The sequence below is a fragment of the Cryobacterium sp. TMT1-3 genome (assembly GCF_004402315.1).
GTDB classification, from domain to species: Bacteria; Actinomycetota; Actinomycetes; order Actinomycetales; family Microbacteriaceae; genus Cryobacterium; species Cryobacterium luteum.
Genome location: NZ_SOFW01000006.1, coordinates 114,372 through 170,617 on the forward strand (window position 1 = coordinate 114,372; position 56,246 = coordinate 170,617).

At 64.5% G+C, this 56,246-nt stretch carries 59 protein-coding genes and 1 tRNA gene (2 of these 60 cut by a window edge); 22 read left to right on the forward strand and 38 right to left on the reverse strand.

Translation table 11 applies throughout. The features are described 5' to 3' along the window. Positions 1-479: the 5' portion of an SDR family oxidoreductase gene (locus tag E3O25_RS01060; protein WP_092107965.1), read on the reverse strand. The gene continues 286 nt to the left of window position 1, outside the view; the window shows 479 of its 765 coding nt (coding positions 1-479); its start codon is at positions 477-479; its stop codon lies off the left edge, out of view. 163 nt (positions 480-642) lie between these two features. Between E3O25_RS01060 and E3O25_RS01065 the strand changes: the two genes are divergently transcribed. From E3O25_RS01065 to E3O25_RS01080, 4 genes are all read left to right on the forward strand, one after another. Next, positions 643-1,134 (forward strand): NfeD family protein, encoded by a 492-nt coding sequence (locus E3O25_RS01065; protein ID WP_092107963.1) that lies wholly within the window; start codon positions 643-645, stop codon positions 1,132-1,134. Then, positions 1,127-2,092: an SPFH domain-containing protein gene (locus E3O25_RS01070; RefSeq protein WP_092107961.1), complete on the forward strand. Its 966-nt coding sequence runs from the start codon at positions 1,127-1,129 to the stop codon at positions 2,090-2,092. Before E3O25_RS01065 ends, E3O25_RS01070 begins: the two co-directional genes overlap by 8 nt. 30 nt (positions 2,093-2,122) lie before the next feature. Continuing rightward, positions 2,123-2,860 (forward strand): glycerophosphodiester phosphodiesterase family protein, encoded by a 738-nt coding sequence (locus E3O25_RS01075; RefSeq protein ID WP_092108176.1) that lies wholly within the window; start codon positions 2,123-2,125, stop codon positions 2,858-2,860. A 109-nt stretch (positions 2,861-2,969) separates the two neighbouring features. Beyond that, positions 2,970-3,338, forward strand: a complete 369-nt coding sequence (locus E3O25_RS01080) for an RNA polymerase-binding protein RbpA (RefSeq protein WP_092107959.1) — start codon at positions 2,970-2,972, stop codon at positions 3,336-3,338. Positions 3,339-3,443: 105 nt separating this feature from the next. Here the strand turns inward: E3O25_RS01080 and lnt are convergent, their stop codons facing one another. The 9 genes from lnt to E3O25_RS01130 all read right to left on the reverse strand — a co-directional run bounded on the left by lnt (position 3,444) and on the right by E3O25_RS01130 (position 13,877). Beyond that, positions 3,444-4,970 (reverse strand): apolipoprotein N-acyltransferase, encoded by a 1,527-nt coding sequence (lnt, locus tag E3O25_RS01085; protein WP_134360250.1) that lies wholly within the window; start codon positions 4,968-4,970, stop codon positions 3,444-3,446. 7 nt (positions 4,971-4,977) lie between these two features. Continuing rightward, complete coding sequence (locus E3O25_RS01090; RefSeq protein ID WP_241988462.1) at positions 4,978-7,437, reverse strand: RNA helicase; 2,460 nt, start codon at positions 7,435-7,437, stop codon at positions 4,978-4,980. Between the two features lie 36 nt (positions 7,438-7,473). Beyond that, entirely contained in the window at positions 7,474-8,226 is a 753-nt protein-coding gene (gene tatC, locus E3O25_RS01095) for a twin-arginine translocase subunit TatC (RefSeq protein WP_134360251.1), read from the reverse strand. Positions 8,227-8,272: 46 nt separating this feature from the next. Beyond that, a complete protein-coding gene (gene tatA / locus E3O25_RS17740) occupies positions 8,273-8,530 on the reverse strand; it encodes a twin-arginine translocase TatA/TatE family subunit (protein ID WP_092107953.1) in 258 nt (85 codons plus the stop codon). Between the two features lie 33 nt (positions 8,531-8,563). Further along, positions 8,564-8,878, reverse strand: coding sequence for a hypothetical protein (locus tag E3O25_RS01105; RefSeq protein WP_092107951.1), 315 nt, complete (start codon positions 8,876-8,878; stop codon positions 8,564-8,566). A 2-nt stretch (positions 8,879-8,880) separates the two neighbouring features. Then, positions 8,881-11,022, reverse strand: coding sequence for a YafY family protein (locus E3O25_RS17305; RefSeq protein ID WP_241983845.1), 2,142 nt, complete (start codon positions 11,020-11,022; stop codon positions 8,881-8,883). 13 nt (positions 11,023-11,035) lie between these two features. Then, positions 11,036-11,980 carry an FKBP-type peptidyl-prolyl cis-trans isomerase gene (locus E3O25_RS01120; RefSeq protein WP_092107949.1) on the reverse strand — a complete coding sequence of 315 codons (945 nt, stop codon included), beginning with the start codon at positions 11,978-11,980 and terminating at the stop codon, positions 11,036-11,038. Positions 11,981-12,111: 131 nt separating this feature from the next. Next, positions 12,112-13,113, reverse strand: coding sequence for a tRNA (adenine-N1)-methyltransferase (locus tag E3O25_RS01125; RefSeq protein WP_092107947.1), 1,002 nt, complete (start codon positions 13,111-13,113; stop codon positions 12,112-12,114). Continuing rightward, positions 13,110-13,877: an HAD family phosphatase gene (locus tag E3O25_RS01130; RefSeq protein WP_255576014.1), complete on the reverse strand. Its 768-nt coding sequence runs from the start codon at positions 13,875-13,877 to the stop codon at positions 13,110-13,112. Before E3O25_RS01130 ends, E3O25_RS01125 begins: the two co-directional genes overlap by 4 nt. Positions 13,878-13,957: 80 nt before the next feature. Here E3O25_RS01130 and E3O25_RS01135 point away from each other — a divergent pair, with 80 nt between their 5' ends. Further along, on the forward strand, positions 13,958-14,917 hold the full coding sequence (locus E3O25_RS01135; protein ID WP_092107945.1) for a PAC2 family protein: 960 nt from the start codon (positions 13,958-13,960) through the stop codon (positions 14,915-14,917). Between the two features lie 25 nt (positions 14,918-14,942). On the opposite strand, the gene mshC is transcribed toward E3O25_RS01135, so the two are convergent. From mshC to E3O25_RS01150, 3 genes are all read right to left on the reverse strand, one after another. Then, positions 14,943-16,247 (reverse strand): cysteine--1-D-myo-inosityl 2-amino-2-deoxy-alpha-D-glucopyranoside ligase, encoded by a 1,305-nt coding sequence (mshC, locus tag E3O25_RS01140; protein ID WP_134360252.1) that lies wholly within the window; start codon positions 16,245-16,247, stop codon positions 14,943-14,945. A gap of 60 nt (positions 16,248-16,307) precedes the next feature. After that, on the reverse strand, positions 16,308-17,162 hold the full coding sequence (locus E3O25_RS01145; protein ID WP_092107941.1) for an undecaprenyl-diphosphate phosphatase: 855 nt from the start codon (positions 17,160-17,162) through the stop codon (positions 16,308-16,310). 111 nt (positions 17,163-17,273) lie between these two features. Beyond that, complete coding sequence (locus tag E3O25_RS01150) at positions 17,274-18,623, reverse strand: M20/M25/M40 family metallo-hydrolase (RefSeq protein ID WP_134360395.1); 1,350 nt, start codon at positions 18,621-18,623, stop codon at positions 17,274-17,276. 124 nt (positions 18,624-18,747) lie between these two features. On the opposite strand from E3O25_RS01150, the gene E3O25_RS01155 reads away from it, so the two are divergent. Then, a tRNA-Leu gene (locus E3O25_RS01155) sits at positions 18,748-18,832 on the forward strand. A gap of 110 nt (positions 18,833-18,942) precedes the next feature. On the opposite strand, the gene E3O25_RS01160 is transcribed toward E3O25_RS01155, so the two are convergent. The 4 genes from E3O25_RS01160 to E3O25_RS01175 form a co-directional block, all read right to left on the reverse strand. Next, the gene (locus E3O25_RS01160; RefSeq protein WP_134360253.1) at positions 18,943-19,815 is read right to left on the reverse strand and encodes an ABC transporter permease; all 873 of its coding nucleotides are present in this window, start codon (positions 19,813-19,815) and stop codon (positions 18,943-18,945) included. Further along, the gene (locus E3O25_RS01165; RefSeq protein ID WP_241983844.1) at positions 19,802-20,782 is read right to left on the reverse strand and encodes an ABC transporter ATP-binding protein; all 981 of its coding nucleotides are present in this window, start codon (positions 20,780-20,782) and stop codon (positions 19,802-19,804) included. Before E3O25_RS01165 ends, E3O25_RS01160 begins: the two co-directional genes overlap by 14 nt. 31 nt (positions 20,783-20,813) lie before the next feature. Further along, positions 20,814-21,965 (reverse strand): DUF2092 domain-containing protein, encoded by a 1,152-nt coding sequence (locus E3O25_RS01170; RefSeq protein ID WP_134360254.1) that lies wholly within the window; start codon positions 21,963-21,965, stop codon positions 20,814-20,816. 104 nt (positions 21,966-22,069) lie between these two features. Next, positions 22,070-22,450 (reverse strand): hypothetical protein, encoded by a 381-nt coding sequence (locus tag E3O25_RS01175; RefSeq protein WP_092107931.1) that lies wholly within the window; start codon positions 22,448-22,450, stop codon positions 22,070-22,072. A 93-nt stretch (positions 22,451-22,543) separates the two neighbouring features. Here E3O25_RS01175 and E3O25_RS01180 point away from each other — a divergent pair, with 93 nt between their 5' ends. Next, complete coding sequence (locus E3O25_RS01180; protein WP_092107929.1) at positions 22,544-23,428, forward strand: hypothetical protein; 885 nt, start codon at positions 22,544-22,546, stop codon at positions 23,426-23,428. Here the strand turns inward: E3O25_RS01180 and E3O25_RS01185 are convergent. The 3 genes from E3O25_RS01185 to E3O25_RS01190 all read right to left on the reverse strand — a co-directional run bounded on the left by E3O25_RS01185 (position 23,425) and on the right by E3O25_RS01190 (position 25,503). After that, positions 23,425-24,360, reverse strand: a complete 936-nt coding sequence (locus E3O25_RS01185) for a J domain-containing protein (RefSeq protein ID WP_092107927.1) — start codon at positions 24,358-24,360, stop codon at positions 23,425-23,427. The genes E3O25_RS01180 and E3O25_RS01185 overlap by 4 nt on opposite strands. Positions 24,361-24,523: 163 nt before the next feature. Then, positions 24,524-24,688 carry a hypothetical protein gene (locus E3O25_RS16835; RefSeq protein WP_166787699.1) on the reverse strand — a complete coding sequence of 55 codons (165 nt, stop codon included), beginning with the start codon at positions 24,686-24,688 and terminating at the stop codon, positions 24,524-24,526. 104 nt (positions 24,689-24,792) lie between these two features. Then, positions 24,793-25,503, reverse strand: coding sequence for an SOS response-associated peptidase (locus E3O25_RS01190; protein ID WP_092107925.1), 711 nt, complete (start codon positions 25,501-25,503; stop codon positions 24,793-24,795). A gap of 59 nt (positions 25,504-25,562) precedes the next feature. Here E3O25_RS01190 and E3O25_RS01195 point away from each other — a divergent pair, with 59 nt between their 5' ends. Then, complete coding sequence (locus tag E3O25_RS01195) at positions 25,563-26,399, forward strand: DUF3097 domain-containing protein (protein WP_134360255.1); 837 nt, start codon at positions 25,563-25,565, stop codon at positions 26,397-26,399. A gap of 311 nt (positions 26,400-26,710) precedes the next feature. After that, a complete protein-coding gene (locus E3O25_RS01200; RefSeq protein ID WP_035840308.1) occupies positions 26,711-26,914 on the forward strand; it encodes a cold-shock protein in 204 nt (67 codons plus the stop codon). A gap of 102 nt (positions 26,915-27,016) precedes the next feature. Here E3O25_RS01200 and E3O25_RS01205 read toward each other — a convergent pair whose 3' ends face one another. Beyond that, complete coding sequence (locus E3O25_RS01205; RefSeq protein ID WP_092107921.1) at positions 27,017-27,496, reverse strand: Lrp/AsnC family transcriptional regulator; 480 nt, start codon at positions 27,494-27,496, stop codon at positions 27,017-27,019. Between the two features lie 106 nt (positions 27,497-27,602). On the opposite strand from E3O25_RS01205, the gene E3O25_RS01210 reads away from it, so the two are divergent. Then, positions 27,603-28,826, forward strand: a complete 1,224-nt coding sequence (locus E3O25_RS01210; RefSeq protein ID WP_134360256.1) for a PLP-dependent aspartate aminotransferase family protein — start codon at positions 27,603-27,605, stop codon at positions 28,824-28,826. On the opposite strand, the gene E3O25_RS01215 is transcribed toward E3O25_RS01210, so the two are convergent. Continuing rightward, positions 28,827-30,644: a DEAD/DEAH box helicase gene (locus tag E3O25_RS01215; protein ID WP_092107917.1), complete on the reverse strand. Its 1,818-nt coding sequence runs from the start codon at positions 30,642-30,644 to the stop codon at positions 28,827-28,829. Between the two features lie 86 nt (positions 30,645-30,730). Here E3O25_RS01215 and E3O25_RS01220 point away from each other — a divergent pair, with 86 nt between their 5' ends. Continuing rightward, positions 30,731-31,519, forward strand: coding sequence for an SGNH/GDSL hydrolase family protein (locus E3O25_RS01220; RefSeq protein WP_134360257.1), 789 nt, complete (start codon positions 30,731-30,733; stop codon positions 31,517-31,519). A gap of 20 nt (positions 31,520-31,539) precedes the next feature. Here E3O25_RS01220 and E3O25_RS01225 read toward each other — a convergent pair whose 3' ends face one another. Then, positions 31,540-32,781: a D-alanyl-D-alanine carboxypeptidase family protein gene (locus tag E3O25_RS01225; RefSeq protein WP_134360258.1), complete on the reverse strand. Its 1,242-nt coding sequence runs from the start codon at positions 32,779-32,781 to the stop codon at positions 31,540-31,542. Positions 32,782-32,785: 4 nt separating this feature from the next. Beyond that, positions 32,786-33,643, reverse strand: a complete 858-nt coding sequence (locus E3O25_RS01230; protein WP_134360259.1) for an RNA methyltransferase — start codon at positions 33,641-33,643, stop codon at positions 32,786-32,788. 130 nt (positions 33,644-33,773) lie between these two features. Here E3O25_RS01230 and E3O25_RS01235 point away from each other — a divergent pair, with 130 nt between their 5' ends. Both E3O25_RS01235 and E3O25_RS01240 read left to right on the forward strand, forming a co-directional pair. After that, entirely contained in the window at positions 33,774-34,697 is a 924-nt protein-coding gene (locus E3O25_RS01235; protein ID WP_092107910.1) for a Sir2 family NAD-dependent protein deacetylase, read from the forward strand. A gap of 6 nt (positions 34,698-34,703) precedes the next feature. After that, positions 34,704-35,357 carry a histidine phosphatase family protein gene (locus E3O25_RS01240; RefSeq protein WP_092107908.1) on the forward strand — a complete coding sequence of 218 codons (654 nt, stop codon included), beginning with the start codon at positions 34,704-34,706 and terminating at the stop codon, positions 35,355-35,357. 170 nt (positions 35,358-35,527) lie between these two features. On the opposite strand, the gene E3O25_RS01245 is transcribed toward E3O25_RS01240, so the two are convergent. Further along, positions 35,528-36,601 (reverse strand): glycosyltransferase family 1 protein, encoded by a 1,074-nt coding sequence (locus E3O25_RS01245; protein WP_092107906.1) that lies wholly within the window; start codon positions 36,599-36,601, stop codon positions 35,528-35,530. Then, a complete protein-coding gene (locus E3O25_RS01250) occupies positions 36,598-37,533 on the reverse strand; it encodes an alpha/beta fold hydrolase (RefSeq protein WP_092107904.1) in 936 nt (311 codons plus the stop codon). Before E3O25_RS01250 ends, E3O25_RS01245 begins: the two co-directional genes overlap by 4 nt. Before the next feature lie 116 nt (positions 37,534-37,649). On the opposite strand from E3O25_RS01250, the gene treS reads away from it, so the two are divergent. The 4 genes from treS to E3O25_RS01270 all read left to right on the forward strand — a co-directional run bounded on the left by treS (position 37,650) and on the right by E3O25_RS01270 (position 41,687). Beyond that, positions 37,650-39,347 (forward strand): maltose alpha-D-glucosyltransferase, encoded by a 1,698-nt coding sequence (gene treS / locus E3O25_RS01255; protein WP_092107902.1) that lies wholly within the window; start codon positions 37,650-37,652, stop codon positions 39,345-39,347. A 128-nt stretch (positions 39,348-39,475) separates the two neighbouring features. After that, positions 39,476-40,165, forward strand: a complete 690-nt coding sequence (locus E3O25_RS01260) for a GAF and ANTAR domain-containing protein (protein ID WP_092107900.1) — start codon at positions 39,476-39,478, stop codon at positions 40,163-40,165. Positions 40,166-40,201: 36 nt separating this feature from the next. Further along, positions 40,202-40,906, forward strand: a complete 705-nt coding sequence (locus E3O25_RS01265; protein WP_370448699.1) for a GAF and ANTAR domain-containing protein — start codon at positions 40,202-40,204, stop codon at positions 40,904-40,906. A 94-nt stretch (positions 40,907-41,000) separates the two neighbouring features. Next, on the forward strand, positions 41,001-41,687 hold the full coding sequence (locus E3O25_RS01270; RefSeq protein WP_092107896.1) for an exonuclease domain-containing protein: 687 nt from the start codon (positions 41,001-41,003) through the stop codon (positions 41,685-41,687). A gap of 73 nt (positions 41,688-41,760) precedes the next feature. Here the strand turns inward: E3O25_RS01270 and E3O25_RS01275 are convergent, their stop codons facing one another. From E3O25_RS01275 to glgA, 3 genes are all read right to left on the reverse strand, one after another. Beyond that, positions 41,761-42,012: a type B 50S ribosomal protein L31 gene (locus E3O25_RS01275; protein WP_092107894.1), complete on the reverse strand. Its 252-nt coding sequence runs from the start codon at positions 42,010-42,012 to the stop codon at positions 41,761-41,763. Between the two features lie 207 nt (positions 42,013-42,219). Then, a complete protein-coding gene (locus E3O25_RS01280) occupies positions 42,220-43,002 on the reverse strand; it encodes an ABC transporter ATP-binding protein (RefSeq protein WP_092107892.1) in 783 nt (260 codons plus the stop codon). A gap of 97 nt (positions 43,003-43,099) precedes the next feature. After that, on the reverse strand, positions 43,100-44,281 hold the full coding sequence (gene glgA / locus E3O25_RS01285) for a glycogen synthase (RefSeq protein ID WP_092107890.1): 1,182 nt from the start codon (positions 44,279-44,281) through the stop codon (positions 43,100-43,102). A gap of 80 nt (positions 44,282-44,361) precedes the next feature. Between glgA and E3O25_RS01290 the strand changes: the two genes are divergently transcribed. Both E3O25_RS01290 and serB read left to right on the forward strand, forming a co-directional pair. Further along, entirely contained in the window at positions 44,362-45,606 is a 1,245-nt protein-coding gene (locus E3O25_RS01290) for a glucose-1-phosphate adenylyltransferase (RefSeq protein WP_092107888.1), read from the forward strand. Next, complete coding sequence (gene serB, locus E3O25_RS01295; RefSeq protein ID WP_241983843.1) at positions 45,603-46,256, forward strand: phosphoserine phosphatase SerB; 654 nt, start codon at positions 45,603-45,605, stop codon at positions 46,254-46,256. The genes E3O25_RS01290 and serB overlap by 4 nt, the downstream gene beginning before the upstream one ends. Positions 46,257-46,289: 33 nt before the next feature. Here serB and fabG read toward each other — a convergent pair whose 3' ends face one another. Beyond that, on the reverse strand, positions 46,290-47,000 hold the full coding sequence (gene fabG / locus E3O25_RS01300; RefSeq protein WP_092107886.1) for a 3-oxoacyl-ACP reductase FabG: 711 nt from the start codon (positions 46,998-47,000) through the stop codon (positions 46,290-46,292). Between the two features lie 166 nt (positions 47,001-47,166). Here fabG and E3O25_RS01305 point away from each other — a divergent pair, with 166 nt between their 5' ends. From E3O25_RS01305 to E3O25_RS01315, 3 genes are read left to right on the forward strand one after another with little or no spacing between them, the layout of a single operon-like run. Continuing rightward, complete coding sequence (locus E3O25_RS01305) at positions 47,167-47,460, forward strand: DUF3099 domain-containing protein (protein ID WP_092107884.1); 294 nt, start codon at positions 47,167-47,169, stop codon at positions 47,458-47,460. Continuing rightward, positions 47,457-47,729, forward strand: a complete 273-nt coding sequence (locus E3O25_RS01310) for a hypothetical protein (RefSeq protein ID WP_370448700.1) — start codon at positions 47,457-47,459, stop codon at positions 47,727-47,729. The genes E3O25_RS01305 and E3O25_RS01310 overlap by 4 nt, the downstream gene beginning before the upstream one ends. Then, a complete protein-coding gene (locus E3O25_RS01315; RefSeq protein WP_134360260.1) occupies positions 47,726-48,574 on the forward strand; it encodes an SURF1 family protein in 849 nt (282 codons plus the stop codon). Before E3O25_RS01310 ends, E3O25_RS01315 begins: the two co-directional genes overlap by 4 nt. 5 nt (positions 48,575-48,579) lie before the next feature. On the opposite strand, the gene E3O25_RS01320 is transcribed toward E3O25_RS01315, so the two are convergent. The 8 genes from E3O25_RS01320 to sufB form a co-directional block, all read right to left on the reverse strand. After that, on the reverse strand, positions 48,580-49,839 hold the full coding sequence (locus tag E3O25_RS01320; protein WP_241988464.1) for a glycosyltransferase: 1,260 nt from the start codon (positions 49,837-49,839) through the stop codon (positions 48,580-48,582). Between the two features lie 56 nt (positions 49,840-49,895). Beyond that, positions 49,896-51,494 carry an ABC-F family ATP-binding cassette domain-containing protein gene (locus E3O25_RS01325; protein WP_092107879.1) on the reverse strand — a complete coding sequence of 533 codons (1,599 nt, stop codon included), beginning with the start codon at positions 51,492-51,494 and terminating at the stop codon, positions 49,896-49,898. Positions 51,495-51,612: 118 nt separating this feature from the next. Continuing rightward, positions 51,613-52,242, reverse strand: a complete 630-nt coding sequence (locus tag E3O25_RS01330; RefSeq protein ID WP_092107877.1) for a TetR/AcrR family transcriptional regulator — start codon at positions 52,240-52,242, stop codon at positions 51,613-51,615. Positions 52,243-52,393: 151 nt separating this feature from the next. Next, positions 52,394-52,723, reverse strand: coding sequence for a metal-sulfur cluster assembly factor (locus tag E3O25_RS01335; RefSeq protein WP_092107875.1), 330 nt, complete (start codon positions 52,721-52,723; stop codon positions 52,394-52,396). Positions 52,724-52,727: 4 nt separating this feature from the next. Next, positions 52,728-53,492 carry a Fe-S cluster assembly ATPase SufC gene (gene sufC, locus E3O25_RS01340; protein WP_134360261.1) on the reverse strand — a complete coding sequence of 255 codons (765 nt, stop codon included), beginning with the start codon at positions 53,490-53,492 and terminating at the stop codon, positions 52,728-52,730. Between the two features lie 65 nt (positions 53,493-53,557). Next, positions 53,558-53,884 (reverse strand): non-heme iron oxygenase ferredoxin subunit, encoded by a 327-nt coding sequence (locus tag E3O25_RS01345; protein WP_092107871.1) that lies wholly within the window; start codon positions 53,882-53,884, stop codon positions 53,558-53,560. Positions 53,885-53,886: 2 nt separating this feature from the next. Then, positions 53,887-55,092 (reverse strand): Fe-S cluster assembly protein SufD, encoded by a 1,206-nt coding sequence (gene sufD, locus E3O25_RS01350; RefSeq protein WP_370448701.1) that lies wholly within the window; start codon positions 55,090-55,092, stop codon positions 53,887-53,889. Positions 55,093-55,134: 42 nt separating this feature from the next. Continuing rightward, a protein-coding gene (gene sufB, locus E3O25_RS01355) for a Fe-S cluster assembly protein SufB (protein ID WP_092107867.1) crosses the window boundary here: on the reverse strand, positions 55,135-56,246 show its 3' portion. 307 nt of this gene lie beyond the right edge of the window; only the last 1,112 of its 1,419 coding nucleotides appear in the window; its start codon lies beyond the right edge, outside the window; its stop codon occupies positions 55,135-55,137.

Consider the following 56,246-nt stretch of genomic DNA (forward strand, 5'->3'; position numbering starts at 1 on the left):
GCGACCGGCTCGTACTCCGGCATGGTTGGGGTGGTCTTGATGAAGTGTGCCTGGTGGCTGGTGACATAGACAATTCGCGAGTCGTCGCCGAGCAGCGGAATGGCCTCGGTGAGCAAGTTCACCTGCGCGTCACGGTTGAGGGTCATGGCGTAGTCCTCGGCCATACCGCTTTCCATGCCGCCAGAAGCGTTCATCACGAGGATGTCGAGGCCACCGTATTCCGCCTCAATGGTCGCGAACATCGCCGTGACCGATGCCGGATCGGTCAGGTCGGCGCCGGCGGTGATGGCTTCTCCCCCAGCGGCGCGAATAGCGTCGGCGAGTTTGTTGGCTCGTGCCTCTTTATTGCGGTAGTTGATGACCACGCGGGCTCCGGCCTGCGCGAAATAGCCGACAGTGTCGGCGCCGATGCCGCGGGACGAGCCTGTGACGAGTACACGCTTGCCCTCGAGTGATCCTGCTGCAAGTGGATTGGTCACGCGTGCTCCTCTAAGTTCGATCAGATTATTCCTGGCAAAGTTTGGCCTGATCGGCCATCCCATCAGGTTTCGACCTTATCAACAAGCCTCGGTCGCTCCCCCGGCGTGTTGTCGTCGGCACCTGCTAGTTTCGAAGGGAAACGGATTGGGGAAGGTGTCACCCATGGTCGACCTGACCGACTATCTCTGGATTTTATGGCTCGTGTTTATTCTCGTGGCCATCACCATCGAACTGCTGAGCCTGGAATTCACCTTCCTCATGATTTCCATTGGCAGTCTCGGAGGCCTCGCTGCCAATCTGCTCGGCCTGGACTGGTGGCTGCAGATCGTGGTTGCCGCCGGACTGTCGGTTCTGCTACTCCTGACCATCCGCCCGTTCCTGTTGCGGGCCCTGCGGAAGGGCGGCGATCCGGCGCGAAGCAACATCGATGCCCTGATCGGCATGACCGGCCGGGTCGTCTCGACCGTCACCGAGACCGGCGGGCTCGTGAAACTCGCCAATGGCGAAACCTGGACGGCTCGGCTGCTGACACCCGGTGGAGACAGCATCGGTTTCCGATCCAGCGTGGAACCAGGCCAGCTGGTCACCGTGCATCTCATCGAGGGCTCCACCGCCGTCGTCTTCTCCGCTGAAAGGACCCAGAACCATGCTTGATCCCGCAGCCTTCATCGGGCAGATCTTCGTGATCGCCCTGCTCGCCGTTCTGGCGGTGTTCGTCATCGTCATACTCGTACGCGCCATTCGCATCATTCCGCAGGGCAACGCCGGCGTCGTGGAACGCCTCGGTAAATATCACAAGACGCTGCTGCCCGGACTCAATCTGCTCGTGCCCTTCGTTGACCGGGTGCGCCCGCTGCTCGATATTCGTGAGCAGGTCGTATCGTTCCCCCCGCAGCCGGTGATCACCGAGGACAACCTCGTCGTCTCCATTGACACCGTCGTCTATTTTCAGGTGACGGATGCCCGCGCCGCGACCTACGAGATCAACAACTACCTCGGTGCGGTCGAGCAGCTCACCACTACGACCCTGCGGAACGTGGTCGGCGGGCTGAACCTCGAGGAGGCTCTGACCAGCCGGGACAACATCAACAGCCAGCTGCGCATCGTGCTCGATGAGGCCACCGGCAAATGGGGCATTCGTGTGGGCCGAGTCGAACTCAAGGCGATCGAACCGCCCCACTCCATCCAGGATTCAATGGAAAAGCAGATGCGGGCCGAGCGAGACCGCCGCGCGCTCATCCTGACTGCGGAGGGCACCAAACAGTCAGCCATCCTCACGGCTGAGGGCGCGCGCCAGGCGGCGATCCTCGAGGCCGAAGGTGACGCCAAAGCCGCCGTTCTGCGCGCCCAGGGCGAAGCCGAAGCAATCACCACGGTGTTCAAGGCTATTCACGACGGCGATCCCGACCCGAAATTGCTCGCCTACCAGTACCTGCTCACCCTGCCGAAACTGGCCGAAGGCAGCGCCAACAAGTTGTGGATTGTGCCGAGTGAATTGACCGAAGCGATGAAGGGCATCGGCAGCGCGTTCGGTGCGAATGCGGCCCAGTCCCCCGGGGCTGCACCGTCCGGAGGGGCTGCACCGGCGGCATCCGCCTCGCCTCGGGTCTAACCGGTGGGCGAAAGCGCGCAGTCGGAGTTCTTGACCGCACCGTCGCCCCGGGTATTCGCCCACCGCGGGCTGGCACAGGAGGCACCGGAAAACACTCTGCTCGCCTTCGTGAAGGCGCTCGCGGGCGGGGCCACCCACCTCGAGACCGACGTGCACGTGTCGCTCGACGGTGTGGCCGTCATCAGCCACGATCCCGATCTGGCGAGCCTGGACCGGGACGTGCGCATCGATCAGCTGACCATGGCCGAGTTGAGACACATCAATCTGGGCTACGGGCAGGGTTTCACCGCCCTTGCGGATGCGCTCGAGGCGTTTCCTGCCGCCTTGTTCAATATCGATATCAAAACGGATGCCGCCGCCGAACCCGCTGCCCGTGCGATCAAAGACCAGCGAGCCACCGCTCGGGTCCTCGTGACCTCGTTCAATGAGCACCGCCGCCGACGCGTGGTCAGCCTGCTGCCCGGTGTGGTCTCGTCGGCATCGGCACCCCTCGTGGGTCGGGCTGTAGCGGCGGCAAATTTAGGACTGACCGCCCTCGTTCGCCGGGTCCTCGAGGGCTGTGTCGCCGTGCAGGTTCCCGAACGAGCCGGCCCCGTTCGAATCGTCACGCCCCGATTCGTCACGATGATGCACCGAGCAGGAGTCGAGGTTCACGTGTGGACCGTCAACGACCCCCACGACATGATGAGACTCCTCGACCTCGGTGTCGACGGATTGGTCACGGACCGCACGGATCTTGCTGTCGCCGCCCTTACCCGCCGAACCTGAGAATTACCTCCCAGAATGGGGGGTCCGGGAAGGTTAATACCCAGCTTGATGGTTTAGAACTGTGAAAGCGTGATCGAATCTGTGATCGCGAGCGAGAGGAGACCACACTATGGCTGACCGCAGTTTGCGTGGCATGAGATTGGGCGCACAAAGCCTACAGAGCGAAGAAGGCGTCACCTTCTCCCCCCGAGTTCCGCACACCTACCGGTGTGAGACTTGTGGGCGAGAGACGGTAATGATTTTTTCGGCCGAAGCTGAAGCTCCGGACGAATGGGAATGCAAATACTGTGCACGGACGGCGACCCGGCTCGTCGACTCCCTGCCGGTGATCGTCGACCACTCCGACGAGAAGATTCCTCGAACCCACTGGGACATGTTGTTGGAACGTCGCACCAGGGACGAACTCGAAGAGTTGCTCGAAGAGCGCCTCTCCGTGTTGCGTCTGCGCCGTGGTGGCCAGCAAAAGATCGGCGCCTGAGAGCCGATCGCAGCCGCACGACCCCGCTCCTCGTGGCGGGGTCGTCGTTGGTTAACCCGGCCGTTCCGACACAGGTCCGTCGACAGGGCAGTCAGCGGGGAACGACTAGCTGCGGCGCAGGCGCCGAGCGGCAGGACTGCAGAGCGCCAGACCGGCAAGGCCCAGCCCCGAAACTAGCCACTCCACAACGCGGCCGGCCACCATGGCGGGCGTGAGGGTGTCGCTGAGCGGCACGGTCTGCACCATGGCACCTGCTGTAAAGGTTGGCAGGCTGTCCAGCGTCTGTCCGTCAGGAGTGATGATGGCGCTCGACCCGACGGTGGAGATATTCACCACAGTGCGTGAGGTTTCCAGCGCACGCAGCCGGGCGATGGCGAGTTGTTGCACACTCTCGTCGGTGTGGCCGAAATCGGCGTTGTTGGTTTGGGCGAGGATGATCTCGGCGTTTCCGTCGATCATCTCGTGCACCAGCTGATCGTCGGCGATGTCGAAGCAGATCGCGATACCGGCCAGCACGCCGTCGATGTCGAAGATATTGTCGCGGGTACCGATACCGTAGTCGCGCCCGATCAGATCGATCAGGTCTGGGGCGAACGGTCGCCAGAAAGCCCGATCCGGCATGTATTCCGCGAACGGCACCGGATGGATCTTGTCATAGACGTCGACTGCTCCCTGCCCGCTCTTCCAGAGCAATGAGCTGTTGTAATAGGTGTCTTCAGGCCGGGTGATGGTGCCGGTGATGAGGGGGGCATCCATTTCGGTGCTGATGTAGTCGAGCACCTGTGCCGCGGCTGCCGATCGGGTGGGGTCGATGTCGCTCGCGTTCTCCGGCCACACCACGAAATCGACGGTCTCGTCAAGCAGCGGCAGGGTAGCCGAGGTGTGGTCCTGCAGAATCTGACCGGGAGCGTACTCGGCGAACAGTCCGGCATCCGCATTGCCCTGCACTGCGGCCAGGCGCGTCGTGCCGCTCTGAATGGTCGGCCAGGCCGGTATGGCGAGCAGGAGCGCGACGGCGCCGAGGGCAACGCCCACGCGCACGGCCCGAGCCAGCTCGGGCTCGCGGAACAGCTGCACGGCGAGGGCGCTCAGCCAGACCAGGAGAAAGCTCAGGCCGGACAAGCCCACCCACGCGACGAGTGGCGCGAACGGGCTCTCCGACTGCGAGAGCGCGATCCGGCCCCAGGCGAACCCCCCGTAGGGCCAGACGGCGCTGATGGCTTCACGCGCCGTCCACAGACCGGCGACAATCACCGGCACGACTCCGAGCCGACCCCAGACGCCTGGCCAGACACGCTGACCATGCCGCAGCACGACGGCGGTGAAGCCGAGTCCGGCCGAGAAGAACAGGCTCTGCAACCCGCCGAGCGCGAACCATGGCACGAGGCCGAGGTACAGCGTGATCCAGAAGATGTGGATCAGCCAGAACGACAGTCCGGCCACCAGGCCTACGAGCAACCCGGTGCCCAGGCTGCGGCCGAGCAGAGCCAGGAGCATGAGCGCGACGCCCACGGGTGCGAGAAACCACCAGTCACGATCGGGAAAACCGGCGTCGAGGATCGCGCCGGCGCCCGCAGCGACGAGAACGGATGCCCACAACGGCAGGCTGAACGCTCGCTCACTCCCCCACATGGCCGGTTCAGGCTACCGAGGAGTACGCGACGATGCCGCGGCGGATGGCGTCCATGGCTGAACGGGCGGTCGGTCCGACGTGTGCATCGCCGGCGATGGAGAGTTGGTCGAGCAGGTCGATGGTCTGCTTGGTCCAGCGCACGAAATCGCCGGCGGCCATCTCCGCCTCGTAGAGCACGTCACTCAACGACGCGCCGCGAGCCCACTTCCACATGGCCAGGCTGAGGCCCACTGCAAGCGGATTACTGCCGGGTAGTTTGTGGTCGCGTTCGAGGTCGTCGATACGGCTCCACAGGTCTTGCGTCTCGTCGAGGGCGGGCCGGAAGGCACCCTTGGGCAGGTAGCGGGCATCGATGAGTCCTTCTTCCCGGCGCGGCTCGAAGACGAGCGCGCAGGCCATCGCTGCCAGGCTCGCGGCATCGAGTTCGTTCCACAGCCCGCGGCGCAGGGACTCGGCGACGAGCAGGTCCCGTTCCGCGTAGATGCGGCGCAGGATGCGTCCGCTCTCGCTGAGCGCGATGGCGCCGTTGGCGTCGGATTCGAGGTACCCGTAGCCGAGCAGAACATCGGTCACCCGGTCGAAAACGCGGGCGATGGCTCCGGTGCGCTGCGAGATTTGCTGGTTGAGAGCATCCTTTTGGCCTTTGAGCTTGAACCAGCGTTCCGCCCACCGGGAGTGCGCCTCCCGGTCGGGGCAGTGGTGGCAGCCGTGCGCCCGCATCTGCTTGCGCAGGCTGGCTACCTCCCGCTGACGCTTGTCGCGCTGTCCGCGTAAGGAATTATCGGCCTTGGTACCTTCGCGTTCAACCTCGGTCAGACGCCGACGAATCGCCGAGTAGTCCTCGAAATTGCCCAGGTGGCAGGTCATGCTGGTCTTGAACCCGGCCAGGGACTCCTCTTGCTGGCGCACCGAGCGGGCCAGGTCGACGACCGCGCGATCGGCTTGGAACTGCGCGAACGACGATTCCAGGACTCCCCGGGTGCGCACGACACCGAACTGGTCGATGAGGTTGACGGCCATGTTGTAGGTCGGCTTGAAGCTCGAATTCAACGGATAGGTTCGCCGGGAAGCGAGCGAGGCAACGGCCTGGGGGTCGAGTCCCTGCGCCCACTGGATCACCGAGTGGCCGAGAGTGTCGATGCCGCGGCGCCCGGCCCGACCGGTCAGCTGCGTGTACTCCCCGGGTGTGATCGGCACCCGAGCCTCACCGTTGAACTTCTCCAGCTTGTCGAGAACAACCGTGCGGGCCGGCATATTGATACCGAGCGCAAGCGTTTCGGTCGCGAACACGGCCTTGACGAGCTTCTTCTGGAACAGCTCTTCCACGACCTCCTTGAACGCCGGCAGCAGACCGGCGTGGTGGGCGGCGACACCGCGTTCGAGGCCGTCCAGCCACTCGAAGTAGCCGAGCACGCCGAGGTCTTCGTCGAGCAGGGTACGGCACCGATCGTCGACGATCTGGCGAATTTCTTCGCGCTCGTGTTCCTGCGTCAGACGCACCCCGGAGCGGAGAACCTGCCGCACGGCCTGGTCGCAACCGACCCGACTGAAGATGAAGAAGATGGCCGGCAGCAAATGCTTGCCGTCGAGCATGCGCACGATGTCGCCACGATCCATCCGACCGGCATCGAACTGCGGGCGCTGCGTGTCATGCTCCCGATAGCCCCCGACGGCGCCGCTCTGCCGGCCGGAACCTCGGCCGCGCCCGCCGGCCGAGCGCCCGCCGGCATGGGCCAAACGAACCAGTTCGGGGTTGACTCGGTGGGTGCCGACCAGGCCCGTCGAATCGAACAGGTCGAGCATATTGTTTTTGACGAGCACGTGTTGCTCGAGCGGGACCGGACGCTCCTCTGACACGATCACGTCGGTCTCCCCGCGCACGGCCTGCAACCAGTCTCCGAATTCTTCCGCGTTCGACACCGTCGCGCTGAGCGAGACCATGCGCACCGGCTGGGGAAGATGGATGATCACTTCCTCCCATACGGCTCCGCGAAACCGGTCCGCGAGGTAGTGCACCTCGTCCATAACCACGAAGGCGAGGTTCGTCAGCAGGTCGGAGTCGGCATAGAGCATGTTCCGGAGCACCTCGGTCGTCATGACCACGATGCGTGCCCCCGGATTGACGTTGGTGTCACCGGTGAGCAATCCCACCTGGTCGGCGCCGTACTCGGCAACGAATTCCTGGAACTTCTGATTACTGAGCGCTTTCATCGGCGCGGTATAGAAGACTTTCGCACGGGACTGTCGCATCGCTAAGTAGATCGCGAATTCGGCCACGATCGTCTTGCCGGCTCCGGTCGGTGCGGCCACAAGTACGCTATTGCCCGCTTCCAGGCATGCGCAGGCCTCGCGTTGAAACAGATCGAGGTCGAATTTGAGGCCGCCCTCGAAGTCCTGCAGCATGGGCTGGGCGGCCCGGGTGCGTGCGGACGAGTACCGTTCGGCCGGCGATTGCGTGTGCGTCACGAGGTCCTTAACAATTGCTGCATCCGAGTTTCGGCGCTAGAGCGCAAGTTCTTTTTCGAACGCGAGCACTTTTTTGGCTACGCGCCGATCGTGCAGCCAGGCGATGCCATAGGCGGCAAAGTACAACATGACCATGGGAATGGCCAGCAGGAACATCGACACCACGTCGGCGGCCGGGGTTGCGATCGCCGTGAAGAGCACAATGACCAGGATGGCGATCCGCCACGATTTGATGATCGAGGCGGCACTGATGACGCCGGCGAAGTTGAGAAGCACGATAAAGACCGGCAGCACGAACGCGATGCCGATCGCCACCACGAGTTTGAGCACGAAGTCAAAGTAGCCCTGAGCGTTGATGAACGCGGAGTCCTCGGTGGGGGCGAAGCTCGTCATGAGCTCGACCACGTGCGGCAGTACAATCCAACCCGCTGCGCAGCCGGCCAGAAACAAGGGAATGGCCGTGAAGAGGAATCCGAAGGTGTATTTCTTCTCGGTTCGGGTGAGCCCGGGAACGAGGAAGGCGAACACCTGATAGAGCCATACCGGGCTCGACACGATGAGCCCGACGTAAAGCGAAATCTTCAGCTTGAGGTCGAAGGCACTCGTGATGTCGGGGTAGTTGATCTGTGCGTTGCGATGCTGTGCGTTGATGATTGCATAAATCGGTTCTCGCAACTGATCCCACACGAAATCCGAAAGGAACCATCCGGCTATAGCACCGATGAACAAACCGGCCGCCGCCAGGTAGAGGCGTTTGCGCAGTTCGATCAGGTGCTGCCCCAGCGACATTTTTCCCGCTTCGGTCGCACTTCGTCGGGCGCGGACCGCCACGGTACTAGGGCTTGACGGCGGGGTCGGCTGGGCCGGCCGCCGTCGGGCCGGACGTCTTCGATGCGTCGGTACCCGTGGTGCTCGCGGACGAAGTCGGGGCGTTGGGATCAGGGTCGACCGAATCGCTCTTGATCTCGCTCTTGAAGATTTTCATCGACTGGCCGAGGCTGCGAGCGAGTCCGGGAAGCTTCGGAGCACCGAAGAGGAGCAGGACGACGACGAGGATGATCAGGAAATGCCATCCGGTCAGGTTTTGCAGCATGAGGGTGTGTCCTCTGTTTAGCGGGCGTGGCGGTTAGCGGACGTTTCGCATCAGTTTACCCCGCACGATCAGCGCATCGCGACGCACCTCGCGTCGGCGGGTGCGTTCCACCCGCTGCTGCTCGACGTTCTCACGCAGCTCGGCGAGGTCGGTGAAAACAGCCGGGGTGAATGTCGCAGCGGGGTGGGTCGGGTCAGAATCCAATTCAAAGATACGAGCGGTGAGGGCTTCACCCGCCCGCAGAGTTCCCAGCGCCTTTCGGTAGAGCACGACCGCACACCAGGTAAGTACGGATATCAGGCCCAGCACGAGACCGCACCAAAGGAGCAGCCACGACCACCACGGCATCGCTAGAGCGTCTCTGTCGGTGTCTGGTCAGCTGCGGCGTACTGCGCGAGCCCGGCCGCGGCCCACTCGGCCACCACTCGGCGCGATTCGGCCGGTTCGAGCACCGTGACGATGCCGGCCAGCCCGGTGACCAGCCGTTTGAGCCCGTGGAAATGGGCCACGCGCAGGGTGGTGCGGGTAAGCGCACCCGAGCCGACCGGCTCTGACCGCTCTGGCCGGTAGTCAGCGAGCAGCGGCAGGGCTGCGGTCGAGAGTTCCAGGCGCACATCGACATCGTCAGTGGACGCTTGAAACAGGGTATCGGGCAGCAGTAGATCTCCGGCGTGGGTGCTGCGCGGCGTCACGGTGATGCGAGGCTCACTCATACGGTCCAGCCGGAAGGTTCGCACCGCTTCGCGCAGGTGGCACCAACCCCGCAGGTACCAGTCGTTGTCGACCGATTCGATGCGCAGGGGGTCGACGAGACGGTGTTCGTGACCGCCGCGAGCGTTCAGGTAGTCGAACTCGACCTGCATCCCCGTGGTCAGAGCCGTCTGCACGATGCTGCGGGTTGTTCCGGCATCACGCTGGGCGACTGCCACCTGGGTCGGTGGCGCAGAGGCGCCGCGGGTCAACTTCGCCATCAGGGAGGCGATCGCGTCGGTATCGGCATTGTCGGGCAGGGCAGACAGGTATTGCAGTCCGGCGATGAGTGCTGCGGCCTCCCTGGCCGAGAATCGCGGGGAATCATCAATCGCCACCTGGTGGGTGAGCACGATCCGATCATTCGTTTCGAATTCATCCCAGAGAATGTCGAAGAGGTCGCCGTGCAGGTATTGCCGGGTTTCCCCGGGAATGCCGGACAGCGCGATGAGGCGTACCAGCCCGCGCACCCGATCTGCGGAGAGGCCGAAATGTTCAGCCACCTCGATGACCGTGACCCGCCCCTGGTCGATGAGGTAGGGAACGAGAGAGAGCAGCAGGGTGAGCTGGTCGCCGGCGATCCGGGGTTGGCTGGCGGCTTTGGCCGGCTGGGGGTGCGCGGGTGGCGTGCGGCGGCGCACTGGGCGGCCGGACGGGGACTCGGGAAACGCAGCAGCGTGGGCGGTTCGGGCCGCGACCAGTCGTGCGCGCACCGCGGTGCGCACGCTGAGGGGACTCTCGACGAACACTTCCGGGCCGAATGCGGCCAGTTCGTCAGCGAAGATATTCAGGTCGGTGAAGTGCAGGGTCAGGGCACCTTCGGCCGACGGCGTGTGCGTTCCGCTGGTGTACTGTGTTGCCTGCCGGGCACCCAGGCGCACGGCGGCGTCGGATTGCGGCAGAACGACGATGCGTGCGCTGTTGGCTGCCCACAGGGCGTCGAGTTCGGCGAGGGCCGTTGCGCTGTCGGTGGCCCCGCTGGTCGTGTCAGCGCTGAACGGAACCGGCGTCGTGTTGGGGACCACGGCGACTGCGCCCACGATGCGCGCCAGCAGAAAGGTCCGTGCGGAGCGAACGGCTTCATCGGTGGCGTACAGGTGCCAGCGCCCTTCATGCTGGACGAGCGCCCGGGGTGCGACCACGCGACGCGCAGGCTTGGTCTCCCCCGGTTTGAGGTACAGGAACGCCACGACCTGTGAGCGGTCCAGGGCCTTGCTCAGGGGGTCGAAGCTCGGATCCTTCGTGCGCAGCAGGGGTGCATAACCCAGAACAGGTTCGCTCGATTCAACACCGAGGGAGTTCAGCTTCATCACGGCCCGGCGGGATTCTCCGGACAGTGACCCTTCGCGCCAGACCGTTCCTGCCAGTTTGAGCAGGGATACCTCGTTCGGCGTGAAGGTGACATCCGAGGGCAGGTCGTACAAACCCTTGGGGATGCGATAGCGCAGAAAGTGGTTGCTGCCCGGATCGTCCGGGGGCTCAATGGTTTCCAGCGGTATACCCAATTCACGGATGTCGTCTTTGTCGCGCTCGAACTGGCGCTCGAGGCTCTCGTTCGAACCGTCCGCGGTATACCGCTGCCGGTATCCCTGCACGTTGGCCAGGATGTCGGCCTTGGTCAGGCCCGCTTCCGTCGCAATAAGCGCCAGGACGAGGCTGAACAACCGTTCAGGAGCCGTGACCGATGCAGGTTTGCGCTCGGTCTGGCTTTCCGAGGGTTCAGCGCCCGGCTGGATTGGCATGAAGCGACCCGATTTAGCTGACGCCGAGAATATCGACGACGAAGACGAGGGTGGAACCGGCCGGGATGGTGTCGGTGGCGGTGGCTCCGTAGCCCTGGTCGGGGGGAATGACGGCGACGATCTGCGAGCCGACCGTCTGTCCGGTGAGTGCTGTCGCCAGACCGCTGATGACACCGTTGGGCACCAGCTGGGTGGGCGAACCGTCGCTCCAAGTCGATGACAGAACCTTTTTGTCTTTCCACAGCACGCCGATGAGGTTGACGATGACGTTGGAATCCGCCTCGATCTTTTCCCCCGACCCCTTCTTCAGCACGCCGACTTCGAGGGTCGTGGGCGCGTCACCGTTAGGCACGACAACTCCCGGAACCCCGTCTTCATCGAGGACGACAGCGGGCAGGCCGTTTGCGACCGTCTGGTCCACACCGTTGGCCCGGGGCAGGAAGGCCTTGACAACATCGACGACGACGACGAGGGTGTCGGTCGGTGCCACTCCCGCTGGCTGACTGTCGGTGCCCGCGAACCCGTCGTCGGGCGCAACAACGATCACGACGCGTTCACCAACGCGGGCGCAGAGCAGCCCGTCCGTGATGCCGCTGATGTCGGCGCCGTTCAGCAGGAACAGGGGCACGTTGGCTGCGTCGTAGGCGCCCTGCGCGATGACATTGCCGTTGGTTCCGTTGTAGATATTGATCTCGGCAGAGATCAGCTGGCCGCCGCCGATTTTCTCGCCGGAACCCGCGATGATTTCGCTGCGCTGGGTGGTGGCTGACTTCAGCGGGGTCGGAAAGTTGACGTCCGGGGCGGTTCCGAACTCGCCGGTGACCGACACGAGTTCCGAAGCGGGACCCGACGTGGTCGTGGAGTCACAGCTGGCTTGAGCCGGGCCGGGGCTGGCACACGCGGTCAGTGCCGTCATCACGAGGCCGGCGGTGATGATCAGCGCGGATGCTTTGCGCACAAGTCCTTCTTTCGGTACTGGGTTGCTGCAGCATGGATCCGCTGCGCGGGTGTGAGGGGTGGTACGGGTGCTTCAGGCGCAGGATGGCCGTGGTTTCGGCGCACTACAACCAAAAAGGGCCGAGCCCCATCCTAACCGGCGTCGAGGTCTCGAGCCTTGGAAAGCTCTGCGCTTGTACCGGCCGCCCGTACGCGTTTGCGCATGACCTTGGCGCTCACGTTGCGTTCGCCGAGCGCTCCCGGGGTCCAGGCCTCGACATCCGCGTCGCTGAAATCTGTCTTGGAGGGGCGTCGCTTCAGCTCGGGCAGGATCGTGTCGGGGGCCAGACGTCGAGCGGTGATGAGAAAACCGGTGTGGCCGATCATGCGATGGTCCGGCCGCACAGCGAGTCCCTCGACATGCCAGCCGCGAATCATCGTTTCGTTGGAATCAGGGTTGGTGTAGAACCCGGTACCGCGAATGGCTTCAGCCACGCGGGAGAGTTGCGTCACCGTGGCAACGTAGCAGAGCAAAACTCCCCCGGGCTTGAGGGCATCGGAGACGGCACCGAGACATTCCCACGGCGCCAGCATGTCTAGCACGACTCGGTCGACGCTGCGCGCGGGCAGGGTGTCTGGCAGCGTCTCGGCGAGGTCACCGAGCGTGATTGTCCAGTTCTCCGGATCGGTGCCGAGGAAGGTGGCGATATTGTCCCTGGCAACGTCGGCGAATTCTTCACGTCGTTCGAAGGAAGCGAGGCGGCCGGCCGGGCCGATTGCGCGCAACAGCCAGAGCGACAGCGCCCCCGAACCGACGCCGGCTTCGACGACGGTCGCGCCGGGAAAAATATCGGCCTGCGCCAGAATCTGGGCGGCGTCTTTGGGATAAATGATGGCGGCACCGCGGGGCATACTCATCACGAAATCCACCAGCAGCGGTCGCAGCGCCAGGTGTTCGACCCCGACGTTGTTGGTGACGACGGATCCGTCTGGCTGACCGATGATGTCGTCGTGCGCGAGGATGCCGCGGTGCGTGTGAAAAGTGAGGCCCTGCTGCAGCGTGATGGTGTTCATCCGCCCCTTAGGCCCGGTGAGTTGCACCCGGTCGCCAACGCGAAAGAGTCCACTGTTTTGGATAACCTGGTTGTTGCTCATGCGAGTGGTGCACTTTCGTTTCGGGCGAACCCGGTGGGGGCGAGAGAATGAACGGGTACGGCCGAACCTGGCCGAGTCGAGAATTGGTACAGCGCGACAATGTCGTCGAGGGTGCGCCCGGTGAGGGTGGACCATCGGGTGTAGCGGTCGCTCTCCGGCAGGTCGATCTGGTGCGGAACGGCGATGGTGATGGTACCGGCGGCAACAGCGGATGCGACGCCGGGCACGGAATCCTCGATCGCGATGCACTCTGCCGGGTCGACACCGAGGTTCTTGGCGGCGACCAGGTAGGGGTCGGGGTGGGGCTTGCTGTTGGCGACCATGTCGCCGGCGACGACGACGTCGAAGGCGTCGAAATCGATGAGGTCGATGATCTGGCGTGCCATGCGCTCCACCGACATGGTCACGAGTGCCGTCGGGACACCGGCCACTTTCAACTCCTGCAGCAGCTCGCGTGATCCGGGACGCCACGGGATACCGTGTTCGGCCAATTGTTGTTGCACTCGATCGGTGAGACGGGCCACGATGGCATCCGGGGACAGATCCACGCCTCGGGACTGCAGGATCGCGGCGGAATTCCATAGCCCCAAGCCGACCAATAGCATGCCGTCGTCGTGACTCCATACCCCGCCGAATTCGGTGACGAGTTCAGTTTCCGCCCGCATCCAGTACGGCTCGGTGTCGACGATGGTGCCGTCCATGTCCCACAAGACGGCGGCGGGCAGGGAAGCGGGCGTGGGCGGTGGCACAGGAAAAACATTCACGGGGTTCAAGTGTAGGGCCACCGCCTATCCTTGACTGAGGCTCTCTACACGGAAGGCCGAAGGAATTGAGGACGAACACGGTGGCTGACGGTAATGGGTTTCTGGGCGGGCGGCTTCTCGTCGTCGCTTTCGAAGGCTGGAATGATGCCGGTGAGGCCGCGACGGGTGCCGTTCGCGCGCTCAAGGACCTGCTCGACGTCGAGGTGATCACCGAGGTCGATCCGGAACTGTACTTCGACTATCAGTTCAATCGGCCCACGGTGTCGACCAACGAAGATGGCGTTCGCACGCTCAGCTGGCCGGGCGCGATCATGTACGGCCCCAAAACCCCCGGAGTGGTCAGCGTTCCGTTGGCCGAAGATGCGCAGTTGCGTGTCAGCGGAACCAACGCGGGAAATATCTACCTGCTAATCGGCACGGAGCCGTCGCGCAGCTGGAAAAGTTTTGCCGCCGAGATCCTCGACGCGGCACTCGCCGCCGACGTGAGCGGTGTGGTGTTCCTGGGGGCGATGCTCGCCGACGTGCCGCACACCCGTCCGATTTCGATCTTCGTGTCCAGCGACAATGCGCAGGTGCGCGCCGAACTACAGATCGAGCGCAGCAACTACGAGGGGCCGGTCGGTATTCTCAGCGTGCTGTCGGATGCCGCTGAGACGGTGGGAATTCCTACCCTGTCGATCTGGGCATCGGTCCCCCACTATGTACACAATGCTCCGTCGCCCAAGGCGATGCTCGCGCTGATCGACAAGCTCGAAGAGGTCATCGACGTGGTGATCCCCCGGGGTGTGCTGGTGACCGAGGCAGCCGAGTGGGAGTCCGGGATCGACGTTCTCGCTGGCGAAGACGAGGAAATGGCAGCCTATATCGCCCAGCTTGAGCAGGCGAGGGATACGGTCGACTCGCCGGAGGCGAGCGGCGAGGCGATAGCCCAGGAATTCGAGAAATATCTGCGCAAGCGTGGCGGCGACGGCCGCGCCGATGGCCGACCCGACGGTCGTCCGGATGGTCCTGGCAGCAGGCCCGACGGGCCCCGGCACTGAGCGCAGCCAGCCAGCCCAGCCGGCGCTAGAGCGCTACGCCGAGCAGCGCGCTGATCGCACGATTGACCAAACCCAGGTCGTCGAGCGGCAGGTCGACAGCCTCGTCGATGAGCTGCAGGGCTTCCGGAGTGTCGAGGTCGTGGCGCAGAGCGAGTCGGAGGGCCTGCACGAGCGCGGCTGACGCACCGACCGCCGCCGTTTTGGTTGCGTCACCGGGTTCACCCGCGGCCCCGGTCACGGCCGCAGCGCCGAAGGCGGCCGACCACACCGACAGGCGCACGACGGCCTCGTCCAACAGCGTCGCGGTCCATTCCCAGTCGGTGCGGTAGTGCCGGGCCAACAGAGCCAGTCGAATCGCGCGCGGGTCAAAGCCGCTGGCGCGAAGCCTGGAGACCAGAACGAGGTTGCCGAGCGACTTGCTCATCTTCTCGCCTCGATACGCGACCATGCCCGTGTGACTATAGACACCGGCCAGCGGATGACCGGACAGCGCTTCCGCGTGCCCGGCACTCATGTCATGGTGCGGGAAGATCAGGTCTGAGCCGCCGCCCTGCACGGTGAAGTCGGTACCGAGTTCCTTGAGGGCAATGACCGAACACTCGATGTGCCAACCGGGGCGCCCCGCACCGACGGCCGATTCCCACGCTGGTTCCCCGCTGCGCGCGGCTTTCCACAGCAGCGGATCGAGGCGATCCCGTTTGCCGACCCGGTCCGGGTCTCCCCCGCGCTCGGCGAACAGACGGAGCATGCTGACCAGGTCGAGGTTGCTCTCGTCACCGAGCGTCCAGTCGGTGTTGTCTTCCGCAGCCCGAATGTCGAAATACCAGTCGGCGGCGATCGTACCGTCAGCGCCGGCAATGGCGTCCTCGGTCGGCACCGTGTAGGCGAGGCCGGCATCCTGCAACAGCGCAACGGCTGCGGCGACCTCGTCGATAACCTCGGTCACGGCGACGAAATCATCTGGTGGGATGATGCCGAGCGCTTCCATGTCGGTGCGGAAGAGCTCGACCTGAGACTCCGCCAGGTCACGCCAGTCCATGCCTGTGGCGGTCGCCCGTTCCAGGAGCGGGTCGTCGACATCCGTCACATTCTGGGCATAGTGAACGCGAAAACCAGCGTCGATCCAGACCCGCTGCAGGGTGTCGAACGCCAGGTAGGTGTTGGCGTGGCCGATGTGGGTCGCGTCGTATGGCGTGATACCGCAAACATAGAGGCGGGCGGCATCGAGTGGCAGCGCCAGCACGAGGCTGTCGGTTTTGGTGTCGTGGAGCCAGGGTGCACTCGACTCACCGGGGACAGAAACTAGATCGGGTCGTTCCCATGCACGCATTCGACCAGCCTAGCTTTGCTGGGACGATCGGTTCGCACGGGTCATCGCGGTGGGAATCGGCTAGGCGGAGATGACGTTGGTGCCGAGGAGCACGAACAGCACGATGCCGAGCACAATGCGATAGATCACGAACGGGAGAAAACTGCGCTTGGAAATGTAGTTCATGAAGAAGGCGATCACGCCCAGAGCCACCACGAAAGCGATGATCGTCGCGACGAGCGTTTCGAGCGGACCGAAGATTTCGGGGGTGCAGGTGGTGGCGCCGGCCAGGCAGGGCTCGGCGATGGATTTGTAGACCTGGAAGAAGCCGCTCCCGAGCACGGCGGGAATCGCCAGGAGGAAAGCGTAGCGGGCCGCTGCAGCGCGCTCGTAGCCGAGAAACAGGCCGGCGGTGATGGTTCCGCCCGACCGGGACACGCCGGGGATCAAAGCAAGCGCCTGGGCAAAGCCGTAAATCGCGCCGTGGCCCACCGTGATGTCCTGCAGTCTGCGCCGTTTGGCACCGACGAAGTCGGCAATGCCCAGCAGCACCCCAAAGACGATGAGCATCGTGGCGGTGATCCAGAGCGAGCGCAGTACGGTTTCGATCTGGTCCTGGAACAGCAAGCCGAGAATGATGATGGGCAGCGAGCCGAGAATAATCAGCCAGCCCAGTCGGGCATCCGGGTCAGCTCGAGAGACTCGCCCCGTCAGTGATTTTGCCCACTGGCCAATGATGCGCACGATGTCGCGCCAGAAGAATATGACGACGGCTGCCTCGGTACCGATTTGCGTGATCGCCGTGAATCGAGCTCCCGGATCTTCACCGGTGCCGAGAAACTGGCCGACGATGGTGATGTGCGCGCTCGACGATACCGGGAGGAACTCGGTCAGTCCCTGAACCAGGCCCAGGATGATCGCATTCAGAAAGTCCACACGCTTCGCTTTCTCGGATTACTTCGATTACTTCGATTACTTCGAACACTTGATCACTCTTGACTACTCGGAGAACCCGGGCCCGGCTACGCCGAGCGACGGTTCACTAAGTCAATAGTTTGAGAACAGGTCGGTCAAAACCTGCCTGCCAAACACTAATGCGTCCAGAGGCACCCGCTCGTCCACTCCGTGGAACATTGCGGGGAAGTCCAAGTCGGCGGGGAGGCGAAGCGGTGCGAAACCATAGCCCTTGATTCCGAGGGTGCTGAGTGCCTTGTTGTCGGTTCCGGCCGACAGCAGGTAGGGCAACACCGGTGCGCCCGGGTCGTGGCGTTCCAGGGTGCTCACGACCGCGTCGATCAGTGGCCCGCTGAATTCCGTTTCCAGACCGATATCGCGGTGCATTGTGACGATTTCGATGTCGGAACCGACAATCTCCTGAATCTGGGCGAGTACGAGGTCTTCCTCGCCCGGCAGTGACCGGATGTCGATGAGAGCCTCGGCCGTATCGGGGATGACATTGTGCTTGTAACCGGCGGTGAGGCCGGTCGGGTTGGCGGTCGTGCGCAGGCTGGCCTGGATGAAGCCCGAGGCCGTGCCGGTCGCCAGGGCGAGTTCATCGGGGCCGACGCGCTGCGGGTCCACGTCGAGAATGCGGGCGATCTCACCGAGCAGCTGCTCGGCTGTGTCGGTCAGCCGGATCGGCCATTCGTGGCGCCCCAATGCGGCCACGGCCTCGGCGAGTCGGGTGATGGCGTTGTTCGGGTGCATGCGGGAGCCGTGCCCGGCCTCGCCGCGGGCAACAAGCTTGACCCAGATCAGCGCTTTCTCACCGGTCTGCAGCAGATAGGCGCGCTTTCCGCCGAGGGTGATCGAGTAGCCGCCAACCTCGCTGATCGCCTCCGTAGCCCCGTCGAACAGGTGCGGGTGCTCGTTGACCAGAAAATGTGAGCCCAGCACGCCTCCCGCTTCCTCGTCAGCGAAGAACGCGATGACGAGGTCTCGTTCCGGCGCACCCTGGGCGCTGATGACGTCCTGCAGGGAGGCCAGAATCATGGCATCCATGTTCTTCATGTCGACGGCGCCACGACCCCACAACAACCCGTCCTTGATCACGCCGGCGAAGGGGTCGACGCTCCAGTTGGCCGCATCGGCCGGCACGACGTCCAGGTGCCCGTGTACGACCAGTGCCGGCCGCAAGGAGTCTTTGCCTTTGACCCGCGCGACCACACTGGTGCGGCCAGGTTCGGAATCGAACAGCTCGGGGGCGAGGCCCAGGGCGCGCAGCTTCTCGGCGACGTACTCAGCGGCATCCGTTTCGCCGTTGGAACGCCCTTCACCGTAATTCGTGGTGTCGAAACGGATGAGATCACGCGCAATTTGCGCGGTCAGGTCAAGTTTCTGGGGAACATCTGCACGGGACGGACCCGCTGAATCAGCGGAATGTGGAGCCGGGAGCATGTTCGGGGAGGAAGCCATGATCAAACGCTACCGGTCGCTGCTGGTGCTAGTGACACAAGCAGGCTTCAAAACCGTGCTAAGTTATTACCTCGGCGGCCGGTTCATCCGGAGGCCGTTTCACCCAGTCCGGGTGGCGGAATTGGTAGACGCGCTGGCTTGAGGTGCCAGTGCCCGTTAAGGGCGTGTGGGTTCAATTCCCATCTCGGACACGGAGATTTCTTTCGAGAGATCATCGAGGACTGGTTGAGACAGTTCACAAGGCCGGATCCCCTGGATCCGGCCTTGTCACGTTAAATTGCCGTCTTATTCCGGCTGCGATTCAGGACAGGATGTCCTTGGTCACGAACCGGCTGTAGGCCAACGCGCCGAACACGGCCAGGTAACACGCCTGCACGATCGCGTTCTGGCCGAACGAGCCCAGGTCGAGGGGCTGCCGCAGCAGGTCGGCGAATCTGAGCCAGTAGTGACTGAACAGCCATGGGTGGAGCCAGGACAGCTGCGGAATGACATCGAGGATCTGAGCGACCACCGACACCACGACCGTCGCCGCCATGGCTCCCACGGGAACATCGGTGAGCGTGGAGATGAAAAGTCCGATCATCGCCAGACCCAGCAGCGAGACGGTGACGTAGGCCGCCACCAGCAACGAACGCAGCAGCGATTCGGCGACGCTGATGGTGTCCCCCGACAACAGCGTGACCGGGCCCACCGGGAACAGGGCGGCACCGATAAGCGCACCGGACACGGTGAGCGTCAGCGTCGCCACGAGGCAGAACACGGCCGCACCGACGTACTTGACCAGCAGCAGCCGCACCCGGCCGGCCGGTGCCACCAGAAGGTAGCGCAGGGTGCCGAGGCCGGCTTCACCGGCGATCGTGTCACCGGCGACGACACCGATGGTGAGCGGAAGAAACAGGGGAATAGCAACGACCATAGCCGTGAAGCCGACGAACAGTCCGTTCTGAGTCACCCGATCGAGAAAGGGCGGTCCCTCCCCCGGGTTCAGCGTCGACGACGACAAGCGCACCGCGACGGCGAGCAGGATCGGGATCAGCGCAATGGCGACGAGCATGGCCCAGGTGCGACGACGGCGAAACAGCACCGCCAGCTCGGATCCGAGCAGGTCCCAGCCACCCCTCCCCCGGACGGGGACCTCGGCGCTGTTTGGCACAGAAACGTCACTGGACGACATCGAAACCCTCCCCGGTCAACGCCACGAAACGTTCTTCGAGACTCGGTTCCTCGACGAGGAAACCACGGATGCGCACCCCACCGGCAACGAGGGCCGTGACGATGGCTTCCGGTTGCCACTGGGAGCCGCGTAGCGGCGCGACCACGTCCCGGTCGGCACGGTCGTCCGGAGCGAGAAATGGTTCCAGTCCGAGGTGGGTGAGCACGCGCACCGCACCGGCGGTATCCGGTGTGCGCACGCGCACCCGAGTGTCCCCGCCCTGCCGCAGCGCGGCCAGGGTGCCCTGGGCGACGATGCTGCCGGCGCTCATGACGGCAGCATGAGTGCAAATCTGATCCACCTCGGCGAGCAGATGGCTGGAGACGAAGACGGTCGTGCCCTCGGCCGCGAGGGATCGCACGAGGGTGCGCACCTCTCGGGTGCCCTGGGGATCAAGGCCGTTGGTGGGCTCATCGAGCACGAGCAGGTCCCGAGGGAGCAGCAGCGCGTTGGCGATACCGAGCCGCTGCTTCATGCCGAGCGAATACGCGTGCACCTTTTTGTCGGCCGCGTGGGTGAGCCCGACCCGTTCCAGCGCAAACTGCACCCGGGCGCCGCGGGTGTTGCTTGACGCGTGTCGGTCGGCGGTGTCCAGTCGCCGGAGGTTGGCCGCACCCGAGAGGAAGGGATAAAACGCTGGTCCCTCGACGAGCGCGCCGACCCGGGGAAGCACGTGGTGGAGCCGGGCCGGCATGCTGTGGCCCAAAACGGAGACGGTGCCGCTCGTGGCCTGGGTGAGTGCGAGCAGCATGCGGATGGTCGTGGTCTTGCCCGAACCGTTGGGGCCGAGAAACCCGAAGACGGACCCACGGGGAACCGCGAGGTCGATACTGTTCACCGCGGTTTGTTTGCCGAACCTTTTGGTCAGACCCCGACTTTCGATGGCGAGGTCACCCTCCGGGGTAGCGCCGGTCACGGCGTCGTGCACGTCACGGCGGTGACCAGCGTTGCCGGAGGAATCACTCGGCCGCTGCCTGCAGCCGGGCGAGCGGAACCGCCCCGGCGAAAACGCGACCATCACCGGCCAGGAAAACCGTGAGGAGGGACGTTTTCAGGGCACGCCCGCCGTCGACGGCCGTCGTCAGCTGGTCGATCATGGGGTTGTCCCCCAGTTCGGCCGCTACCGCGGCTGCCGGCACTTCGGTGATGCTGGACCAGCCGGTACCCGTGACGATGGGGACCGCACCGGCGGCTTTGCTGGGGTCATACGAGTGATCGACCCCGCCCTCACCGACAGTGCCGGACAGGTTCGGAACGGCTTGTTCCGTCACGGTGGCGCCCGCCGGCGGCACGAAGTCGAACAGGGCCGCCTCTGGAGCCGCGAAGTCGATGGCTGTAAAACCAACCTGGAAAGCCGGTGTGCTCTGCCCCACGGCCAGCACCGTCACCTGCAAGGGCAGGCCGGTCTCGGCATCTACCGCGATCGATACGGATGCCACGAGGGTGTCCGTTGTGCGCGGCGTGAGCACCAGCTGGTACACGCTGCGCCCGGCTACCCGGGCGTCGGTGCCGACCGACACCGTCGTACTGGGTTCGAGCTCGGTCAATACGCGCTCGGCAAGCTGGGACGGCGTCGACAGGTCAGAGGGCAGCTGAGACGGCAGTTCGGCCAGTTTCTCCGCAGCGGCAGCGGAGAGGTCCGGCGGCAGGCGCAGGTGGGTCGCCGCGTTACTGCTCGAGTCGTACAGCCAGACGTCGCTGCCGTTGTGGATCACGTCACGTTCGTCCATGCGATCCTTGACCTGCACTCTAAACCGGTTCTCGCCCCCGGCGTACACGCGAAAATCGTGCGAGCCGCTGAGCAGTTCCAGTGCCGTGGTCAGCGCCACGGTCGACGATCCGGTCGACGTTCCGGTCGACGTTCCGGTGGGGGCGACCTCGTTCATGCCCGCGCCGAGGTCGAGCGACGGAAGGCCCAGATCAGCTGATTGGGCGACCGTTCCGGAGAAGGTGGATACGGTGCTGTCGTTCACCAGGAGCAGCACCTGCTCGGGAGTCTTATCGGGAAGGTCGACAGCAGCACCGGCCTGGAGCGGCACGGCGATGACTGCGGCGACAACAACGGCCGGAACGATGACGGCGGGGAGCCAACGGAGAAAATTGCCGGACATGATCAACGACCTCGTGCATTCGGATTCATACCCGGATCGTACGCCCCGAGCATGCCGGAATGCTGCCAGATCAGCGGACTTTCAGGTGCGCGGGCTGCGGGAGGTCAGACCGAGTGCTCGGGGGTCGGCGCCTCATCGGTGATGCCGATGAACTGGCTGCCGATGCCGTCGCACTCGGTGCGGCCGAATCCGGGGGCCGGTTCGGGTAATTCGTCGAAACCGTGGTTCGAGCAACTGATGTAGGTGAACGTCGGCCACCACTTTTTCGGGCGGACGGCTTCGGTGTAACCACAAATCGTGCAGGTGAGCTGCACCCAGACCGGCTTCTTGCCGGTGCGGTTGGCGCGCGACTGCACCAGCCAGACCGGCGGTTCAGCTTCGAGTTTGGCGAGCTGGCCCTCGCTGAGCCGCGAGGGAATGCCGTGGCGGGCCGCCATTTCCAAGGGGATATCCAGGCGCAGTGCTACTTCTCGTCGCGTAATCATCACAGGCAACGATAGGCGTTTGGGAGTGTGGGCGCAGCATCCGCTAGCCGTCAGCGCCTGATTACCCCCCGAGCGGCATGGGACAATGGCCAGATGCCTACGCCCGTCTCCCCCCTCGGACTGCTCCTCGACGTCGACGGTCCGATTGCCAGCCCGGTCACGCGCACCATCGCCAAACCCGGCATCCTGACCGACCTGATCACGCTCGCGGCCGGACAGGTGCCGATCGCCTTCATCACCGGTCGCTCGGCCGACTTCATTCGCGAGCAGGTCGTCGCCCCGCTCGTGGCGGCCGGGCTGCCGGAGAGCTTTCGAATGTACGGTGTTTGCGAAAAGGGCGCCGTCTGGTTTCCGATCGGGCACGACGGCATGGGTGAGGTGGTCGTCGACCGGGCCCTGGCACTGCCGCAGGCCGTCATAGACGACGTGCGCCGGCTGGTCACGCGGTCGTTCGCACGGGAGATGTTCTTCGACGAGACCAAGCAGGCCATGATCTCGGTCGAGCAGCGCACCGACGTGAGCCATGGTGACTACCGTGCCCGCCAACCCGAATTCAACGCGGCGGCCTTCGCCCTCCTGGTGAAACACGGCCTGGGCGTGCGCTTCAACGACCTTGAATCAGCGGATGCCTCCGGGGAGATTCCGTTTCGGCTCGACGCCACGATCATCTCGACCGATATCGAATCGGTCACCCTCGACAAAGACCACGCCGCCAGGCGCGCGCTGGCCTATTTCGCGCAGAGCGGACCGCTGCCCCGACTGTGGCGCTCGGTCGGCGATTCCCGCAGCGACTATCGCATGGCCGACCACTTGCACGAGGCCGGCTTCGACGTCTCCCACGTGGACGTACGACCCGCCGACGGGATTCTGGACCGACCGTACCCGGTGATCGTCATCGGCGACCAGATCCACGATGAGGCCGGGGCGACGTTCCTGCATCACTGGGTGCAGAAGCTGGCGTTGCCCGCCGACAGCTAGGTCGTCACGAAGCGGATGCCGTTTTGCAGGGTGCTGCGCAGCTCGAAGACTTTCTCGAAACTGCCGCGTTCCATGCCGGCCAGGCCGTCGCGGAGCACGCCGACGAGGCGCGAACGCGGGATGGCGATGATCATCGGGCGGCGGCCACGCTTCGGCAGCGACACGGGTTCCTCGAGCGCGCCGTCGGGCAGGACGACGATGAGGGCGGTGAACCGCACCTTCAGCGCGCGGGTGATGGAGCGCGCGGCATCCTCGAACTGGTGAATCGGACGGTCATCTTCGGGCAGGTCGTCGCCGACCAGTTCGCCGCGGCGCAGTTGCACCGATGCTCCCCAGTCCTCGGAGAGCACGCCGAACAGGCCGGCCGGGCCGAGGATGATGTGGTCGAGTTTGTCGGTCTGGCCGCCGGTATCGATGTCGTGCCAGGCGGTGAAACCGATGCCCAGGTTGCCGACGAGCGCAGCGGTGGCCTCCTCGGCAAGAGCCTTGGCGAGGCAGTGGCGCACGAGTTTGGGGGCGCTGCGAATGAGGGCGGGGGCGTACGGGTCATCGATGACCGTGCCGCGACCGGCCCATTCGCGCACGAGATCGAGGTATCTCAGCCGGGCCTGGCCGCCGGGGTGGCCGTGCATGCGGGTTTTCAGGCTGGATTTCGTGGCTGGACCGCGGGTGGAGGGGGCGGCGTAGGCATCCGCTGCGGCAGGCTGCTCGGGACCGTCGAAACGTCGACGATCGTAGGCAGCACGATTCTCGGGGCTGCCGATGCGCTCCCAGGCGAGCTGCACGGCGTGAAATTTGGTCGCGCTGCCGCCGACGTCGGGGTGCGTCTGGCGAAGCAGCAGCCGGTAGGCACGACGCAACTCGTCGTCGGTCGCGGTCGGGCTCACGCCGAGGACCTCGTAGGGAGTGGATGCGGCCGGGCTGTCTTGCATCCTGGGCGGGACCTTTCCATGTTCGAAGGCGATCGCTGCGAAGGCGATCGAAGGTCAACGGTACCGCGGGATTCTGACATTGGGCCGAGGTACGCCGAGCGAGCCCTGGCCGGCTGCGCGCGGTCGGTTGCTGTCGCCGGTTCGAACGCGACGTTGGCGCTGACTAGTCGCGGAGCAGGTGGAACGGGATCGCCATGGCGATGGAAACGCAGACGATTCCGCCGATGAAGATCGGTGCCATCAGGGACGTGACCGAGAACGCCAGGCCGAACAGCCAAAAACCGAAGACGAAGATCGCAAACGCGACGACGAAGGCGACAATGTTCATGGGTGGTCCTTTCACGGCAGCGCCCGCGTAATCTCGCCAGTCACTGAGTTGAGCGTAATGAATATTTGTATTGATTCGAGCGTACCGGTTGGGGCCAGGAGTGCTTACATCGAATCCCTGGTGACCGGCTCGATCAGTTCGGGGCCGTTTCCGGTCACCGGAGCGACCTCGTGAAAATCCAGCGATTCGACGACCTCGTGCGAGGCTGCCACGGCGGCATCGATGAGCGACTGGTCGCCCTGTGTGGCCGGGTCGAGCCAGTGGTCCCACCATTCCTCCGGCAGGGCGACGGGGGTGCGATCGTGGATTTGCGCGAGAGGACCGCGCGCATCCGTCGTCAGGATGGTGGCGGACAGCACCCAACGCGCCGGGTCGGTGTCGGCGGCGGCCGGGTTCTTCCACCAGGAATACAGGCCGGCGAAAGCCAGCGGCAGGCCGTCATCGGAATGGACGAAGTAGGGCGTCTTGACGTTGCCTTCGGTGTGCCACTCGAAATAGCCCGTGGCCGGTATCAGGGCACGCCGTGACCGTACTGATGTTTTGAAGGTCGGTTTCTCAGCGGCGGTTTCTGCGCGGGCGTTGAAGGTCGGAAATTTCGATGTCGGTTCCGTGGCGAACGAAGGAATCAACGACCAGCGCGCCGATTCCAGCCGCCGCACGGCCGGATCGGTCCTGGCGGATTCGAGCACGATGGGAATCTGCTCGGTCGGCCGGATGTTCCAGGACGGCTCCGGCAGGTTCTCCCCCTCGTGTTCGACATCGAACATGGACGCCAGATCGGGCGCCGTATCGGTAATGATGAATCGACCACACATGTCTTCAGAATACCGCGCCCTGCCCGGACGTCTCCCTGTTGTCGGCTAGCGTCGATGCAATGGACGATCGATACAGTGCAGACGTGCTCTCCCCCGGCTGGCGCGCCGCCGGCCGCCGTGTCATTCCGACGCAGGAAGCCACCCGAGACCTGGTTGTGGAAGAGGTCGCGACCGGATTCTGCGGCGCCGTCATGAGCGTCGATAAGAAGATCGTCACCCTGGAGGATCGGCACGGCAAACTGCGACTCTTTCCGCTCGGCTCCGGCTTTCTGATCGACGGCCGTGCGGTGACCCTGGTGGCTCCGACCATGGCCGCTGCCCTCGGCCGGGTGCGCACGGCCTCTGGCTCAACCGCCGTGCCGAACGCGCGGGCCAGGGTCGCTCGTGCGAGCCGCATCTTTGTCGAAGGTCGGCACGACGCCGAACTGGTGGAAAAGGTCTGGGGTGCCGATCTGAGAGTTGAAGGGGTCGTCGTGGAATACATCGAGGGCGTCGACAATCTCGACGACATCCTCCGCGAATTCCGGCCGGCACCTGATCGTCGCGTCGGAGTGCTCGTCGACCATCTCGTGCCCGGGTCCAAGGAGAGCCGCATCGCGGAGGCCGTGGCGCGCGGGCCGTTCGCCGCGAACGTGCTCGTGGTCGGGCATCCGTTCGTCGACGTGTGGCAGTCGGTCAAGCCGGCTCGGGTTGGCCTCCAGGCCTGGCCGGAGGTGCCGCGGAGTATCGAGTGGAAACACGGCATCTGCGATGCGCTCGGCTGGCGGCACGAGGAGCAGGCCGACATCGCCAGGGCCTGGCAGCGAATTCTTGGCCGGGTGCACACTTTTGCCGATCTGGAACCGCAACTCCTGGGCCGCGTGGAGCACCTGATTGATTTCGTGACCGCCGAATGACACGCCGTAAGACATTGTGAAAACCGGGTGCCGTGACCCTCGACAGGCAGTGGTAGACCGGGAGTTCACCCGAATTTCGCCGTGAACGTAACGCTTTCACGTCGAAAAGGCTGGGAATTTTGAAACCATCCAGACTTGTGGGCTAGTGTTGGACTCGAAGTTGTAGTGCTTGCACGTCTTAAACGCACCGATCGTGATTCAACTGGATCGCGGTTTGTGCGCCACATTCCTTTCGGAAGCGGACGACGAATACCGCGACGAACGGTCCCGACAGTCGGGGCCGGTCTAACACTCCTGGAGGAGTTTTACAAATGGCAACAGGTACCGTGAAATGGTTCAACGCTGAAAAGGGCTTCGGCTTTATCGCACCCGACGACGGAAGCGCCGATGTTTTCGCGCACTACTCCGCGATCGCGTCGAACGGCTACAAGTCCCTCGATGAGAACCAGAAGGTCGAGTTCGAGGTAACCCAGGGCCCCAAGGGTCCTCAGGCCGAGAACATCCGCGCCCTCTAAATAGAGCTTGCGAAGAACGCCTCCCGCTCACGCGGGAGGCGTTCTTGTTTTAACCGAATTGGTCTGGACCGGTCAGCAACGACCCACAGTCCGTCCGCGGTGCTACTTGACCAGATCTTGCCAGCCGTCACCGTCGACGTACTCAAAGATCAGGTTGGTCTCGGTGTGGGCGACGGCCGGATGCTCCGCGAGGTGTTCCAACACGAAGTCACGCAGGTGGGAGGCATCCGCGGCGGCAACGTGCAGCAGATAGTCATCGGCTCCGGCGGTGTGGAACAGGCCGATCACCCCGGGCCAGTGCGGGGCTGCGTTTCGAAAGTCATCGATCTGTACCCGGGCGTGCTTGGCCAGCCGCACCGAGATCAGGGCCTGCAGGCTCGCGCCGAGTGCGGCCAGGTCAATGTTGGCCCGATAGCCGCGAATGTGGCCGAGCTGCTGCAGACGGCGCAGACGCAGAGACACGGTGGATTCGGCGACGCCGATCTCGCTGGCCAGGGCCGCCCCAGAAGCCCTCGCATTGACGGACAGGGCACGCAGTAAAGCGCGATCAACCCGGTCAAGTTCCGGCTTCTTCGATTCCATTAAGAGACTCCCTCGTTACCAAGGAGTTTATGCGATGTGAAGATCAGTTTTGGAAGGGTCTGCAGAGTGCCTTGTAGGAACGCACAGAATCTGCTTCTGTGAGGTCATGCTGCCATCGACGCCACACATCGAAACCCTAGCCGTGCATGCCGGAATGGACGGCCTCACCGAGGCCGGGGTTCACGTTCCGGGAATCGACCTGTCGACAACGAATCCGCTGCGAACAGTGGAGACCGGTGGTGAGTCGTACGAGAACCTGGCGACCGGAGGCACTCCCCGACCTGAGGACTCCGCCGTCTACCAGCGGTTGTGGCAGCCCGGAGTCGCCCGGTTCGAGTGCGCCCTGGCGGCGTTGGAACAGGCTGAGGGCACAGTGGCCTTCGCCACCGGAATGGCCGCCCTTACCGCGACGCTGATCGCGACGGTGACCGCCGGCAAGCCGCATATCGTGGCCCTCCGCCCCCTGTACGGCGGAACCGACCACGTCCTGGCCAGTGGGCTGCTCGGCACGACGGTCACCTGGACCGACCTGGCCGGCGTTACAGCGGCCATCCGTGCGGACACCGGTCTGGTCGTGCTCGAGACGCCGGCCAACCCGACCCTCGAGCTCACCGATATTCGGGCGGTCGTTGCGGCCGCCGGAGATGTTCCGGTGCTGGTCGACAATACCTTTGCGACGCCGGTGCTGCAACGCCCGATCGAGTGCGGGGCTACCCTGGTTCTGCACAGCGCGACCAAGTTCCTCGGCGGGCACGGCGATGCCATGGGCGGAACCGTTTCGGGGCCCCACGAGTGGATGGTGCGGCTGCGGCAGGTGCGCGCGCTCACCGGTGGCTTGCTGGCGCCGTTCAACGCCTACCTGCTGCATCGCGGGCTGCGCACCCTGCCGATTCGGGTGCGCGCCCAACAGGACACGGCGGGTGTGATCGCTGCCCGGCTCAACGAACATCCGGCGTTGTCTCGCGTACTTTACCCCGGCCTGCCCGGCCAGGACCCGCAGGGGCTGATCGGCCGACAGAGCGCGGGGGCCGGTTCCCTGATGGCCCTGGACCTGGGCTCCTACGCAGCCGCCGTGCGCTTCACCGAAGCACTGAGGCTGGTCACGCACGCCGTGTCGCTGGGCGGTGTCGACTCCCTCGTTCAACACGCGGCATCCCTGACCCACCGGCCGGTCGCGGCAACGGCACGCCCCGGCGCCGGTGTCGTGCGCCTGTCGATCGGACTCGAACACGTCGATGACCTGCTCGACGACATTCTCACCGCACTGCTGGTCGCCCGTGCGCCCGTCAGTGTCGAAAACAAGGCCCGGTCGACGACGCTGCGTGACTAGCTAGCTGCGGCCGAGACGGCGGCGCAGCAGGTCGATGCGCATCTGCAGCTGGGTCACGCTGGCCTGCGCGACGGCGGGCCCGCCACAGATCCGACGCATCTCAGCGTGGATCATGCCGTGCGGCTCGTTGGCCAGCTTCGACCACATGCCCACCAGGCTCGACAGCAGGGTGCGCTGTTCCTTCAGCGTACGGTAAAGCGGCGGCGGCTCCAGCGGGGCGATGTCGCCGGTGACGGGGTCTCTACGCTTGTCGGTGGACCGCTTGGACTGACGGGACTGGCGTTGCCGCAGCAACTCCGACACCTGCTCCGGCTCGAGCAGGCCGGGGATCCCGATGAAGTCGAACTCCTCATCGGTGCCCGGCTCGGCGAGCTCACCGAATTCATCACCGTCGAACATGACCATGTCGAAGGTCGCCTGCGAGTCCAGGGCCTGCCAGGTGAAGTCGTCCACGCCGAGGTCATCGGACGCTTTCTCTTCCTTGTTCGCCGCAGTGACCATGGCGTCTTCGGGGTTGTACATGCCATCGTCGCCGTCGTCACGGTTGCTGCGGTCGAGGGCGTGGTCGCGTTCCAGTTCGAGGGCGTTGGCCAGGCTGAGCAGCCCGGGAACGTTCGGCAGAAAAATGGACGCCGTCTCTCCACGACGACGCGCCCTCACGAACCGGCCGATCGCCTGGGCAAAATACAGCGGGGTGGCCGCGCTCGTCGCGTACACGCCGACAGCGAGACGCGGCACATCAACACCCTCCGACACCATCCGCACGGCGACCATCCAACGCCGCGTGTTCTTGGAGAACTCGTCGATCCGGTCGCTGGCTTCTTTCTCATCGGAGAGCACGATCGTGACCGGCTCACCACAGATGTCCTCGAGGATAACGGCGTAGGCGCGTGCGGTGGTCTGGTCGGTGGCGATGACGAGGCCACCGGCATCCGGAATGCCGTGCCGCACCTCGGTCAGACGCGAATTCGCGGCGCGCAACACCGACGGTATCCACTGGCCGCTGGGCTCGAGTGCGGTGCGCCAAGCCTGGCTCGTGATGTCCTTGGTGTTACCCTCGCCGAGTTTTGCTTCCATCTCGTCGCCGGCGCGGGTGCGCCATTTCATGTGCCCGGCGTAGACCATGAACATGACCGGGCGCACCACGCCGTCGGCGAGGGCACGGCCGTACCCGTAGGCGTAGTCGCTCTGCGACATGCGGATGCCGTGCTTGTCGGGCAGGTAGCTCACGAACGGAATCGGCGAGGTATCTGACCGGAACGGGGTACCGGTCAGTGACAGCCTGCGGGTGGCCGGGCCGAACGCCTCACGAATCGCGTCGCCCCAGCTCAGGGCGTCTCCCCCGTGGTGGATCTCGTCGAGGATGACCAGGGTACGGCTCGATTCGGTGAGCTGCTTGTGCAGGGCGGCGCGCGCTGCGACCTGCGCGTAGGTGACGACGACTCCGTGATAGTGGCTGCCGTAACTGCGGTCGGCGTTCTTGAACATTGGGTCGAGACGGATGCCCGCGCGCGCCGCGGCATCCGCCCACTGGTTTTTGAGATGCTCGGTCGGGGCGACGACGGTGATGCGATCGATGGTTCGCCGGGACCGAAGTTCGGCCGCCAGACGCAGGGCGAACGTTGTCTTGCCGGCACCGGGCGTGGCCGCGGCGAGGAAGTCTCGCGGTTCGTGCACGAAGTAGGCTTCGAGCGCTTCGGCTTGCCAGGCACGCAGCTTGCCAGCGGTACCCCAGGCGGCGCGTTCGGGGAAGGACGGCGAAAGATGTTCGGCTGCACTCGTTCCCTGCGCGGGACCGAAAACCGATGGAGTATTCACTTCTGACAAATCTACCAAAGCCCACTGACGTTCGCGTGCAGCGCGCTCGGTTCGACCCGACCCGGGTGGTCCGACAGAATGGGTCGATGACGAAGCAACAGCATCCGTGGTCGCGCTACGTCGCCCTGGGCGACTCCTTCACCGAAGGCATCGGCGATCCTGAGGTGCAGAGCCCCGGCGGGCACCGGGGCTGGGCCGATCGGGTCGCCGAGATTTTGAGCGACGGCACCGAGGACTTCGCTTACGCCAACCTCGCTGTGCGCGGCAAACTCATTCGGCAGATTGCCGACGAACAGGTCGAACCGGCGCTGGCGCTGCGCCCTGACCTGATCACCATCTCGGCCGGCGGCAACGACGTGCTCCGACCGGGTACCGACCCGGACTTCATCGCTGCGCGCTGTGACGAAGTCATTTCCCGGTTGACCAGCGATGGCGCGACGGTCGTGCTGTTCACCGGTGCCGATGTGGGCTTCTCCCCCGTGTTTCGCAGCATTCGCGGCAAGGTCGCCATCTACAACGAGAACATTCGCGCCATTGCAACGAAGTACGACTGCATCGTGGCCGACATGTGGCAGCTCACCGAGATCCAGGACCCACGGCTGTGGGCGCCAGACCGGCTGCACCTGAACGCTCTCGGACACCACACGGTGGCCCGCATGGTGCTGGAGACCCTCAACGTGAAGAATTCCCTCGAACCGAGCGCGCCAGAGCCGATGCCGGGTACCAGCTGGCGTCAGGCGCGCACCGAAGACTTCGCATGGGCGCGGGAGTACCTGGTGCCGTGGGTGCTGCGTCGGGTGCGGCACCAATCCTCCGGCGACAACGTCCTGCCCAAACGGCCGGCGGCCGGCCCGTTCACCCTGCCGACGGTCTGACCGGCAGGTCGCTCTGAGCGTCAGCCCGCCGCGAGTTCGCCCGGGTGCCCCATGCGCCAAGCTGGGCCGGGATCGGTCAGGCCCCGGTGCAGTTCGAGCGGCACGGTCACCGTCGTCGGCGTTCCGGTCCCGATCGTGAACGACACCTCCCCCACCTCGTCGCCGGCCCGGGCGAGCTGCACGTCGGCGGCCGCCGCGGCGCCGCTGATCGGTGAGTCCGACCAGACCAGAACGGATGCCGCCCGCTCGGCGACGATGTCACTCACGTCGCCCCACTCGGTCGTGTAACTGCCGAACACGGCACCGGCTTCAACCAGCGCGACCTCGTGAAACCCGGGCTGCACGCTCGTGATCAGCGCGGAAATCGCAGAATTGAGCTCGGAGTGCGTTTCACCGTCCAGCACCACGCCGACAACGGTGACCGTGGTGGTTCCGACGGTGAAGTCGGTCGAGAACAACAGGCAGGCGCCGGCCACATCCGTCGTTCCCGTCTTGATGCCGTCGACGCCATCACGGCCGAGCAGCTTGTTGGTGTTGGTGATGGTGCCGATGACGGGCAGGACCGCCGCAGGAAGGGCCACGATCTCGGCGAGGGCCGGGTGGCCGACGACGAGCTTGCCGATTTCCACGAGGTCAGCCGGACTGCTCACGCTCGACGAGGAAAGGCCGCTGGTGTCGGCGACACTGGTCTGGTCCAGCGAATTGTCAGCCAGCCAGGCCTTCGCCGCTGCCAGGTAGTTGTCGATGGATCCGTAGGCCCACACCGCGAGGGACGCCGCATAGTTGTTGGCCGACGGCAGCAGCATCGCCTCGAATGCCTCCCGCTGGGTGAGCACCATTCCGGACACGACGGGAGCCACCGAACCGTTTTCGGCGATCACGTCGTAGTAGATGTCCACGTCGGCGTCGGTGAACGTGATGTCGGGCCCAGCCTCGCCGGCACCGAGCGGCTTCGCATCGAGGATGACGAGTGCGGTGACCATTTTGGTGATACTCGCAATCGGCACCGTGTCCTGCGCGCCGCTCGACGCCAACACGCCGGGAAGACCGACAGCGCCGATGGCGCTCGCACCGAAGGACGGCCAGGTCGGGGCGGCCATCGGCTGGGTGAGGTCGGCGGGCTGCACGAGGGCCGCGGCGCTCACGGGTACGGGAGCCAGAGTGGTGGCGCCGACATATCCGACGCCGCCCAGCACCAAGAGAACAACGCTGAAGACGGCCAGTCGCCGACGTTGGAGGACTACGCGACGGGAGGGAGACATCCGTTCAGCCTAACTTCTTCGCGTCGTTCATCGGGTTCGCCGACGTCACGAACGAATGCGCAGAGCGTAGGGCGTAGAGCGCGACGGCACTCGCGGATGCCACGTTAAGCGAATCCACACCGTGCAGCATCGGTATGGTCACCACCGTGTCGGAGGCAGCCAGGGCGTGCTGGCTGAGCCCGTCGCCTTCGGCACCGAGGATGATCGCGAGTCGCTCGGGTGGCGCCTCGGCGAACACGTCGAGCGACACCGCTGCGTCGGAAAGCGCCAGGGCCGCCAGGTGGAAGCCGGCCGCGTGCAACAGCGGGGTGGCAACGCTCCATTCCGGCAGGCGGGTCCACGGCACCTGAAGCACGGTGCCCATGCTCACGCGCACGCTGCGTCGATAGAGAGGGTCTGCGCAACGCGGGGTGATCAGCACCGCGTCGGCACCGAGCCCGGCCACGGATCGAAATATCGCACCGACGTTGGTGTGGTCCACGATGTCTTCCAGGATCACAATACGGCGGGCGTCGGTCAGGAGCGCCTCGACCGGCTCGAGCGCTGGCCGGTGCATGGCGGCGAGGGCGCCCCGGTGCAGGTTGTAGCCGGTCAGCTGTTCCAGCACGCTCGCCTCACCGACGTAGACCGGCACGTCCGGCCAGTCGACGAGCAGTCGCTCGGCATCGGGCATCCACTGTTCCTGAATGAGCAGGGAGCGGGGCCGATGCCCGGCGTTCAACGCCCGGGCGATGACCTTGGGCGACTCGGCGATGTACAGACCGCCGGCCGGTTCCAGAACCCGACGGAGGGCAACATCGGTCAAACGCGAATAATCGGCGAGACCCGCAGTGGACAGGTCGGTAATGCGGGTGATCTGCACGAAAACATGCCTTTCGAGATGAGTGTTGAGCCCAAGCCTGACAGGTGGGTAGTCAAACAGGAAAACAGACGAGTTTAGAATCAAGGGGCGAGCAATAGTTCGTATTCGCCTTGGCCCGAAAGGAGCGCCGATGACTGCCGACTCGGCTTCGCCCCGCGACACGGTACTGGTCGATGCGCTCGAACCGTCTGACGCTCCCGATACCGCCGCCGCGCTCGCCTCGGCGCTTGCCCTCGATTCCGAGCGCGCAGTGGATGCCGTCGCGACGTTGCTGCGCGGCAAACGTGCCGCAGTGCTCACCGGAGCCGGTCTCAGTACGGATTCCGGTATTCCGGACTATCGCGGCGAGGGTGCGCCGACGCGCACCCCGATGACTTTTCAAACCTTCGTCGCCGACGAACGATCCCGTAAACGCTACTGGGCCGGAAGCCACCTGGGCTGGCGGGTTTTCCACCGGGCCGAACCCAACCTGGGACACCGATCTTTGGTGCAGTTGGAGAGCGCCGGCGCTATCGCCGGGGTCATCACCCAAAATGTCGACGGCCTGCACACCCGCGCCGGGTCGCTCCATGTGGTCGAGCTGCACGGATCCCTCGACCGGGTCATCTGTCTGGCCTGCGGTCAGGCGTTCGGGCGCGACAGTATCGCCGCTCGCCTCGAGACCGACAACCCGGTGCTGCGCAACCCGGAGAGCATTCAGATCGCCCCCGACGGCGATGCCGATGTGGGAAACATCGATGACTTCGTCGTGCCTGACTGCACCGTCTGCGGCGGCATGCTCAAGCCCAATGTCGTCTTCTTCGGTGAGCTCGTTCCCACGGAAACGTTTCTGGAGGCATCCGCTTTGATTTCGGGTTCCGACGCCCTCATCGTGGCTGGATCGTCGCTGGCCGTGAATTCTGGTATTCGGCTGGTGGAGCAGGCTCGTCGGCGCAAGCTGCCCATCATCGTGATCAACCGTGGGGTGACCAAGGGTGATGGGCGCGCCCTGCACAAACTCGAGGCCGGCACCTCCGAAACCCTCGCTGCCCTGGCCGCCCGACTGCTGGGCTGACCCCGTTTGTTCACGGAGCGAATCACCACGGTCGAGGGTGAACCGGCGACGACATCGTTCTCCATCGTGCGCCATGGCCAGACGGACTGGAACCTGCACCATCGAATTCAGGGCAGCACAGACATTCCCCTGAACGCCACGGGGCGAGCAGAGGCCGTCGCCGCAGCGATGCGCCTTGCCGGCCGGCGCTGGGATGTCATCGTGACCAGCCCGCTGCTGCGTGCGGCAGAATCTGCTCGGATCATTGCCGCTGAGCTTGGCCTGAACGATCCACAGGTCGTTGCCGCGCTCACCGAACGCCACCACGGTGCCATTGAGGGACTCACCTTCGCTGAACGTCAGCTTCGCTTTCCCGATGGTGTGGCCGTTCCCGGGCTGGAAACTCGGCGAGACGTCGTTGATCGCGTGCTTGTGGCCCTTGCTGCGCTTGCCGATGGGCGGGCGGGCCAGCGCGTGCTTGTGCTCAGCCACGGCGGGATCATCGGCACCCTGCTGCGTCACGTTACCGCGGGTGACCGGCCGAGGCACGGTGAATTCATCGCCAACGGGTCTGTGCACGATTTTCGGTGGCAAAACGATCAGCTACTGCTGACGCATTTCGATGCGACGACTCGCCTGCCGGGAGATCGTGGCGATTTTCCAGCGTCGCCCGTACTCTAACCCGGCACCCCACCGCACGGATGCCGCGCGTCACGCTGGACTTGCGCCAATGCGCGGGAGAATGGGGCTGGACAAAACTCCAGCGCGACGCAAGGCGCTCGACCTGCGCCGTTGCGCGCGAATTGCGCGTCCCGCGCAGCGGCGCAGCTCCCGCGCGGCGTGAATCGCAGCTACGGAGTCGTCGAAACGGTTCCCTCGAGCACCCCGAGCAGGGTTCGAGCCGAGGCTTGCCAGGTGAAACGGGTAGCCTGGTCGATCGATCGAGCCGAACGGGCAGCCCACTCCCCCGGGGCTGCCAACTGATGCACCGCTCCAGCGAGTGCATCCGCACTCCTCGGATCGAAGTACAGCGCGGCATCGCCACCGATCTCCCGAAAGATCGGAATGTCGCTGACGATGACTGGGATTCCCAGGCTCATCGCCTCAACCAACGGAATTCCGAAGCCTTCATCGAGCGAAGCGGTCACAAGCGCGGTCGCCGAGCGCAACAGCCGGTGATATTGCTCATCGCTGACCCCGTCGTGGAAGACGAGGCGGGCCTGGGGTGCCAGCCGGCCGAGCCGGTCCCGTTCGGTCGACGTCACCCGACTGAGCAGATGCAGTTCGTAGTCCGGCAGGTCGGCCAGGGCCAGAACGAGCGTGTCGAGGTTCTTGTACGGCATGAAGGAACCCATGTAGATCAGTCGGGTCGTTTCCGGAATGCTCCGGTGACCGGGCAGACCCGGTGCGGGATCGGCGGCGTTGGGCACCACGGTGACGGGCCGCCGCGTCAGGTGGTGTTCCCTGATCAGTGAACGCGTGGTCTCGGAGACCGTCACGACGCCGTCGGCGCCGTTCAGCAGCATCCGTTGTGGCCACCAGGACAGGTGGTAGGCCCGCCAGAGCAGGCGGATGAACGGGGCCAGATCGCGCGGCGGTGTGCGGTTACGGTAGTAGATCAGGTCGTGCACGGTCAGGAACAACCGATACTTGCGGCCCCAGGACCCCATCGTCTGCATGGGGCTGAAGACGACGTCGGGTTTCAGCCGATTGACCGACAGCGCGACGAGCGGTTCGAACAGGCTGGTCGGTGCGCGCACCAACTGCCAGGGCAGAGCCGGAAGCATCTTCAGCTGGCGATGATCGCTGATCAACATGATGAGCGGATGCAGGCGGCCCAGTTCGGTGACCAGCCCCGCCGTATAGCGGCTGATGCCGTCGTGTTGATCGAGGCGCACATAACGGCAGTCGACGACAATCCTCACAGCGGTCGCTCCGCCGCGAGGAAATCCCGAATGCAGGCTGCAGCCGGTTTCGGTTTTTCGTAGTGGATAAGGTGGCCGACATTCTCGATGACCCGCAGCGTCGCGTTGGGAAACAACGTTTTCAACCGGTACTGGGCGGCCAGGGGTGTGATGTCATCTTTATCGGCGGCGATCAGCAGCGTCGGTTGTCGAATCTGTGCGGCGAATTCGCTCACGTCGTGGCTGACCGAGGCGGTGAAGGCGGCCATCACGACCTGACGATTGGCGAAAGCACTGAAGTAACGGTCGTGCTGATTGTGAATCCAGCGCCGTAGCTGCGCATCATGAGTCTTGGCCATGCTCACGCTCATGACGCGCACGATGGCACGGTTTTGCAGCAGCGCATAACCCCAGCGCTCCGGCAAGGTCGCAGCGGCCCAGTAGTAGAAAACAGCCAGACGGGTCAGTATGCCGCGCGGCCCGGACAGTGCCGGAGCGGCGATCGGGTTGACCAGGATGACCTCGTCGACCGCCAGTTTGTCGGCGACGGCGGCAGCGACCACGATCGAACCGAAGGAATGGCCCAGCACGACCACCCGACCGGTCGGGGCCAGTACCCGAAGGAAGTCCTGTAGCCAGCCGACGTAGGCCGACAGGGAATGTGTGCCATCCCGAAATGGAGCAGACTGGCCGAATCCGGGCAGGTCGGGTGCCACGATGCGCAGGTCGGGTGAGCTTGTGGCGTCGCCGAGCATCTCGGCCACGACCAGCTGCAGGCCGTGGTGATCGCCTCGAAAGCCGTGCACCAGCACCAGCGTGGTGGTCGCAGCCGGATCGCCGTACTCCCAGTACCGCGTGTCACTCGCCCGGCGTTCGATGCCGGGAACGGATGCGGTGAGCTCGCGCACCGGGAGGCTCTGCAGGAGCTTGTCGTAGGGAGAAGAAACGATCATCGGACCTAGTTTAGGCGCGAGACTTGCGCAAGGCTGGACGTGCACCGGGGTGGTCGATCTAGACTCGAGCCACTATCTGCATCGAGAGAGCCCTTCGCGGGGACGGAAGGACTGCCGTGAGCTTCACCGCACCCATTCAGCTGCCCGGATTGGCCCTCGATCCGCGGTGGTATCGCCGTGCCGTCTTCTATGAGGTCATGGTTCGATCCTTTGTGGACAGCAATGCCGACGGCTCGGGCGACCTTTCCGGCCTCGTGTCGAAGCTCGACTACCTGCAGTGGCTCGGCATCGACGCCCTGTGGATTCCGCCGTTCTTCAACTCTCCGCTCAAGGACGGCGGATACGATGTGGCCGACTACCGCACGATCCTGCCCGAATTCGGCACGCTGGAGGAGTTCAAGGACCTCGTGACCAAAGCGCACGAGCGGAATATGCGCATCGTGATCGATTTTCCGCTGAATCACACCTCGGACCAGCATGAATGGTTCCAGCAGTCCCGTGAGGACCCCGACGGCCCGTACGGAGATTTCTACGTGTGGAGCGACACCGACGAGCGGTACCCCAACATTCGCATCATCTTTACCGACACCGAAGAATCGAACTGGGCCTTCGATCCGGTGCGCCGACAGTTTTTCTTTCACCGTTTCTTCTCACATCAGCCCGACCTCAATTTTGAGAACATGGCCGTTCAGGAAGCCATCTTCGATGTCGTGCGCTTCTGGCTGGACCTCGGCGTCGACGGCTTTCGCCTGGACGCGATCCCGTACCTGTTCGAATCCGAGGAGGGCAATGGCGAGGGTGAGCCGCCGACGCACGAGTTCGTCAAGCGACTGCGCTCCATGGTGGATCGGGACTACCCCGGCCGGGTCATGATCGCTGAAGCCAATCAGTGGCCGCGGGAAGTCGCCGCGTTCTTCGGCACCGAAGACGAACCGGAATGCCACATGGCCTTCGATTTTCCCGTGATGCCGCGCATCTTCTATTCGCTGCGCTCCCAGCAAGCCAACGAATTGGTGCGGGTACTCTCCGAGACGACCGACATTCCCGACGGCGCCGGCTGGGGCGTGTTCCTGCGCAACCACGACGAACTCACCCTGGAAATGGTCAGCGAGGAATACCGGCAGGCAATGTATGGCTGGTATGCCTACGACCCGCGGATGCGCGCGAACATTGGCATCCGCAGGCGGTTGGCGCCGCTTCTCGACAACTCTCGGGCGGAGCTGGAGCTCGCCCACGCCCTGTTGTTTGCCCTGCCGGGCAGCCCGTTCCTCTACTACGGCGACGAGATCGGCATGGGCGACAACATCTGGCTGCCCGACCGGGATAGTTCCCGCACCCCGATGCAGTGGACCCCGGACCGCAACGCCGGTTTTTCCGATGCCGACCCGGGCAAGCTGTTCCTGCCGATCGTGCAGTCCCTGGTCTACAATTTCACGCAGACCAACGTGGAATCCCAGCTGGCCCAGTCCGGTTCGCTCCTGCACTGGATCCGTAACGTGATCCACGTGCGCAAGGCACACCCCACCTTCGGGCTCGGCACGATCCGCGTGTTGAAGACCAACCACGAATCGGTGCTCGTGTTCACCCGTAGCTACGCCGGCTCTGGTTCCATCTTCGGCGATCAGCCGGAATCCGTGATGTGCGTCTTCAGCTTTTCGCACAATCCGGTCGCCTTCACCATCGAGGATGTCGACATGGCCGGCACCCGGCTCTATGACCTGTTCGGCGGCGCTGTCTTTCCCAGTTTCAACGAGGAGGGCGCCCTCACCCTCACCCTCGGGGCGCAGAGTTTCTACTGGCTGCATTGCGGCTGACGTCAGGAGCGCCAGCGGGCGGCGATGACCGCGGGTGCGAAATCACTCAACTTTTCTCTTTATTACGGCTCCCAGCAGACGTATTCTTGGGCTAACGAAGCAATCGCCCAGGGTCCGGAGGCCGGTCGATGGCAGCATGGTCGAGTTCAGACGGCGGAGTCGAGGACACGGCGCTGTGTGCCCATTTTCTCTCCTCCCTACCGGTCGACGGTGCTGCCGTGTCAGTTTTCGGTGGCGCAGTCCCCGAAACCGTCGTCTGCGCCACCGACAACCTCGCCGCTCGCCTGGATGAACTGCAGTTCGACCTGGGCGAGGGCCCGCGGTGGGTGGCGGCGCGCACCAGACTTCCCGTGTTGGAACCCCGGGTACGTGAGGGGGCTCACCCGCTGTGGCCGGTCTTCTCCACGGCACTGATGGACACCGTCGTCGAAGCGCTCTACGTCTTTCCGCTCACTCTCGGCGCACTCGATGTCGGAATTGTCGAGTTGTACAGCCGAACGCCGGGGGTACTGGATCGCACGGACCGGGCCAGAGCCTTAGTGCTGGCCAATAAGACGGCCTGGAACCTGCTCGATCGCCTGCTTTGCGTGCAGGAGTCACCGGCCGTCGGAGACGCTGGTTTGGCCTCCACGGCATCGCCCCTGTCGCGGCGGGAAATTCACCAGGCGACCGGCATGGTGCTGGTGCAGATGAACATCACAGCAACGGATGCTCTGCTCGTGCTTCGCGCGCACGCCTTCTCCCACGGCAAGACGGTACGCACGATCGCGGGTGACGTGGTCGCCAGACGGCTGCACTTTTCACCGGTAAATGATTGAAAATTTAGAAAGGTCACAGAATCACTGATGGTCACCATGACTCGCGCCTCCCGGGTGAGCGCCGCCTTCGTGAAGTTGACGGACACTTTGGTTGGCGAATATGACGTTCTCGACGTACTGCACACCCTGGTGGAGGAGTGCGTGGAACTGCTCGACGCCACCGCGGCCGGTCTACTCCTGGCCGATCCCAGCGGGGAACTCCAGGTGGTAGCGTCCACGAGCGAGGAGAGTTACCTCGTCGAGGCGCTGCAGCAGCAGGCCGGTGCCGGCCCCTGCGTGGACTGCTATCTAACCGGCAAGGTCGTTACGATGGGCGACATCGCCGCCTCCGGCGACACCTACCCGGACTTCAAAGCGGCCGCTCTCTCGCAAGGCTTTCGTTCGGTGCACGCCATTCCGATGCGGGTTCGCCATCGGGCGATCGGTGCGCTCAATCTGTTCCGCACCGAAACCGGCGACGTCACCCCCGAAGAGGCAGCGATCGGACAGGCCATGGCCGATGTCGCGACCATCAGCATCCTTCAGGAAAGCACCGTGCGCGAGGACGCCGTCGTCAACGAGCAACTGCAGCGGGCCCTCAACAGCCGAATCCTGATCGAACAGGCCAAGGGCGTCATCGCCCAAATCAGTTCCGTCGACATGGACGAAGCCTTCAAACGACTGCGAGCGGATGCCCGCGCGCGCAACCACACGATGCGCGAGAGTGCCGAAAATGTCATCAGCAGACGAATCCAGCTCTAAACGTCAGCTCTGATGTTGCGCCCCGCGCACGCCGTTGGGGCGTACCCGGCGGGCGGCGCGGATGCCTGTCGGTGGTCGCCCCTAGGGTGGAAGTATGAGCACCTGGAGCGATCACCTCGCCGTATTCGACCTTGAAACCACCGGCATCGACGTGGAAACCTGCCGCATCGTGTCGGCCACCGTCGCCGTTCTCGACGCGAGCGGCACGGCCGTTGAGCGCATCGATTGGCTGGTCGATCCAGGTATCGACATTCCGGCCGGCGCGACCGGCGTGCACGGCATCACCACCCAGCAGGCCGTGGAGCACGGCCGCCTCGCGTCGGAAGCCGTGGCGGAGATCGTCACGGCCCTCCGCGGGCATCTGAGCGACGGTCTGCCCATCGTGGCCTATAACGCCCCGTACGACCTCACCCTGCTCGACCGTGAGGCTCTGCGCTACGGCATTGCCCCCCTGGCCTCGCCCAGTCCGATCGTCGATCCACTGGTCATCGACAAGGCCGTCGACAAGTATCGCAAAGGAAAGCGCACCCTCGCGGTCACGAGCGCGTTCTACGGCGTGGCTCTCGACGACGCCCACGATGCCGGGGCCGACGCGATCGCGGCCGGCCGCGTCGCTCAGGCGATCCACCGAGCGCACGCAGGCGCCCTGCCCACGACCCTCGACGAGATGCATTCTCTGCAGGTCACCTGGTACCGCCAGCAGGCGGAAAGTTTTCAGGAATACGTCCGACGCGGCCGCGATCCTGAATTTCTGGCGGACACCGCCTGGCCGCTGCGCTAACTCACTGCGCGGAATCGATACGAAGAAGGCGACCAGCCGGAGCTGGTCGCCTTCTTCGCTGTAAAATCTGGTGCTATTTGCCGAAGCCCTTGTAACGCGAGTTGAACTTCTCGACACGACCGGCGGAGTCCATGATGCGCTGCTTACCCGTGTAGAACGGGTGCGACTCGGAGGAGATTTCCACGTCGATGACCGGGTATGTGGTTCCGTCTTCCCACTCGATGGTTTTCTTGCTGGAGACCGTCGAACGAGTCAGGAAGGTCGCGCCGGAGGCGAGGTCGCGGAACACGACGGCAGCGTACTCGGGGTGGATGTCAGACTTCATGAAATTTCCTTTTGCACTTCTGGTGAACAGACTTGTAACTGGTCACAGTGCTGTTCGTTTATGGGGCCCCGCCCGCCATGCGCAAAGCAACGACGGCAAGCTGGGTGGCCAGATGGCCAGCCACTTACCTTAGCAGACATTGCTTTGGCAGAAATTGTCCTGGCAGAAATTGATGCGGCTGAAAGCCGAGCTGTTCGGATGCTCGGTTCAGAGCGCCCGGGCCGAGTAACGACCGTCGGTCTCGGTGAGTTCGATGTTAAGACCAAATGTCTCGCTCAACGCCGTCGCGGTGAGTGCCTCACCGATCGGACCGGCCGAGACGACCTGCCCGCCCGCCAGCAGCAGCACATGGGTGAACCCGAGCGGAATCTCTTCGACGTGGTGCGTGACCATGATGATGGCCGGCGAGTTGGGCTCCTGTGCGAAACCGCTGAGCAGCTGCAGGAGCGATTCGCGAGCGCCGAGGTCGAGGCTGGCTGCGGGCTCATCGAGCAGCAGAATCTCCGGGTCGGTCATGACGGAGCGGGCGATCTGCACCCGCTTCTGCTCGCCGTCGCTGAGGGTGCCGAACTTGCGGTCGGCGAGGTGGTCGAGTTTCCATTCCTGCAGTACGCGCTGGGCGCGGCGTTCGTCGATGGTCTCGTATTCTTCGTTCCACCGGCCGGTGACGGAGTAAGCCGCCGTCATGACGACGTCGAGCACTTTCTCGTTGCCCGGCACTTTGCGGGCCATGGCGGTCGAGGCGAACCCGATTCGGGGCCGCAGCTCGAAGACATCCGTTTCGCCGAGTGTCTCATCGAGCACTTCGGCCTGCCCACTCGACGGGTGCATGAAGGCGGCGGCGATCTGCAGCAGGGTGGTCTTGCCAGCGCCGTTCGGCCCGAGGATGACCCACCGTTGGTCGTCGTCGACGCTCCAATTCACTGAGTCGAGGATGGTGGTGCCACCCCGGACGACGGAGACGCCGGTGAAATGCAAAACGTTGACCATACAGCCATGTTATCGGGCGGCGCCAGTGCTGAAATACGCCGGGCCGTCGCGGCGACCGGCCCAGTGCCAGTGCCAGCGCCAGTGCCAGCGCCAGTGATCAGAGCAGGGACGCGTAGATCTCGCGAGTGCGAGTGGCGATCTGGCTCCAGCCGAATTCGTGCTCGGCCCGCAGGCGACCGGCGCGCCCCATCTCGGCGGCACGGGCAGGGTCGCTCACAACCTCGGTGAGGATGCGGGCGAGGTCGGCGACAAACTGCTCGGGATGCAGCGGGGTACCGGTGCCGTCCGTGAGTTGCTCGATCGGTACCAGGCGCCCGGTTCGGCCGTCGGCGACGACCTCGGGTATCCCTCCGGTGGCCGTGCCGACGACGGCGAGGCCACAGGCCATGGCTTCGAGATTGACGATTCCGAGGGGTTCGTAGATTGACGGGCAGACGAAGACCGTGCCGTGGGTCAGCACCGCAGCGAGCTCTGGCTGGGCGAGAAGCCGGTTGATCCAGACGACGCCCGACCGTTCGCGCTGCAGGGCCTCGACGCCGGCGGTGACTTCGGCGAGAATGCCGGGAGTGTCGGGCGCACCGGCGCACAGTACTAACTGCACCTCGGGCGGCAGCAGCGCCGCAGCGCGCAGCAGGTAGGGCAGTCCCTTCTGCCGCGTGATGCGGCCGACGAAGACAACGGACGGCCGGTCCGGATCGATTCCCAGCCCGCGCACGAAATCAGCGTCCAGCCGGGGCTTCCAGCGCTCGAGGTCGATGCCGTTGTACACCGTGTGCACTCGGCCCTCATCGAGTGCCGGGTAGCTGCGCAGGATGTCGCGGCGCATGCCGTCGCTGACGGCGATGACGGCATCCGCTGCCTCGAAGGCCGTTTTCTCGATCCAGCTCGACACACGATAGCCGCCGCCGAGCTGCTCGGCCTTCCACGGGCGCAGGGGCTCAAGGCTGTGGGCGGTGACAACGTGCGGGATGCCGTGCAGCATCTGGGCGAGGTGCCCGGCCGCGTTGGCATACCAGGTGTGTGAGTGCACCAGATCGGCACCGGCGGCGTCCTGGGCCATCTGCAGGTCGACGCCCAGCGTGCTCAGGGTGGCGTTGGCATCGACCAGCTGTTTCGGCACCGCATAGGCGAAGGTATCAACGTCTGAGCGGGGCGCACCGAAGCAGCGTACCGAGACGTCAATGTCTTCGCGGAGCGCTCGTACGAGCTCCGTGACGTGCACTCCCGCTCCCCCGTAAATCTCCGGGGGGTACTCCTTGGTCATCAAATCCACTCGCATGGAGCAAAGGTAGCGCAGCCGGACCCGACGCACACCCCGTGGTGCTAGTCGAGTGGCCCGGTTGGCCCTACTCTGTACACATGAAGGCCAAGAAGATCTTTGGAATCGTTCTCGCGGGTGGCGAGGGAAAACGGCTCATGCCGCTGACCGAGGACCGGGCCAAGCCCGCTGTCCCCTTCGGCGGGCATTACCGGCTTGTGGATTTCGCCCTGTCCAACCTGATCAACTCGGGCGTCACCCAAATCGTGGTGCTCACCCAGTACAAGTCGCACAGCCTGGACCGGCACGTGTCGCAGACCTGGCATGTTTCCGGTGGACTGTTCAACTCGTACATCGCCTCGGTACCCGCACAGCAACGCCTCGGCAAACGGTGGTTCAGCGGCTCAGCCGACGCGATTCTGCAGAGCCTGAATCTCATCCACGATGAGAAACCTGACATCGTCGTCGTTGTCGGCGCCGATCACGTCTATCGCATGGACTTCAGCCAGATGATCGCCGCCCACATCGCATCAGGTCTGTCCGCGACGGTCGCGGCCATTCGCCAGCCGATCGGCCTGGCCGACCAGTTCGGCGTCATCGAAGTGGATGCCGCCACCCCCGACCGCATCTCCGATTTTCGGGAGAAGCCCAAGGACGCCGTCGGTCTTGCCGATGCCCCGCACGAGGTCTTCGCCTCGATGGGCAACTATGTTTTCAACACCGATGCTCTGATCGAAGCGGTACTGCGCGATGGTGAGCGTACCGATTCAAGCCACGATATGGGCGGTGACATCATCCCCGACTTCGTCTTCCGCGGCGACGCCGGCGTGTACGACCTGCAGCGCAACGAAGTGCCTGGGTCGACCGACCGCGATAAGTATTACTGGCGCGATGTGGGAACGATCGATTCGTTCTTCGAAGCCCACCAGGATCTCATCTCGGCGCTTCCCGTGTTCAACCTGTACAACCAGGAATGGCCGATCTTCAGCATGCAGTTGAACTCGCCGCCGGCGAAGTTCGTGCGCGACGGCCGTGGCGCCCTGGGCACCATGATCGACTCGATCGTCTCGCTGGGCTGCGTCATCTCCGGCGCTCACATCGAACGCAGCGTGCTCGGCCCGTGGACCTCGATCGGTTCCGCGTGCGAGGTCGTCGACTCGATCGTGTTCGACCGGGTACAGATTCGGCCGGGCGCCATCGTGCGGCGTGCCATTCTCGACAAGGAAGTCATCGTCGAGGCCGGCGCCACCGTCGGGGTCGATCGGGATCGAGACCTCGCGCGCGGCTTCAGTGTGACCGAATCCGGTATCACCGTCGTCGGCAAGGGTGTGCTCGTTACTCCGTGACCCGTACCTCCGCACCACGTTTCCTGGTCGTGCTTGATGCCGACTCCACCCTGATCCAAGACGAAGTGATCGAGTTGCTGGCGGATGCCGCCGGCTCGCGCGATCTCGTCGCCGACGTCACCGAACGCGCCATGCGCGGCGAACTGGACTTTGCGCAAAGCCTGCGCCAGCGGGTGTTGACCCTGGCGGGACTGCCGGAGACCATTTTCGGCGAGGTGGGGCGACGCATCCGCCTGACTGCGGGGGTTCCCGAACTGATTGCCGGTATCCATGCCGGCGGGGGCGTCGTCGGGGTGGTGTCTGGCGGCTTTCACGAGCTGCTCGACCCGCTCGCGATCGAGCTGGGTCTGGACCATTGGCGAGCCAACCGGCTCGAAGTTGATGCCGGCCGACTGACCGGGCGCGTCCTCGGGCCGATCATCGACGCCGAGGCGAAAGCGGTCGCCCTGCGCGAATGGGCCGCCGGCGGCCGGATCGCCCTGACGCAGACGATCGCGGTCGGAGACGGCGCAAACGACCTGCGCATGATGGACGCGGCCGGCCTCGCCGTGGCGTTCAACGCGAAGCCCCGGGTGAAGCGCGAAGCCGACGTGGTGATCGACCACTGCAATCTCAGTCAGGTGCTTCCGCTTCTCGGCCTGCGCGGCTGAGTCACCAACCCGGCCACCCAAACCGAGAGCGTTCTAGTGGCCCATACCGAGACCACCGTCGACCGGAATGACCGCGCCGGAGATGTAGGCGGAGTCGTCGCCGGCGAGCCAGGTGACGACACGGGCGACCTCTGACGGTGTGGCGAAGCGGCCGGCCGGGATATTGCGCTTGTAGTCCGCCTGCTGCGCTTCGGGCAGGGCAGCGGTCATGTCTGTTTCGATGAAACCGGGAGCAACAACGTTGGCGGTGATGCCGCGGGCGCCGAGCTCGCGGGTGATCGAGCGAGCCAGTCCGATCAGGCCGCTCTTCGACGCCGAATAGTTCACCTGCCCGGCGGAGCCGTACAGGCCCACAACGCTCGAGATGAGCACGATCCGCCCGAAACGAGCTTTGAGCATACCCTTGCTGCCACGCTTGACGACCCGGAACGCCCCGCCGAGGTTCGTGTCGACCACCGACGTAAAGTCGTCCTCTGACATGCGCATGAGCAGGGTATCGCGGGTGATCCCAGCGTTAGCCACGATGACCTCGACCGGACCGTAGGTCGTCTCAATCTCGGTGAAAGCGGCATCGATGGATGCGGCGTCGGTCACGTCGGCGCGCACCGTGAGGCTTCCGGCCGGACCATACCCCGACCGGGACGTCACGGCGACGCGGTGACCCTGGGCGAGGAATTCCTCGGCGATGGCAAAGCCGATGCCGCGGTTACCGCCGGTGACGAGCACTGTTCGAGCCGTTGTCATGAAGTTCCTGTTCGCTTGCTTGCTGTGGGTGGATGTCGCGGGTCGGGATCACTGAAATACCCGGCAGATTCAAGTTTAAGGCGTGCTCCAACCACGTCGCGCGGACGTAGGCTTGTTGAGGTGGATTTTCTACCGTGGACGGAACCGACTCGAACCCGATGGACCTATGAAGCAGCAGTCGATCACCTCACTCCCCGCCTCCCCCGAGGCAGAACGCCGCAATCGGATGATCAAATATTCGATTGCGATGGGGGTGCGTGTCGTCTGCATTGTGCTCATGCTGTTCGTAGAGGGATGGTGGTTGGTGCTGTGTGCCGTCGGTGCGATCCTTCTGCCGTATTTCGCCGTGGTGGTAGCGAATGTGAAGATTGCGCCGCGTGGTGCCGAAGTGTTGCGTCCGGGCAGCGTCGAGATCTACACCCAATCCGAGAACCACACGAGTGAGAATGGGGTCAAGTGAGTGTTCGCGCGGCCGCTTCGGTGAGTTCGATGATCGGACTGGGCGCTCCCCTGCAATCATTGACGTGCTCCCGGGCCGACTGCAAGAACGCCGGGCGTTGGCGGCTGGACTGGCGCAACCCGCGCATCCACTCGACCGACCGCGTCAAAACCTGGCTGGCCTGCGACGACCACGTCGACTTTCTGCGTGAATTTCTGGCCGCGCGTGATTTTCCCCTGACCGTGAGCGCGGTTGACGCCAGCCCGAAACCGCGTGGAGCTGTGCAATGACGGGCTGGACGTTTGCCTTCAGCAGCCGCTGGGCCGGTTATCTCGCGCTCACCATGCTGTTCGCAGCGGTGTGTTCCGGACTCGGCGTCTGGCAGCTGGCCCGGCGCGATGAGGCTCTCACCGAACTGTTCAAGATCGATTCAAATTTCGATTCCAATCCCATTCCCGTGACCGAGGCGCTCCCCGAGCTGAATTCCTTCGACGAATCGCAAAAGTGGATGCCGGTGGAACTGACCGGGTCCTACCTCACGGCCGACGAGATGCTCGCACGCAACCGACCACTTAACGTCAATCCCGGCTTCGAGGTACTATCCCCGCTGCTACTCACCGACGGCACGGTCTTCATCGTCGACCGCGGTTGGCTGCCGACGGGGCAGGAGCAGGATGCTCCCGACACGGTGCCGGCGCCGCCGAGCGGAACGGTGACCGTCGTCGCCCGGCTCAAAGCGAGCGAGCCCGACCTGCCCGGCCGTACCGCGAGCGGTGACCAGGTTGCCACGATCAACCTCACGACCATCGCCGAGCGCCTCGACCAACCCACGTACACCGGTGCCTACGGTCTCCTGGACACCGAGAGCCCTGCCGCGACCGAGGAACGCCCGGCCGCCGTCGCGAAACCGATCCGCGATGAAGGCCCGCACCTGTCGTACGCGTTCCAGTGGTTCGTGTTCGGCCTGCTCGCGTTCATCGGCCTCGGCTGGGCGCTGCGCGAGGAGTATCGCAGTGTGAATGCTGAAGACCCCGAGGAACGCGAACGCGCCGATGAGCGCGCCCGCAAGCGTGCGGCGAAACCGCGCAATGACGCCGAAATTGAGGACGCACTGCTTGACCGGCAGCCCCACTAGTTGTGTCAGGCGACGGCGCGGTGGTGCTGCCTGCTGCCGGAGGCAATCTGTCCGGTGCCGGGACCAAGCAACCTCCGGTAGACGCCGAGCAGGGACGCGGCAGACCTGGTCCAGTCCAGATCGAGCGCATGTTTCCGAGCCGCCACGGACATCCTTTGGGACCGCGGCGCATCGGTCAGCAGACCGGTGATGGCCTCGGCCCACACCCGCGGTTCCCGCGATTCAAGCACCAGGCCGGTGACGCCGTCGACGACGGCTTCACGCAGGCCACCGGATGCTGCGGCGATGACCGGCACGCCGCTCGCCGCGCCCTCGAGCGCGACCAGACCATACGTTTCTGAGTGAGACGGAACCAGCACGAGGCTCGCGTCGCGAAACAGGCGGGCCAGGTCATTCCGGGATCGGGGGCCGACCAGTCGAAGCTGTGCCCCGAGCCCGAGCCGTTCAGCGGTTTCACGCAACTCAGTGACATAACCGTCGTAGTCGGCCGATGCTGCCCCGGCGATCACCAGGTTCGGGCGCAGATCAGCCGGAACGCCGGCCAGGGCTGCTATGGCGAGGTCGAGCCCCTTCAATGGCTGTAGGCGGGCTGCAACGAGCAGATAGCCTCGGTCGTCGGCCGCGGGAGTCCCACTGGACGGACCGGCCGGTGAAAACGCAGTATTGTCGACGCCCGGCAGCACGATTGCTGTGCGTTCGGCCGCGCCGCCGAGGCGCCCCGTGATCGTCGCCGCCTCGGCGGCACTGATCGCGACCAGCAAATCCGATTCGCGAGCCAACCAGGCCTCACCGAGCATCCGTCCCGGTGATTCAGCCCGTTCCCCCGCGGAGAGCGGAGTCGAATCGTCGGCAGCGATGCTATGAAAACTCTGCACGTGCGGAACGCCCCAACGGCGGGCGACCGGCAGGGCCGCCATGCCGGAGAACCAGTGATGCGAGTGCACGATGTCGCACGGTTCAAGCTCGCCAAGTCGGGACGAAAAGTCGGCAATCCAGTGTTCGTGCTGGCCCTTCGGCAGGGCGATCGCCGGACCGGCATCCAGAAATCGCAACGTCACGCCGGGGGCGAGCTGCGCGGCGGCTGGCTGATCGACCGCTGAGCGCCTGGTCAGAATGCTCACCTCGTGGCCGAGGCTCGCGAGAGCCTCCGCCTGGTGGCGCACGACGACGTTCATCCCGCCGGCATCGCCGGAACCCGGATCCGCGCCCGGCGACGTATGCAGGCACACCAGCGCGATGCGCAATGACTCAGCAGGCGGCAACACGCACGCTTCCTTTGACTCGGACGATTCGGCGTGCCAGCGCCGAATCAGATGGTGACTTAGGACAGCTCGATCAAATCGAGGTAATCCTTGTTCCAGTGGTCCTCGGTGCCCTCGGGCATGATGAGCACGCGCTCCGGGTTGAGGGCCTGCACGGCACCCTCATCGTGGCTGACCAGGACGACGGCTCCGGCGTAGTGCGCGAGGGCATCGAGGATCTCCTCGCGACTGGCCGGGTCGAGGTTGTTGGTGGGTTCGTCGAGCAGCAGAACGTTGGCACCGGAGACGACGATCATGGCCAGGGCGAGGCGGGTCTTTTCGCCACCGGACAACACCCCGGCCGGCTTGTTGGAGTCGTCGCCGGTGAACAGGAACGAGCCGAGCACCCGGCGGGCCTCCATCTCGGTGATGCTCGGCGACGAGGAGACCATGTTCTCCAGCACGCTGCGCTTGACGTCGATCGTCTCGTGTTCCTGCGCGTAGTAACCGATGCGCAGGCCGTGGCCGGGTTCGATCGACCCGGTGTCGGATTTGTCGACGCCCGCGAGCATGCGCAGCAGCGTGGTCTTTCCCGCACCGTTGAGGCCCAGGATGACAACCTTGGAGCCGCGGTCGATCGCGAGATCGACGGCGGTGAAGATCTCGAGGGAGCCGTAGCTCTTCGAGAGATCCTTGGCCATGAGCGGTGTTCGGCCACACGGTGCTGGCTCGGGAAACCGCAGCTTTGCGACGCGTTCAACGGCGCGCACGGCGTCGAGGCCGGACAGGAGCTTCTCGGCGCGGGCCACCATCTGGTGCGCTGCCGCGGCCTTGCTGGCCTTGGCGCCGAACTTGGCAGCCTGCAGCTGCAGCGTGGACGCCTTCTTCTCGGCGTTGGAGCGTTCCTTCTTACGCCGGTCGGCATCCGCTGTGCGTTGCAGCAGGTAGTTCTTCCAGTTCATGTTGTAGATGTCGATCATCATGCGGTTCGCGTCGAGGTAAAATACCCGGTTGACCGTCTCGCCGACGAGTTCGATGTCGTGGCTGATGATGATGACGCCACCCTTGTAGTTCTTGACGAACTCGCGCAGCCAGGCCACCGAGTCGGCGTCGAGGTGGTTGGTGGGCTCATCGAGGATCATCATTTCGGCGGCCGAGAACAGAATGCGAGCCAGTTCGATGCGACGACGCTGACCACCAGACAGGGTACTCAGAGCCTGGTCGAGAATGTGGTCGGGTAGTTTCAGGTTGCTCGCGATCGACGCAGCCTCAGCCTCAGCGGAGTAGCCGCCGAGCCCGTTGAATTCATCGGTCAGGCGACCGTACTTTTTCATGGCGGCGGCGCTGATCTTGGGGTCGGGGTCGGCCATGGCCAGGCTGGACTCATGCATGCCGAGGGCGATGGTACCGAGGCCGCGGGCATCGAGAATGCGGGTGCGGGCGAGCATGGTCGGGTCGCCGGCCCGCGGGTCCTGGGGCAGGTAACCGATTTCACCCGAGTGGCTGATCGAGCCCTTGGTCGGGTTGGTCTCCCCCGCGAGCGTCTTCGTCAGGGTCGTCTTGCCCGCGCCGTTACGGCCGACGAGGCCGATCTTGTCGCCGCTCGCGACGCGGAAGCTGACGCCCTCCATGAGCACGCGGGCTCCAACGCGGATTTCGAGATCTTGCACGTTGAGCACAGCAATAGTCCATTCGAAGTGTTGGTACGGGTGAGAAGTGTGAGTGGGCCGAAGCGGTCCAACTCACTAGTATATTTGCCTTCAGGCTGTGCTCGGCACACCGGTGCCCCTGGCCGACCTAGAGCAGGGCTGCCAGCAGCGACTTTTCCAGCCAGTTGAGGTAGGCCTCGGTCGACCAGCCCAGCGACAGAACGAGCGTCCGAAACGTGTGCGGGTGAGCCAGAGCCCACATCGTCGCCGCCGCCTCGTGGTCGCTGATGCCGCCGCGCAATCCCCGCTTCTCCCGGAGCGCCGCCGCCACCTCGCCGAAGCCGTGCAGCCGTGCGGCGTCGCGCTTCTGCTCGAACTCCCCCACGTCGGGATCAACGACGGCAGCTTCGCTGACGATGCGCAGAATGCCCGAGGTGCGTTCGTTCACCAGCGCGCTCGACCGGGCCAGAATGCGGATGACCTCGGTCGCGGTGCGCGCTTCGGCAATGCGTTCCCGGGTCGCTCCCGACAGCAGCGCCGGCGCCCCCGGCTCAGCGGCCACCCGGTCCAGAACTGCGGCCAGCAGTTCGGCCTTCGACCCCACCGAGTTGTAAATGGTTTGCACCACCACGCCGGCCTCGGCCGCGATCGCGGCGACCGACGTACCCACATAGCCCCGCTCCAGCATGAGCCGCCCGGCTGCCATGACGATCTCCGCCCGGGTGCTCGCCGCCTGCGCCGCGCGTCGCCTTGTGGCCCCGTTCTCCACTATATCCATGCAACTAGCATATCGTTCCAGTGAATAGATGCACTTACTAACGTTCGGAATGCGGTCGAGCCGAACGAGGGATACGGTTCCGACGCGACCCCCACCTAAACCGAAGGCCCCGCCGGCGGTTGCTGGCGGGGCCTTCAAGTTAGAACCAGTGTTACATGGCGAAGCCGAGGGCCCGCATCATGTCCCGACCGTCGTCGGTGATCTTCTCCGGACCCCACGGCGGCATCCAGACCCAGTTGATACGGAACTGGTCGACGACGCCGTCCAGCGCCTCGGCCGTCTGCTCCTCGAGCACATCGGTCAGCGGGCAGCCGGCCGAGGTGAGGGTCATATGGATGATGAGCGCGTTGTTCTCGTCGTCCCAGCCGAGGTCGTAGATGAGCCCGAGGTCGACGACATTGATGCCGAGTTCCGGGTCCATGACGTCTTTGAGGGCTTCTTCGATTTCATCGAAGCGCGCCGGACTGAGTGTGGAGGCCATGGGATCAGCCTACGTTCGACGGAACGAGAAAGCGATCGTAGCCCTCGTCCTCGAGACGGTCGGCGAGTTCTGGGCCGCCCTGTTCGGCGATCTTACCGTTGACGAATACGTGTACGAAGTTCGGGTGGATGTACCGCAGAATGCGCGTGTAATGCGTGATCAGGAGCAGACCGAGGCCGGTGTTGGCTTTGGCACGGTTGACACCCTCGGATACGATCTTCAATGCGTCGACGTCGAGGCCGGAGTCGGTCTCGTCAAGCACGGCAAACTTGGGCTTGAGCAGTTCAAGCTGCAGGATCTCGTTGCGCTTCTTCTCTCCACCGGAGAAGCCCTCGTTGACGTTGCGCTCGGCAAAAGTCTTGTCCATGCGCAGGTTGGTCATCGCCTGACGAACGTCCTTGATCCAGGTGCGGATCGGCGGGGCTTCACCCTCGATGGCCGTCTTGGCCGTACGGAGGAAGTTCGTGACGGTCACTCCGGGGATCTCCACCGGGTACTGCATGGCGAGGAATAGACCGGCGCGAGCGCGGGCATCCACTGTCATGGTGAGCACTTCGGCGCCGTCGAGCAGGATGGAGCCGCTCTCGACGTGATATTTGGGGTGCCCGGCGATCGTGTAGGCGAGGGTGGACTTGCCGGAGCCGTTCGGGCCCATGATGGCGTGGATTTCGCCCTCGTTGATGGTGAGGTTGACGCCGCGCAGAATCTGCTTGGTGCCCTGGTCGGTCTCGACACTGACGTGCAGGTCTTTGATCTCAAGAACAGACATGACTGTCATATTCCTTTCTGAATTCTAAAAATGAGCTGGTGGGGCGGTCGCTGCGTGAGGCAGGTTCAGACCGCGACGGTGACGGACGGATCGACGAAGACGAACCCGTCGATGAGTTCCACGTTGTAAACCGGGACCGGATCATAGGCCGGCAGAGACAGCGGCTTGCCTGTGGTGAGGGAGAACATTGAGCCGTGTGCCCAGCACTCGAGAGTCTGGCCTTCCACGAATCCCTCGGACAGGGAGATGTCACCGTGCGTGCAGGTATCACCGATGGCGAAGACGTCGCCCGCGGCGTCACGCACGAGGGCGATAGCGACCCCGTCGATTTCGACCTTGACGGCGTGGTTTACTTCGAGCTCATCGAGAGCGCAGATCTTCGTTGCGGCCATGCTTACTTGTCGTCCGTTCCAATAAGTTCGGCCTCGATTGCGAGTTGCAACCGAGCTTCAAGTTCGGGGGAACCAATCTGCTGCACGACCTCGGTCAGGAAACCGCGCACGACCAGGCGTCGCGCTTCTTCCTCGGTGATGCCGCGAGACTGGAGGTAGAACAGCTGCTCGTCGTCGAACCGCCCGGTGGCACTGGCGTGTCCGGCCCCGACGATATCGCCGGTTTCGATCTCCAGGTTGGGGATGGAATCGGCGCGGGTACCCTCGCTGAGCACAAGGTTGCGGTTCTGTTCATAGCTGTCGGTGCCGGCGGCCTTGTTGCCGATCAGAACGTCGCCGATCCAGACCGTGCGAGCGTCCTGGCCCTGCAGCGCGCCCTTATAGTTGACGCGGCTGCGGCTTCTGGGGGCGTCGTGGAAGACGTACACCTGCTGTTCCAGATGCTGACCGGCGTCTGCGAAGTACAGGCCGAGGAGCAACGTGTCGGAGCCGGGACCGGCCAGATGCACCGAGGGGTTGACCCGCACGATGCTGCCGCCGAGGGAAACGACGACATGCTTGAGACGCGCGTCGCGACCGACGGATGCGAAATGGTTGGCCAGGTGCACCGCGGAATCGTCCCATTCCTGCAGCGAGACGACCGTGAGGTTCGCGGACTCGCCGAGGATGATCTCGACGTTCTCGCTGAGCCGGGCGTCGCCGGTGTTGTGCAGGATGACCGTGGCCTGGCTGAAGGGTTTGGCCTCGATGATTGTGTGCGCGCCACGAGCGATGGTGCCCAGGCCCGATCGGGTGACCGTGATCTCCTTGGCTTCCTCACCGCTCACCGTGACGGCGAGGGCTTCGTCGAAGGCCGACCAGGCGTTGGCGGCGGCGCGTTCCTCCGGCAGTCCGGCGGTGCCGATGCGGGCATCCGTTCTGGGCACCCATTCAACGGACACGTCCGCTGACGGGGTGGATTCGACGGTGTAACGCGAGCCGTCGAGGGCACCCGCGGTGAGGTCGGTGAACTTCGCGACGGGCGAGTGCTTCCAGACCGCTTCGCGGCCGGTGACGGCCTCGAAGTCGGCCACGTTGACACTTTTGAAGCGGGCAGAGCGGGTTTGCACCGGTACGTAGCCGAAACGTCCGTCGGAGTGTTCCTTGATTCCGTGCTGGCCGACCGGAAGGGTCGACGAGTCGGCGGTGGGGGTGGTTGATTCGGGCACAGTTTTTGAAGCGCTCTTCGAAAGCGCTGAAGCGGCGGACATTTAGCCGACGGATCCTTCCATGCCCATTTCAATGAGCTTGTTGAGTTCGAGGGCGTACTCCATCGGGAGCTCCCGGGCGATCGGTTCGATGAATCCGCGAACGATCATGGCCATGGCTTCGTCTTCGGGCATACCGCGGCTCATCAGGTAGAACAGCTGCTCTTCGCTGACGCGGGAAACGGTGGCCTCGTGGCCGAGTTGCACGTCATCGACACGGATGTCGATGGACGGGTAGGTGTCGGAGCGCGACTGGGTGTCGACCAGGAGGGCGTCACAGCGCACGGTGTTGGCGGAGTGGTGCGCGGCAGCATCCACTCGAACCTCGCCGCGGTAGCCACTGCGGCCACCACCGCGAGCGATGGACTTGGAGACGATCGACGACTGCGTGTACGGAGCCATGTGGATCATCTTGGCGCCGGCGTCCTGGTGCTGGCCGGGGCCGGCGAAGGCCACCGAGAGCGTCTCGCCCTTGGCGTGCTCGCCCATAAGGTAGATCGACGGGTACTTCATGGTGACCTTGGAGCCGATGTTGCCGTCGATCCATTCCATCGTTGCACCTTCGCCGGCCGTGGCCCGCTTGGTGACGAGGTTGTAGACGTTGTTCGACCAGTTCTGAATGGTCGTGTAGCGAACGCGGGCGTTCTTCTTCACGACGATCTCGACCACAGCGGAGTGCAGCGAGTCAGACTTGTAGATCGGGGCGGTGCAGCCCTCGATGTAGTGCACGTAGCTGCCCTCGTCGGCGATGATGAGCGTGCGCTCGAACTGGCCCATGTTCTCCGTGTTGATGCGGAAGTAGGCCTGCAGCGGGATCTCGACGTGCACGCCGGGCGGCACGTAGACGAAGGATCCGCCGGACCAGACGGCCGTGTTGAGCGCGGCGAACTTGTTGTCGCCGGAGGGGATGATGGTGCCGAAGTACTCTTCGAAAAATTCCGGGTGCTCTTTGAGCGCCGTGTCGGTGTCCATGAAGATGACGCCCTGGGCTTCGAGCTCCTCGTTAATCTGGTGATAGACCACTTCGGATTCGTACTGCGCGGCGACACCGGAGACGAGGCGCTGGCGCTCGGCTTCGGGGATGCCGAGCTTCTCGTAGGTGTTCTTGATGTCGT

Coding starts and splice junctions, on each gene's coding strand:
- E3O25_RS01065 (WP_092107963.1), top strand. CDS start 643: ATGGTCGACCTGACCGACTATCTCTGGATTTTATGGCTCGTGTTTATT.
- E3O25_RS01070 (WP_092107961.1), top strand. CDS start 1,127: ATGCTTGATCCCGCAGCCTTCATCGGGCAGATCTTCGTGATCGCCCTG.
- E3O25_RS01080 (WP_092107959.1), top strand. CDS start 2,970: ATGGCTGACCGCAGTTTGCGTGGCATGAGATTGGGCGCACAAAGCCTA.
- lnt (WP_134360250.1), bottom strand. CDS start 4,970: ATGTGGGGGAGTGAGCGAGCGTTCAGCCTGCCGTTGTGGGCATCCGTT.
- tatC (WP_134360251.1), bottom strand. CDS start 8,226: ATGTCGCTGGGGCAGCACCTGATCGAACTGCGCAAACGCCTCTACCTG.
- tatA (WP_092107953.1), bottom strand. CDS start 8,530: ATGCTGCAAAACCTGACCGGATGGCATTTCCTGATCATCCTCGTCGTC.
- E3O25_RS01105 (WP_092107951.1), bottom strand. CDS start 8,878: ATGCCGTGGTGGTCGTGGCTGCTCCTTTGGTGCGGTCTCGTGCTGGGC.
- E3O25_RS17305 (WP_241983845.1), bottom strand. CDS start 11,022: ATGCCAATCCAGCCGGGCGCTGAACCCTCGGAAAGCCAGACCGAGCGC.
- E3O25_RS01125 (WP_092107947.1), bottom strand. CDS start 13,113: ATGAGCAACAACCAGGTTATCCAAAACAGTGGACTCTTTCGCGTTGGC.
- mshC (WP_134360252.1), bottom strand. CDS start 16,247: ATGCGTGCATGGGAACGACCCGATCTAGTTTCTGTCCCCGGTGAGTCG.
- E3O25_RS01150 (WP_134360395.1), bottom strand. CDS start 18,623: ATGCTCCCGGCTCCACATTCCGCTGATTCAGCGGGTCCGTCCCGTGCA.
- E3O25_RS01160 (WP_134360253.1), bottom strand. CDS start 19,815: ATGTCGTCCAGTGACGTTTCTGTGCCAAACAGCGCCGAGGTCCCCGTC.
- E3O25_RS01170 (WP_134360254.1), bottom strand. CDS start 21,965: ATGTCCGGCAATTTTCTCCGTTGGCTCCCCGCCGTCATCGTTCCGGCC.
- E3O25_RS01175 (WP_092107931.1), bottom strand. CDS start 22,450: ATGATTACGCGACGAGAAGTAGCACTGCGCCTGGATATCCCCTTGGAA.
- E3O25_RS01180 (WP_092107929.1), top strand. CDS start 22,544: ATGCCTACGCCCGTCTCCCCCCTCGGACTGCTCCTCGACGTCGACGGT.
- E3O25_RS01185 (WP_092107927.1), bottom strand. CDS start 24,360: ATGCAAGACAGCCCGGCCGCATCCACTCCCTACGAGGTCCTCGGCGTG.
- E3O25_RS16835 (WP_166787699.1), bottom strand. CDS start 24,688: ATGAACATTGTCGCCTTCGTCGTCGCGTTTGCGATCTTCGTCTTCGGT.
- E3O25_RS01190 (WP_092107925.1), bottom strand. CDS start 25,503: ATGTGTGGTCGATTCATCATTACCGATACGGCGCCCGATCTGGCGTCC.
- E3O25_RS01195 (WP_134360255.1), top strand. CDS start 25,563: ATGGACGATCGATACAGTGCAGACGTGCTCTCCCCCGGCTGGCGCGCC.
- E3O25_RS01200 (WP_035840308.1), top strand. CDS start 26,711: ATGGCAACAGGTACCGTGAAATGGTTCAACGCTGAAAAGGGCTTCGGC.
- E3O25_RS01205 (WP_092107921.1), bottom strand. CDS start 27,496: ATGGAATCGAAGAAGCCGGAACTTGACCGGGTTGATCGCGCTTTACTG.
- E3O25_RS01210 (WP_134360256.1), top strand. CDS start 27,603: ATGCTGCCATCGACGCCACACATCGAAACCCTAGCCGTGCATGCCGGA.
- E3O25_RS01220 (WP_134360257.1), top strand. CDS start 30,731: ATGACGAAGCAACAGCATCCGTGGTCGCGCTACGTCGCCCTGGGCGAC.
- E3O25_RS01225 (WP_134360258.1), bottom strand. CDS start 32,781: ATGTCTCCCTCCCGTCGCGTAGTCCTCCAACGTCGGCGACTGGCCGTC.
- E3O25_RS01235 (WP_092107910.1), top strand. CDS start 33,774: ATGACTGCCGACTCGGCTTCGCCCCGCGACACGGTACTGGTCGATGCG.
- E3O25_RS01250 (WP_092107904.1), bottom strand. CDS start 37,533: ATGATCGTTTCTTCTCCCTACGACAAGCTCCTGCAGAGCCTCCCGGTG.
- E3O25_RS01260 (WP_092107900.1), top strand. CDS start 39,476: ATGGCAGCATGGTCGAGTTCAGACGGCGGAGTCGAGGACACGGCGCTG.
- E3O25_RS01265 (WP_370448699.1), top strand. CDS start 40,202: ATGACTCGCGCCTCCCGGGTGAGCGCCGCCTTCGTGAAGTTGACGGAC.
- E3O25_RS01270 (WP_092107896.1), top strand. CDS start 41,001: ATGAGCACCTGGAGCGATCACCTCGCCGTATTCGACCTTGAAACCACC.
- E3O25_RS01275 (WP_092107894.1), bottom strand. CDS start 42,012: ATGAAGTCTGACATCCACCCCGAGTACGCTGCCGTCGTGTTCCGCGAC.
- E3O25_RS01280 (WP_092107892.1), bottom strand. CDS start 43,002: ATGGTCAACGTTTTGCATTTCACCGGCGTCTCCGTCGTCCGGGGTGGC.
- glgA (WP_092107890.1), bottom strand. CDS start 44,281: ATGCGAGTGGATTTGATGACCAAGGAGTACCCCCCGGAGATTTACGGG.
- E3O25_RS01290 (WP_092107888.1), top strand. CDS start 44,362: ATGAAGGCCAAGAAGATCTTTGGAATCGTTCTCGCGGGTGGCGAGGGA.
- fabG (WP_092107886.1), bottom strand. CDS start 47,000: ATGACAACGGCTCGAACAGTGCTCGTCACCGGCGGTAACCGCGGCATC.
- E3O25_RS01305 (WP_092107884.1), top strand. CDS start 47,167: ATGAAGCAGCAGTCGATCACCTCACTCCCCGCCTCCCCCGAGGCAGAA.
- E3O25_RS01315 (WP_134360260.1), top strand. CDS start 47,726: ATGACGGGCTGGACGTTTGCCTTCAGCAGCCGCTGGGCCGGTTATCTC.
- E3O25_RS01330 (WP_092107877.1), bottom strand. CDS start 52,242: ATGGATATAGTGGAGAACGGGGCCACAAGGCGACGCGCGGCGCAGGCG.
- E3O25_RS01335 (WP_092107875.1), bottom strand. CDS start 52,723: ATGGCCTCCACACTCAGTCCGGCGCGCTTCGATGAAATCGAAGAAGCC.
- sufC (WP_134360261.1), bottom strand. CDS start 53,492: ATGTCTGTTCTTGAGATCAAAGACCTGCACGTCAGTGTCGAGACCGAC.
- E3O25_RS01345 (WP_092107871.1), bottom strand. CDS start 53,884: ATGGCCGCAACGAAGATCTGCGCTCTCGATGAGCTCGAAGTAAACCAC.